This is a genomic window from Planctomycetaceae bacterium (assembly GCA_039680605.1).
Classification (GTDB): Bacteria; Planctomycetota; Phycisphaerae; order SM23-33; family SM23-33; genus JAJFUU01.
Genome location: JBDKTA010000059.1, coordinates 1 through 57,671 on the forward strand (window position 1 = coordinate 1; position 57,671 = coordinate 57,671).

At 64.6% G+C, this 57,671-nt stretch carries 42 protein-coding genes; 26 read left to right on the top strand and 16 right to left on the bottom strand.

Annotated features, from left to right (window positions below; genetic code table 11):
- Positions 1 to 265: 265 nt before the first annotated feature.
- Complete coding sequence (locus ABFD92_17875) at positions 266 to 1,039, bottom strand: PEP-CTERM sorting domain-containing protein (GenBank protein MEN6506409.1); 774 nt, start codon at positions 1,037 to 1,039, stop codon at positions 266 to 268.
- Between the two features lie 166 nt (positions 1,040 to 1,205).
- Between ABFD92_17875 and ABFD92_17880 the strand changes: the two genes are divergently transcribed.
- The 16 genes from ABFD92_17880 to ABFD92_17955 all read left to right on the top strand — a co-directional run bounded on the left by ABFD92_17880 (position 1,206) and on the right by ABFD92_17955 (position 24,274).
- Complete coding sequence (locus ABFD92_17880) at positions 1,206 to 2,357, top strand: substrate-binding domain-containing protein (protein MEN6506410.1); 1,152 nt, start codon at positions 1,206 to 1,208, stop codon at positions 2,355 to 2,357.
- 137 nt (positions 2,358 to 2,494) lie between these two features.
- The gene (locus tag ABFD92_17885; protein MEN6506411.1) at positions 2,495 to 2,836 is read left to right on the top strand and encodes a metalloregulator ArsR/SmtB family transcription factor; all 342 of its coding nucleotides are present in this window, start codon (positions 2,495 to 2,497) and stop codon (positions 2,834 to 2,836) included.
- A 232-nt stretch (positions 2,837 to 3,068) separates the two neighbouring features.
- On the top strand, positions 3,069 to 5,570 hold the full coding sequence (locus ABFD92_17890) for a DsrE/DsrF/DrsH-like family protein (GenBank protein MEN6506412.1): 2,502 nt from the start codon (positions 3,069 to 3,071) through the stop codon (positions 5,568 to 5,570).
- A 130-nt stretch (positions 5,571 to 5,700) separates the two neighbouring features.
- Positions 5,701 to 6,231, top strand: coding sequence for a DUF2231 domain-containing protein (locus ABFD92_17895; protein MEN6506413.1), 531 nt, complete (start codon positions 5,701 to 5,703; stop codon positions 6,229 to 6,231).
- Between the two features lie 179 nt (positions 6,232 to 6,410).
- Complete coding sequence (locus tag ABFD92_17900; GenBank protein MEN6506414.1) at positions 6,411 to 7,361, top strand: efflux RND transporter periplasmic adaptor subunit; 951 nt, start codon at positions 6,411 to 6,413, stop codon at positions 7,359 to 7,361.
- Positions 7,358 to 9,142, top strand: coding sequence for an ATP-binding cassette domain-containing protein (locus ABFD92_17905; GenBank protein ID MEN6506415.1), 1,785 nt, complete (start codon positions 7,358 to 7,360; stop codon positions 9,140 to 9,142). The genes ABFD92_17900 and ABFD92_17905 overlap by 4 nt, the downstream gene beginning before the upstream one ends.
- Positions 9,139 to 10,299 carry an ABC transporter permease gene (locus tag ABFD92_17910; GenBank protein MEN6506416.1) on the top strand — a complete coding sequence of 387 codons (1,161 nt, stop codon included), beginning with the start codon at positions 9,139 to 9,141 and terminating at the stop codon, positions 10,297 to 10,299. Before ABFD92_17905 ends, ABFD92_17910 begins: the two co-directional genes overlap by 4 nt.
- Before the next feature lie 6 nt (positions 10,300 to 10,305).
- A complete protein-coding gene (locus ABFD92_17915; protein MEN6506417.1) occupies positions 10,306 to 11,415 on the top strand; it encodes an ABC transporter permease in 1,110 nt (369 codons plus the stop codon).
- 213 nt (positions 11,416 to 11,628) lie between these two features.
- Complete coding sequence (locus ABFD92_17920) at positions 11,629 to 14,127, top strand: GH116 family glycosyl-hydrolase (protein MEN6506418.1); 2,499 nt, start codon at positions 11,629 to 11,631, stop codon at positions 14,125 to 14,127.
- A gap of 78 nt (positions 14,128 to 14,205) precedes the next feature.
- Positions 14,206 to 16,743, top strand: coding sequence for a GH116 family glycosyl-hydrolase (locus ABFD92_17925; protein ID MEN6506419.1), 2,538 nt, complete (start codon positions 14,206 to 14,208; stop codon positions 16,741 to 16,743).
- 96 nt (positions 16,744 to 16,839) lie between these two features.
- A complete protein-coding gene (locus ABFD92_17930; GenBank protein ID MEN6506420.1) occupies positions 16,840 to 17,868 on the top strand; it encodes a cellulase family glycosylhydrolase in 1,029 nt (342 codons plus the stop codon).
- A 66-nt stretch (positions 17,869 to 17,934) separates the two neighbouring features.
- Complete coding sequence (locus ABFD92_17935) at positions 17,935 to 19,062, top strand: hypothetical protein (GenBank protein ID MEN6506421.1); 1,128 nt, start codon at positions 17,935 to 17,937, stop codon at positions 19,060 to 19,062.
- 128 nt (positions 19,063 to 19,190) lie between these two features.
- Entirely contained in the window at positions 19,191 to 19,970 is a 780-nt protein-coding gene (locus tag ABFD92_17940; GenBank protein ID MEN6506422.1) for a sugar phosphate isomerase/epimerase family protein, read from the top strand.
- Between the two features lie 13 nt (positions 19,971 to 19,983).
- Positions 19,984 to 21,072 (top strand): DUF362 domain-containing protein, encoded by a 1,089-nt coding sequence (locus tag ABFD92_17945; GenBank protein MEN6506423.1) that lies wholly within the window; start codon positions 19,984 to 19,986, stop codon positions 21,070 to 21,072.
- Between the two features lie 76 nt (positions 21,073 to 21,148).
- Positions 21,149 to 22,858, top strand: a complete 1,710-nt coding sequence (locus ABFD92_17950; protein ID MEN6506424.1) for a hypothetical protein — start codon at positions 21,149 to 21,151, stop codon at positions 22,856 to 22,858.
- Between the two features lie 162 nt (positions 22,859 to 23,020).
- A complete protein-coding gene (locus ABFD92_17955) occupies positions 23,021 to 24,274 on the top strand; it encodes an alpha-L-fucosidase (protein MEN6506425.1) in 1,254 nt (417 codons plus the stop codon).
- Positions 24,275 to 24,382: 108 nt separating this feature from the next.
- Here the strand turns inward: ABFD92_17955 and ABFD92_17960 are convergent, their stop codons facing one another.
- Positions 24,383 to 25,372 carry an alkaline phosphatase family protein gene (locus ABFD92_17960; GenBank protein ID MEN6506426.1) on the bottom strand — a complete coding sequence of 330 codons (990 nt, stop codon included), beginning with the start codon at positions 25,370 to 25,372 and terminating at the stop codon, positions 24,383 to 24,385.
- 125 nt (positions 25,373 to 25,497) lie between these two features.
- Here ABFD92_17960 and mmsA point away from each other — a divergent pair, with 125 nt between their 5' ends.
- Positions 25,498 to 26,973, top strand: coding sequence for a CoA-acylating methylmalonate-semialdehyde dehydrogenase (mmsA, locus tag ABFD92_17965; GenBank protein MEN6506427.1), 1,476 nt, complete (start codon positions 25,498 to 25,500; stop codon positions 26,971 to 26,973).
- Positions 26,974 to 27,206: 233 nt separating this feature from the next.
- Here the strand turns inward: mmsA and ABFD92_17970 are convergent, their stop codons facing one another.
- Positions 27,207 to 28,055, bottom strand: coding sequence for a class I SAM-dependent methyltransferase (locus ABFD92_17970; GenBank protein MEN6506428.1), 849 nt, complete (start codon positions 28,053 to 28,055; stop codon positions 27,207 to 27,209).
- Between the two features lie 284 nt (positions 28,056 to 28,339).
- Here ABFD92_17970 and ABFD92_17975 point away from each other — a divergent pair, with 284 nt between their 5' ends.
- From ABFD92_17975 to ABFD92_17990, 4 genes are all read left to right on the top strand, one after another.
- Positions 28,340 to 29,197, top strand: coding sequence for a class I SAM-dependent methyltransferase (locus ABFD92_17975; protein MEN6506429.1), 858 nt, complete (start codon positions 28,340 to 28,342; stop codon positions 29,195 to 29,197).
- On the top strand, positions 29,197 to 30,525 hold the full coding sequence (locus tag ABFD92_17980; protein ID MEN6506430.1) for a lactate racemase domain-containing protein: 1,329 nt from the start codon (positions 29,197 to 29,199) through the stop codon (positions 30,523 to 30,525). Before ABFD92_17975 ends, ABFD92_17980 begins: the two co-directional genes overlap by 1 nt.
- Before the next feature lie 204 nt (positions 30,526 to 30,729).
- The gene (locus ABFD92_17985) at positions 30,730 to 31,968 is read left to right on the top strand and encodes a glycosyltransferase family 2 protein (protein MEN6506431.1); all 1,239 of its coding nucleotides are present in this window, start codon (positions 30,730 to 30,732) and stop codon (positions 31,966 to 31,968) included.
- 46 nt (positions 31,969 to 32,014) lie between these two features.
- Positions 32,015 to 32,185 carry a rubredoxin gene (locus ABFD92_17990; protein ID MEN6506432.1) on the top strand — a complete coding sequence of 57 codons (171 nt, stop codon included), beginning with the start codon at positions 32,015 to 32,017 and terminating at the stop codon, positions 32,183 to 32,185.
- A gap of 3 nt (positions 32,186 to 32,188) precedes the next feature.
- Here ABFD92_17990 and ABFD92_17995 read toward each other — a convergent pair whose 3' ends face one another.
- The 4 genes from ABFD92_17995 to ABFD92_18010 all read right to left on the bottom strand — a co-directional run bounded on the left by ABFD92_17995 (position 32,189) and on the right by ABFD92_18010 (position 37,527).
- Positions 32,189 to 33,310, bottom strand: coding sequence for an acyl-CoA desaturase (locus ABFD92_17995; protein ID MEN6506433.1), 1,122 nt, complete (start codon positions 33,308 to 33,310; stop codon positions 32,189 to 32,191).
- A 232-nt stretch (positions 33,311 to 33,542) separates the two neighbouring features.
- Complete coding sequence (locus ABFD92_18000; protein ID MEN6506434.1) at positions 33,543 to 34,796, bottom strand: hypothetical protein; 1,254 nt, start codon at positions 34,794 to 34,796, stop codon at positions 33,543 to 33,545.
- Between the two features lie 107 nt (positions 34,797 to 34,903).
- The gene (locus tag ABFD92_18005) at positions 34,904 to 36,184 is read right to left on the bottom strand and encodes an alpha-L-fucosidase (protein MEN6506435.1); all 1,281 of its coding nucleotides are present in this window, start codon (positions 36,182 to 36,184) and stop codon (positions 34,904 to 34,906) included.
- A gap of 332 nt (positions 36,185 to 36,516) precedes the next feature.
- Positions 36,517 to 37,527: an NAD(P)H-dependent glycerol-3-phosphate dehydrogenase gene (locus tag ABFD92_18010; protein MEN6506436.1), complete on the bottom strand. Its 1,011-nt coding sequence runs from the start codon at positions 37,525 to 37,527 to the stop codon at positions 36,517 to 36,519.
- A 181-nt stretch (positions 37,528 to 37,708) separates the two neighbouring features.
- Between ABFD92_18010 and ABFD92_18015 the strand changes: the two genes are divergently transcribed.
- Genes ABFD92_18015 through murD form a run of 3 tightly spaced genes read left to right on the top strand, consistent with a single transcriptional unit; the run spans position 37,709 to position 41,484 of the window.
- Positions 37,709 to 38,947 carry a pitrilysin family protein gene (locus ABFD92_18015; protein MEN6506437.1) on the top strand — a complete coding sequence of 413 codons (1,239 nt, stop codon included), beginning with the start codon at positions 37,709 to 37,711 and terminating at the stop codon, positions 38,945 to 38,947.
- A 9-nt stretch (positions 38,948 to 38,956) separates the two neighbouring features.
- Complete coding sequence (locus tag ABFD92_18020; protein ID MEN6506438.1) at positions 38,957 to 40,183, top strand: pitrilysin family protein; 1,227 nt, start codon at positions 38,957 to 38,959, stop codon at positions 40,181 to 40,183.
- Positions 40,180 to 41,484 (top strand): UDP-N-acetylmuramoyl-L-alanine--D-glutamate ligase, encoded by a 1,305-nt coding sequence (murD, locus tag ABFD92_18025; GenBank protein MEN6506439.1) that lies wholly within the window; start codon positions 40,180 to 40,182, stop codon positions 41,482 to 41,484. Before ABFD92_18020 ends, murD begins: the two co-directional genes overlap by 4 nt.
- A gap of 111 nt (positions 41,485 to 41,595) precedes the next feature.
- Here murD and purB read toward each other — a convergent pair whose 3' ends face one another.
- On the bottom strand, positions 41,596 to 43,029 hold the full coding sequence (gene purB, locus ABFD92_18030) for an adenylosuccinate lyase (GenBank protein ID MEN6506440.1): 1,434 nt from the start codon (positions 43,027 to 43,029) through the stop codon (positions 41,596 to 41,598).
- A gap of 74 nt (positions 43,030 to 43,103) precedes the next feature.
- On the bottom strand, positions 43,104 to 44,354 hold the full coding sequence (locus ABFD92_18035; protein MEN6506441.1) for an alpha-L-fucosidase: 1,251 nt from the start codon (positions 44,352 to 44,354) through the stop codon (positions 43,104 to 43,106).
- A gap of 199 nt (positions 44,355 to 44,553) precedes the next feature.
- Between ABFD92_18035 and ABFD92_18040 the strand changes: the two genes are divergently transcribed.
- The gene (locus tag ABFD92_18040) at positions 44,554 to 45,096 is read left to right on the top strand and encodes a cob(I)yrinic acid a,c-diamide adenosyltransferase (GenBank protein MEN6506442.1); all 543 of its coding nucleotides are present in this window, start codon (positions 44,554 to 44,556) and stop codon (positions 45,094 to 45,096) included.
- Between the two features lie 154 nt (positions 45,097 to 45,250).
- Here the strand turns inward: ABFD92_18040 and ABFD92_18045 are convergent, their stop codons facing one another.
- Positions 45,251 to 45,556 carry an HU family DNA-binding protein gene (locus ABFD92_18045; GenBank protein MEN6506443.1) on the bottom strand — a complete coding sequence of 102 codons (306 nt, stop codon included), beginning with the start codon at positions 45,554 to 45,556 and terminating at the stop codon, positions 45,251 to 45,253.
- A gap of 336 nt (positions 45,557 to 45,892) precedes the next feature.
- Complete coding sequence (locus tag ABFD92_18050) at positions 45,893 to 46,894, bottom strand: radical SAM protein (protein MEN6506444.1); 1,002 nt, start codon at positions 46,892 to 46,894, stop codon at positions 45,893 to 45,895.
- A gap of 356 nt (positions 46,895 to 47,250) precedes the next feature.
- Here ABFD92_18050 and ABFD92_18055 point away from each other — a divergent pair, with 356 nt between their 5' ends.
- The gene (locus ABFD92_18055) at positions 47,251 to 48,060 is read left to right on the top strand and encodes a ThiF family adenylyltransferase (GenBank protein ID MEN6506445.1); all 810 of its coding nucleotides are present in this window, start codon (positions 47,251 to 47,253) and stop codon (positions 48,058 to 48,060) included.
- A gap of 42 nt (positions 48,061 to 48,102) precedes the next feature.
- Here ABFD92_18055 and ABFD92_18060 read toward each other — a convergent pair whose 3' ends face one another.
- From ABFD92_18060 to ABFD92_18080, 5 genes are all read right to left on the bottom strand, one after another.
- The gene (locus ABFD92_18060) at positions 48,103 to 49,209 is read right to left on the bottom strand and encodes a PLP-dependent transferase (GenBank protein ID MEN6506446.1); all 1,107 of its coding nucleotides are present in this window, start codon (positions 49,207 to 49,209) and stop codon (positions 48,103 to 48,105) included.
- A gap of 71 nt (positions 49,210 to 49,280) precedes the next feature.
- The gene (gene lepA / locus ABFD92_18065) at positions 49,281 to 51,080 is read right to left on the bottom strand and encodes a translation elongation factor 4 (protein ID MEN6506447.1); all 1,800 of its coding nucleotides are present in this window, start codon (positions 51,078 to 51,080) and stop codon (positions 49,281 to 49,283) included.
- A 160-nt stretch (positions 51,081 to 51,240) separates the two neighbouring features.
- Positions 51,241 to 53,946 carry a family 78 glycoside hydrolase catalytic domain gene (locus ABFD92_18070; GenBank protein MEN6506448.1) on the bottom strand — a complete coding sequence of 902 codons (2,706 nt, stop codon included), beginning with the start codon at positions 53,944 to 53,946 and terminating at the stop codon, positions 51,241 to 51,243.
- The gene (locus ABFD92_18075; GenBank protein MEN6506449.1) at positions 53,946 to 54,719 is read right to left on the bottom strand and encodes a polysaccharide deacetylase family protein; all 774 of its coding nucleotides are present in this window, start codon (positions 54,717 to 54,719) and stop codon (positions 53,946 to 53,948) included. Before ABFD92_18075 ends, ABFD92_18070 begins: the two co-directional genes overlap by 1 nt.
- A 141-nt stretch (positions 54,720 to 54,860) precedes the next feature.
- Positions 54,861 to 57,572, bottom strand: coding sequence for a family 78 glycoside hydrolase catalytic domain (locus ABFD92_18080; protein ID MEN6506450.1), 2,712 nt, complete (start codon positions 57,570 to 57,572; stop codon positions 54,861 to 54,863).
- Between the last annotated feature and the right edge of the window lie 99 nt (positions 57,573 to 57,671).

The window sequence follows — 57,671 nt, forward strand, 5'->3', positions numbered from 1 at the left end:
GTCGCACATTGCCAACACACGCTTACGTAAATCCATTGAGTATGCTTTCATTTCAAGCCTCCATGCTTGACCCAAGCATACACAACTTCTTCAGAGGGCGCTAGATGTGTTCGTGACTTGCTCTAGCTGCCGCTTTTGGAGTCGTTCGGTACCGAGAAACTCTTAAAGCGGCAGCTCAGGCTGCCGCACTCCATAAACGACCGGCCGCGCCGGGGACGTTGGTCCCAGGCGCGGCCGTGTTTGGCTGCACTCTCTCGAACAGGTACTACGAGCGTTTCCTGCGGACGATCACGCCCACCGCGCCCAGAACCAGCAGGCTCATCGTCGCCGGCTCGGGGATGATGTCGCCGTATTGGAGATTGTCCATGCGGGTGGCGCCGCCGCCGAAGCTGGCGTAGAGCGCGCCCAAGGCATCCAGAGAGGCTTGCCGCGCGGCCGCGTCGGCGCCGGCGATGTTCATTGACTTGTTATCCAACTCCATGCCCGTGACAGCGGCGCCGGCCGTTACGTCGTAGGCAGACAACGTGGCCGTGTTGGCGGCAACGTCAATAGCAATGGTCACCTCGTACCAGTGGTCGCGGATAAAACTGTACGTGCTGTTATAGACGGCTCCCGTGGCAGAAAAGAGCTGGAACTTCGTGGTCGTGCTGTTGCCGCCGCTGTCGCCAAAGCCGATGCCCATCGCCCCCGACGTGAAATCGTAGGATCGGATCTGGCAGACTTCAGAGTTCGCCCCTGATCGCAAGAGCCAACTTACGGTAATCGTGTTATCGGAGCGGATGATGTCCGTATCGTCGCGGCGTGCGTAACCGCGGTTGGTGTTGAGCGAGCCCATCGTATACGCCGATCCGTCTGGCCCGGTGAAAGCGATGATCCCGGCGTCAGGGTTGGGCGAGCTATGGGCAACCCATCCATCCTGTCCTTCGATCGCGCCGGTATGATAGTCCGGCGTCTCAAACGTCAAAGTGGCCGCCTGGGCCGCTCCCGCCAATGCCAATATCCCTGCCACCGCCAGAATTGCCCGTGTCGCTGTTTTCATTTTCTATTCCTCTTTCTTGACCGAAGGTGCCTGTCTCGGATGCAAACAGAAGCCTTGGAAGCCGACCGGTCTTCACGGCCGCTAATGTCACCGCATGTTACCACGCCTCGCCGAATCGACAATGGCGTTTTGCGACTTAGATCTTGCGTTTTGCGAACCTTGCAGTATGATGGTCTGGCGAGGCAAAATCATGCTTGCCAGGCAGTTCAAGATCGTCTTGTTCGCGCACGGTAATTTGGATTACCTGCGCCGCGTGCTGTTGGGGGTGCGGGCCTTTGCCTCGCTCCAGCCGCAATGGACCCTGCATGTCTGCCCGCCCACGGCCGCGGGACTGGACGAGGCGCGGCGGCTGGCCCCGGACGGACTGATCGCCAGTTGGTTTGACGTGCCGCTGGAGGATGTGCTGGCCCTGAAACTCCCGACGGTGCTGGCGCTGACCTACGAACACCACAGCCGCCGCGTCACGTGGGTCGGCTGCGACCATGCCGCCGCGGGCGAACTGGCGGCCAGATACTTCCTCAAGCGAGGCTTTCGGGTGCTCACCGCAGTGGCCACCGAGTCTCACCCCTCGATTACCCGTTGGGACGGCTTTGAGCGAGCCGCCAGGCGCGCGGGCGTGCAGGCGGCGCGGTATGCCGGTCCCGCCGGACCGGGCCTGGCCCAGTGGCTGGTCGATCTACCTAAACCCGCCGCCGTCTACGTCGCCATCACCGATCTGGCCGGACCGGCGGCCGAGGCGTGCCAGGCCGCCGGCATCGACGTGCCGGGACAAGTCGCCATCCTCAGCGGCGGCAGCGATCAGTTCGTCTGTGAGATGACCGAGCCGCCCCTGTCGGCGGTTGACTTCCCCTACGAGAAACTCGGCCGCACCGCCGCGGCCATGCTCGACCGCATGATGCGTCACCCCAACCGCCCGGCGCCCAGGCCCGTCCTCATGCGCGACTTCCTCGTCGTTACGCGCCGCTCGACCGACGTCATTGCCACGGAGGACGCGGACGTCCGCACGGCCGTGACGTACATCCGCGAGCACTACGGCCGAGCCTTGAGCGTTCCGGAGATTGCGGAACGGACGTCATTGGGGCGACGGGCGCTGGAGAAGCGTTTCCGCCTCGCGCTGGGGCGGACCGTCCTGTCGGAGATTCAGTTCGTTCGCCTGGAGGCCGTCAAGCTGCTGCTTCGCAACACGCACCTGCCCATGCACGCCGTCGCCGGCCACTGCGGATTCCCCACGCCCGAGCGCATGTGCCTGGTCTTCCGCGCCGCCGAGGGCATGACTCCCACGCTCTACCGCCAGCGTTTCTCAACCGGCGGCGTTTGATATCGGCGGGAATCCGCATCCGACATCCGCAATGCGACATCCGAGGACTCGATCGTCCGGGAGAAATTAATTATCCCCAACGCTTGACATATCGACGTATCGCGATATATTAATATGTAAAGAGTACGAGGAATAACGTGGCGAGCCCGGCAAGAAATCCTAAACGCCCCCCGCAGGCCCAACTGCTGCCGATGACGTTTCTGCACGAGACGGCCGAGTGCCTGCGCCTGATGGCCCACCCGGTCCGCCTGGCCATCGCCGACCTGCTCTCCCACGGCGACCTGCCGGTGTACGAGATCGCCCAGCGGCTCGACCTGCCCCCCAGCCAGGCCTGCGACCACCTGCGCCGCATGCAGCGGGTGGGGCTGCTGGCCAGCCGCCGCCGCGGACGCACCGTCTATTACCGAATCGCCGCCCCCCAGGTGAACCACCTGCTGGGCTGCATCCGTAAAACCCGAAGCTGCGCAATAGCACAATGACGGCAGGGGCAGGCCTGGAGGGATGCCCGGGTGCCGTGGCGGGAGGGCGAAGCCCGACAGCCACGATCCCTGGAAGTCCAATGCGTTCGGGGATCGTGGCTCTCCGGGCCTTCGGCCCTGCGCGCCACGGCACCCGGCGCAATAACGGAATGGCGGATGGACGGGTGGTAGATGAATGGATGTTTGGTTGGATGGACGAATGGCACCCCTTGAGATACCTGAGGAAAAGGCTATGTCAGACAAGAAACGCATCGTGATCGTCGGCGGCGTGGCGGGCGGGGCCTCGGCGGCCGCCCGGGCCAGAAGGCTCAGCGAAGACGCCGAAATCATCCTCATCGAGCGCGGGCAGTACGTGTCCTTCGCCAATTGCGGGTTGCCGTACTATCTCGGCGGGCGCATCGCCGACCGCTCGCGGTTGCTGGTGGCCACGGCCGCGGGGCTGCGGAAACGATTCCGCATCGACGTGCGGACGCAGACGGAAGTGCTGCGCATCGACCGCCCGGGCAAGAAGGTCGCCGTGCGGACGCCCGAGGGCGCCGAACAAGTCATCGAGTACGACGCGCTGGTGCTCTCGCCGGGCGCCGCCCCCGTGCGCCCGCCCGTGCCGGGTTTCGACCACCCGCGCGTCTTCACGCTGCGAAACATGGCCGACATCGACTGCATCAAGGAATACGTCGACACCCACAAGCCGCGCAAGGCCGCCGTCATCGGAGCTGGATACATCGGCCTGGAGATGACCGAAGCCTTCCGCGAGTTGAAGGTCGACGTGGTGCTGGTGGAATTGATGGACCAGGTCTTCGGCCCTATCGACCCGGAGATGGCGGCGCCGCTGGCCGAGCATATCGCCTCGCACGGCGTGGACCTGCGCCTGGGCACCAGCGTTCAGCGCGTCGATGACGACGCGGGCAAACCGGTCCTGGCCCTGTCGACGGGGGAGAAGACCCCGGTCGACCTGGCGATCCTGGCCATCGGCGTGCGCCCCGAAACGACGCTGGCCGTCCAGGCCGGGCTCAAGATCGGGCCCACCGGCGGGATCGCCGTCGACGAGCACATGCGCACCAGCGACGCCGACATCTACGCCGTCGGCGACGTCGTCGAAGTGACGCACCTGGTCGGAGGCGGCGCGGCGCTGATCCCGCTGGCCGGTCCGGCCAACCGCCAGGGACGCATCGCCGCCGACAACATCTTCGGCCGCGACAGCCGATACCGCAAAACCCAGGGCACCAGCATCTGCAAAGTGTTCGACCTGGCCGTGGGCATGACGGGCCTGAGCGAGAAGGCCCTCAAAAAGGCCGCTACGCCCTATGAAAAAGTCTACGTGCACCCGTCGTCGCACGCGGGCTACTATCCCGGCGCGCACACGCTGTCGCTCAAGCTGCTGTTCGACCCGGCCGACGGGCGGATCCTCGGCGCCCAGGCGGTCGGGGCCGCCGGCGTCGATAAGCGCATCGACGTGCTGGCCACGGCGCTGCGGGCGGGGATGACGGTGTTCGACCTGCAGGACCTCGAACTGTGTTACGCCCCGCCGTTCGGCTCGGCCAAGGACCCGGTCAACTACGCGGGGTTTGTCGCGGCCAACGCCCTCAAGGGCGACGTGGCGCTGTGCCACTACGCTGACGTGGCGGCTCCGCGCGGCGATCAGATGCTTTTGGACGTGCGCACGCCGGAGGAGGTTCGCGGCGGCACCATCGCGGCGGCGGCGAACATCCCGCTGGACGATCTGCGCGAGCGGCTGAGCGAACTGCCTCGCGACAAGGAAATCCTGGCCTTCTGCAAGGTTGGCCTGCGCGGCTACCTCGCCTGCCGCATCCTCAAACAGCACGGCTTCGCCTGCCGAAACCTCAGCGGCGGGTACACGACGTACAAGGCCTTCACCCGCGCCCTGGCGCACGATGACGTCGCGCCCGAGCGAACGAGCGCCAGCGATACCGGCGCCGAACCAAGCGGTGGCACAGCCTTTCCAGGCTGTGACACAGGCTCGAAAGCCTGTGCCACCCAGGCCGCCAATGTCGTCAAAACCATCGACGCCTGCGGTCTGCAGTGCCCCGGACCGATCATGAGGCTGCGCACGGCCGTCGACGAGCTGTCGGAAGGCCAGTCCGTCAGCATCCGCGCCAGCGACACGGCCTTTGCCGGCGACGTGCCCGCCTGGTGCGCCAGCACGGGCAACCGCCTGGTGTCCCTGGTGCGCGACACCGGCTATGTCGTCGCGACGGTGGAGAAGCGCCTGGCGGCGCAGCCGGCGCCGTCGGCAGGGGGCTGCGGCAAAGGCAAGACGATCGTCGTTTTCAGCGACGACTTCGACAAGGCCATCGCCGCGTTCATCATCGCCAACGGCGCCGCTTCGATGGGCAGCGACGTGACGATGTTCTTCACGTTCTGGGGCCTCAACGTGCTTCGCAGGGACGGCGCCGTCAAAGTCCGCAAGACGCTCGTCGAGCGGATGTTCGGGTGGATGATGCCCCGCGGGGCCGGCAAGCTCAAGCTCTCGAAGATGCACATGGCCGGCATGGGCAAGGCCATGATCGCCGGCATCATGAAGAAGAAGAACGTACTGTCGCTGCCGGAGTTGATCGCCGCCGCCCGGGCTGCGGGGGTCAAGATGGTCGCCTGCACGATGTCGATGGACCTGATGGGCATCAAGCAGGAAGAGCTGATCGACGGCGTCGCGGCCGGCGGCGTGGCGATGTATCTCCAGACGGCAGAGCAGGGCGGGGTGAATCTGTTTATTTGAAGCAGTAACCGGTAATCAGTAACCAGTAATCGGTAATCAGAATCCGTAGCCGGTAGAGCGAAGCCGGTTATCGAAGCGGATGGCGTGGCTATAATTCCCCAGTTGGTTACCAACAAAAGGGGGGACGGCAATGTCGACACCTGCCAGCATCGCCAAGCATCCGATTCACCCCATGCTGATCGCCTTTCCGATCGGCCTGTGGATCTTCAGCTTCATTTGCCTGCTGGTCTTCTGGAGAGGCGGGGCGGAGGCCTGGGAGACCGCCGCGATCTACTCGATGGGCGGGGGAATCTTCGGCGCTCTGGCCGCGGCGATCCCCGGACTGATCGACCTGCTGGACATTCCGCCCAGCCGCGCCCGTACCAAAGGCATCTGGCACGGCGTGATCAACGTGGTTGCCTTGGTGATCTTCACGGCAGCGTTCTTCCTGCGAGGCGGAATGACCACCACGCAGTTCGTGCTGCTCTCGGCCGTCGGCGTGCTGCTGCTGTTCGTCAGCGGATGGCTGGGCGGCAGCATGGTGTACGTCCACGGCGTGGGCGTCGAGTTCAAGGGCAAGGACGAGCGCCGGCAGCGCATGGACCAGCAGAAGGATCAGCCCGGCGAACCGGCGTCCGAGCAGCAAAAGCAGACCCGGCAGCGCGAGCCGGTTGAAGTGTAAGGCCTTTCAGATCGCGCAAGCCTCGCGGCAGTCCCTGTCCGCTTCGACCAGACCCGTTAGCGGCGGGGCTTGCCCCGCGCGTTCAGGTCTGCGCCGATCACCCGTACGGCGCCTTCAGGCGGATGATTCTCTCCGGCGGCTGCAGTGCGTATAATGCTCTCGCCTCTGAAGGATTTATCGTGAAGCATGCGGTGCGTCGTATCGTGTTGATGGTCGTGATCCTGGCGGTCGTGGCGGCCGCCGTGATCGGCATTTTGCATTGGCGCACGAAGGAACAGTCCAAAACCCGCCTGGTGCTGTATGGCAACGTCGACATCCGCCAGGTCGAGTTGGCCTTCAACGCCAACGAGCGCATCGAAAAGATTCACGTTGTCGAGGGCCAGCATGTCGAGGCGGGCGACCTGCTGGCCGAACTGACGACAAACCGCCTGGCGCCGGCCGCTGCTAACGCCGCTGCCCAGGTCGAGAGGCAGAAGTCGGACATCGTGGCCGCCCAGGCCGAAGCGCGTTACGCTGAACTGCAGTATGAACACACGCTCAGGGCCTCGAAAACGGGCGCGGCGACCCGGCAGGAAATGGACAGCGCCACCGCCGCTCGCAATGCCACCCAGGCGCGCCTGCAGTCCGCCCACTCCTCGCTTCGTGCCCTGGAGGCCAACCTTGTTCTCGTCCAGCAACAGCTTGCCGACGCCCGGCTGTACGCCCCCAGCCGCGGCGTCATCCGCAATCGCATTCTCGAGCCCGGCGACATGGCCTCGCCTGCCAAGCCCGTGCTGACCCTGGCGGTCACCGATCCGCTTTGGGTGCGGGCGTATGTCGACGAGAGCGACTTGGGCAAGATTCATCCCGGGATGAGCGCTGCCGTCACCACCGATAGTTTTCCCGGCAAGACGTATGACGGCTGGGTGGGGTTCATTTCGCCCACGGCCGAGTTCACGCCCAAGCAGGTGCAGACCCCGGAGCTGCGCACGGCGCTGGTGTACGAGGTGCGCGTGTACGTGCGCAATGCGTCGGGCCAGTTGCGGCTGGGCATGCCCGCCACCGTGACAATCCCGCTGCACCAGGCCGCGACCGCGCGACCGGCCGCCGCGTCGGCGCCGCTGGCGACTTCACCAGGGGCGGCGCCATGACCGTCCCCGCACGTCCAGGACGGGCCGGCAGCGACGCAACGCCGCCGGTCGTGCTGGAACTGCGGGACGTCTCCAAGAGCTTCCTCGCCGCCAAGCGCCGCGTGCAGGCGCTCGACCGGGTCAGCCTCACCGCCCGCCAGGGGCAGATCACCGGGCTCATCGGTCCCGACGCCGCCGGCAAGAGCACGCTCATTCGCCTCGCCGCGGGACTGCTGTCAGCCGACTCGGGCTCCGTTGCCGTGCTGGGTCTCGATGCTGCCGCGCAGTCCGCGCAGGTGCAGGCCGCCGTCGGCTACATGCCCCAGCGCTTCGGACTCTACGAAGACCTCAGCGTGCGGGAAAACCTCGACCTCTACGCCAGCCTGCAGGGTCTGCCGCACAATCGCCGGGAGGCACGCTTCGATGAACTGATGCCCATGACGGGTCTGGCGCCGTTCATGTCGCGACTGGCCGGGCGGCTCTCGGGCGGGATGAAACAGAAACTGGGCTTGGCGTGTGCCCTCGTGCGGTCGCACCGCCTGCTGCTGCTGGACGAGCCCACCGTCGGCGTCGACCCGCTGTCGCGGCGCGAACTGTGGCGCATCATCCACGAACTGGTGGACAGCCACGGCGCGTCGGTGCTGATCAGCACGTCGTACATGGACGAGGCCGGGCGCTGCGACCAAGTCGTCACGCTGCACCAGGGGCGGGTGCTCGGCCAGGACCCGCCCGCAGCGTTCATCGACAAGGCCCAGGGCAGGACCTTCACGCTGGCGGCGCCGGGCATGCCGCGCCGTGCCACGCGGGAAAAGCTCATTGCGCACCCCGACGTGCTTGACGCGGTCGTCTACGGGCAGGAAATCCGCCTGATCACGCGACAGGCGCAGGCGCCCGAGGCGGCGGCACTGGCGCCCGATCTGGTCGCGGCCAAAATCGTCCCCGCCTCGCCGCGGTTTGAGGACGGCTTTGTGATCCTGCTGGCCGCCCAGGCGGACCATCCGGCCCATCGCCCGTCCAAAGAATCTGCGACACCCCGCGCGGCCGCCTCGACGGAGCATCCCGTCACGATCGAGGTGCGGGACCTGACCAAGCGGTTCGGCAACTTCGTCGCGGTCGATAACGTGTCTTTCGAGGTTGCCCGTGGTGAGATCTTCGGCCTGCTGGGCCCTAACGGCGCGGGCAAGAGCACGACCTTCCGCATGCTCTGCGGGCTGCTGCCCGCCAGCGGCGGGCACTTGAAGGTTGCCGGCGTGGACCTGCGCCACGCGGCGTCTGCCGCGCGGGCGCGCATCGGCTACATGTCGCAGAAGTTCTCGCTCTACGGCGACCTGACGGTGCGCGAGAACCTCAACTTCTTCAGTGCCGCGTACGGCCTCACCGGTCGCGATCGCACCGAGCAGATCCAGCGGCGGCTGGAACAGTTCGAGCTGGACGAGCAGGCCGATCAGACCAGCGCCCTGCTGCCGCTGGGGTACAAGCAGCGCCTGGCGATGGCCTGCGCCTTGGTACACCAGCCCCAGACGATCTTCCTGGACGAGCCGACCTCCGGCGTCGACCCGCTGGCGCGGCGGGTGTTCTGGAATCAGATCGCCGCCCTGGCTGAAAGCGGCGTGACCGTGATGGTCACCACGCACTTCATGGCCGAAGCGGAATACTGCGACCGCCTGGCGATCATGGACAGCGGCAGGATTCTCGCCCTGGGAGCCCCCGAAGAGATCCGCCGCCGGGCCGGCGCCGATGCGACATTCGAGGATGCTTTCATCCACCTGATCGAATCGCAGCGGCAGGAGGACGCTCGATGAACCGGCCAGACGCCACCGCAGGCGAGGCCCAGACGCGCTGGCCCCAACTCATGCGCCTGGGCGGGTTGATGCACAAGGAGTTCCTGCAGATTCTGCGGGACCCCAGCAGCATTGCCATCGCCTTTCTCATGCCCGTGGTGCTGCTGGTGATTTTCGGCTACGGCGTGTCGCTCGACGCCAAGGGCATCCCCGTCGCCCTGGTGATCGAGCAGCCCGGGGCCGACGCGTCGTCGCTGGCCGGGGCCTTGAGCAACTCCGAGTATTTCCGCACCACGACCTTTCGCACCCTCATGGACGCCCGCCAGGCGATGATCGACGGGCAGGCCGACGCCATCGTTCATCTGCGCAGCGACTTTGCCCGCCAACTGCGCCGCCCCGACGGAGCGCCCATCCAGATCATCCTCAACGGCGTTGACGCCAACCGCGCCCGCGTCGTCTCGGGATACCTCGCCGGCGCCTGGCAGACTTGGCTCGCCGCCCGGGTGGCGGCCTCGGGCGCCACCCTCCCGGCGGCGGTGGTCGTCGAGGAGCGGGTCTGGTTCAACAGCGAACTGCGCAGCCGCGACTTCCTGGTCCCGGGCCTGGTGGCCATCATCATGACGCTCATCGGCTCGCTGCTGACGGCGATGGTCGTCGCCCGCGAGTGGGAGCGGGGCACGATGGAGGCCCTGCTCGTCACGCCCGTGTACATCCGCGAGATCCTGCTGGGCAAGCTCGTGCCGTACTTCGGGCTGGGCATGGGCGGCATGGCCGTGACGGTGGGCGTCGGGGTGCTGCTGCTGGGCGTGCCGCTGCGCGGCTCGCTGGTCGTGCTGGCCGCAGTCGCCTCGGTCTTTCTACTGGTGGCCCTGGGCGTGGGGTTGCTGATTTCGGCGGCGACGAAGAATCAGTTCGTCGCCGGGCAGATCGCCATCCTGACGTCCTTTCTTCCGGCCTTCATGCTGTCGGGATTCATCTTCAACATCGCTTCGGCCCCGCTGCCGATCCAGTGGCTGACGCGCGTCGTCGCGGCGCGCTATTTCGTCTCGATCCTGCACACGGTGTTCATGGCCGGCGACATCTGGGCGATCATCGTGCCCAACGTGCTGGTGCTGGCGGCGATGGCGGCGGTCTTCCTGACCCTGGCGCGGCTCAAGTCGCGAAAGCACCTGGAGTAGCCGCTCATGTGGAACCGCATTCTGGCGCTGATCGTCAAGGAGTTCCTGGCCGTCCTGAAGGACCCCAAGAGCCGCGTGTCGATCATCGCCCCGCCGTTGATCCAGATGTTTGTCTTCAGCTACGCCGCCACATTCGACATCAAGAACGTGCCCTATGCCGTTTATAACGAGGACGGCGGCGCCGCCTCGCGCGAGCTGCTGGCGGGGTTTTCCGGCTCGCCCGCCTTTGAGCAAAAGTACATCATCGAGCGCCAGGGGCAGATCGCCGACCTTGTGGACCGCCAGGAGGTCCTGATGGTCGTCCACGTTGACCGCCAGTTCAGCCGCGACCTGCTCAGCGGCAACCCCGCCAGACTGCAGATCATCGTCGACGGGCGAAACTCCAACACCGCCCAGGTCGCCTTCACCTATGTGCAGGAGATCGTCTCGACTTTCAACGAACACTGGGCCGCCCGCCATGGCGCCACGCAGCCGCCCGCGCGGCTCGAGATCCGCGCCTGGTACAACCCCAACCTCGTCAGCCGATGGTTCATCGTCCCCGGGCTCGTCGGCGTGGTGCTGCAGGTGGCCACGCTGCTGGTGACGTCGCTGTCGGTCGCCCGAGAGCGCGAGCAGGGGACCTTCGACCAGCTCCTGGTCACACCGCTGCGCCCGGTCGAAATCCTCATCGGCAAGGCCGCGCCTGGGTTCGTCATTGGTCTTGCCGACGCGACCATTATCGCTTTGCTGGCGCACTTCTGGTTCGGCGTTCCGATGACCGGAAGCGTGCTGGCGCTGTATCTGGGAATGGTGCTCTTCCTGTTCTCGGCGGTGGGGGTGGGGCTGATGATCTCGTCGCTGGCAGCCACCATGCAGCAGGCGCTGCTGGGGACATTCCTGTTTCTGCTGCCCTCGATCCTGCTGTCGGGCTTCGCCACGCCTATCGAGAACATGCCCCCCGTCCTGCAGGAGATCACGCGGATCATTCCGTTGCGGTACTTCATGGTGATCCTGCGAGGCGTCTACCTCGAAGGCGGCGACGTGAGCATGTATCTCAACCAGTTCTGGCCGATGGCCGTCATCGGCGTCCTGTGCCTGGCCATCGCCGGATGGCTCTTCCGCCACCGCACGACGTAGGCGAGCAAGCATAGCTATGGCGGACCAATTCATCCTTCCATTCATCCGCCTTCGCTCTGCGAGCTACGGCGGACAAGTCCATCCATCCATCCATCCATTCACCCCTCCATCAATCCATTGATCCCTCCATCCCTTTTTCATTCTTTCTCCCTTCCATTCTTCCTTCCGCCGTGCTTTCGGCGCATAATGCCCGCACCTTTTTGAGGAACGACCATGGGTGCAGCGAAATGGCCGGTGTTGACGGCGTACGATCAGGATCATCTCGCCCACGCGGCGATGCCGCTGGGCGGTATCGGCACCGGGACGGTTTCGCTGGGCGGGCGGGGCGACCTGCGCGACTGGGAAATCGTCAACCGCCCGGCCAAGGGGTTCACCCCGCGCGACTGCTTCTTTGTCCTGCGAACCGAAAGTGGCGGCAAGACCGACCTGCGGGCACTCGAGGGTTTGATCGAGCCGGAGTTCTACGAAGGCCGCGACGGCTGCCGTGCCGCTAACCACGGCCTGCCGCGATTCCGCAAAGCCTCCTTCGCCTGCGCGTATCCGCTGGGGCAGGTGACGTTGTCCGACCCGGCCGTGCCGCTCAAGGTGCGCCTCGAAGCGTTCAACCCGCTCGTGCCCGCCGACGCTGACGCCAGCGGCATTCCCGCGGCCGTGCTGCGATTCGTGCTGACCAATCCTACCGGCAAGGCCGTCAAGGCGACCGTCGCCGCCAGCCTCCTCAACTTCATCGGCGCCGATGGGCGTAACGGCACGATCGGCTGGGCGGACATCCCGCACGTGACGGCCGCGTGCAAACAGAACCGCAATCGCTTCCGCACCGGCGGTGGGGTGCAGGGGCTGTACATGGACAGCCGCGGCGTCGAGGCCTCGTCCGAGCAGTGGGGCACGATGGCCCTGGCGACCACAGCTTCGGCCGGCGTGAGCTACACGCTGGGGCGGCAGGGGCTCAATGACTTCTGGACGGACCTGCGCGATGACGGCAGACTGACCAACCAGCCCAGCCGCGGCGATACGCCCATCGGCGCCTTGGCCGTTTCGCTGACCGTTCCTCCTGGCAGCGAGAAGGGCGTCACGTTCCTGCTGACATGGCGGTACCCGAACCGCATGGGCTGGGGCATCGGCAATAACGACGGGGGCAATGTCGGCAACTACTACGCCGTGCAATATAAGGATGCGTGGGACGCTGCCGTGAAGACGGCCGCGGCCTTGCCGGATCTGGAGCGGCGGACGGTCGACTTCGTAACGGCCTTGTGCAATACGCCTGTGCCGCCCGAGGTGAAGGAAGCGGCGCTATACAACATCAGCACGCTTCGCACGCAGACGAGCATGCGCACGCCGGACGGGCGGCTGTTCGGCTGGGAGGGCTGCTGCGACCGCGTGGGCTGCTGTCAGGGCTCGTGTACGCACGTGTGGAACTACGAGCACGTCACGGGGTTCCTGTTCGGCGATTTGGCCTGGACGATGCGCGAGGTCGAGTTCGTCCACATGACGCGCGACGACGGGTTCATGAACTTCCGCACGCCGCTGCCGCTGACGTTCCCGGTGCAGTGGGGCGTGGCTGCCGCCGACGGGCAGATGGGCGCCCTGATGCGCCTCTACCGCGACTGGCAGCTTTCCGGCGACGACTCGCGCCTGAAGGAACTCTGGCCCAAGGCCCGCAAGGCGCTGGAGTTCGCCTGGCAGGAAAAGGGCTGGGACCCGAACAAGGACGGCGTGATGGAAGGCGCGCAGCACCACACGCTGGACATCGAGTACTTCGGGCCAAACCCGCTGACCGGCGTGTGGTACCTCGGCGCCCTGCGGGCGTGCGAGGAAATAGCCCGCTATCTCGGCGAGGCCGACTTCGCCGCCTCGTGCGCCGACCTGTTCGCCCGCGGCAGTAGCTGGCTGGACAAGAACCTCTTTAACGGCGAGTACTACGAGCACAAGGTCGTCCCGCCCGGGCGGCTGGAGAACACGATCCCGGGTCTGATCTGGAACCGCAAGCGCACGGACCTGCGCAACCCCGGCGGCCAACTCGGCAAGGGCTGCCTGTGCGACCAGCTCGTCGGCCAGTACACCGCCCACGTGTGCGGCCTGGGATACCTGCTCAACAAGGCCAACGTTCGCAAGACGTACGCCAGCCTGATGAAGCACAACTTCCGTGAGGACTTCTTCGAGCATCTCAACGTCTCGCGCGGGTTCGCCCTCAACGGCGACAAGGGCCTGTTGATGTGTACCTATCCGCGCGGCGAACAACCGAAAGACTTCAGCGGATGCTACACCGAATGCATGACCGGCTTCGAGTATTCCGCCGCCATCGGCATGCTGCAGGAAGGGCTCACCGCACAGGGTCTCAAGTGCATCAAGGCGATCCGCGACCGCTACGACGGCCGCACGCGCAGCCCGTTTAACGAGGCCGAGTGCGGCCACCACTACGCCCGGGCGATGGCCGCCTGGGCGGCGCTGACGACGCTGACGGGCTTTGCCTACTCGGGCGTGACGGGCACGATGACCTTCGGCGCGATCGAGGGTACGAGCCTCTGGTCCAACGGTTATGCCTGGGGCACATGCACCCAGAAACGGTCCGGCAAGGGCGTGAAAGTCGAGTTGAAAGTGCTGGGGGGAACGCTGAAGCTCAAGACGCTGAAGATCACAGGCATGGGCGAGTTTGCGCGACGCGAGTCGCGCGACCTTCAAAGCGGCCAGACATATGGAGTGCGGCAGCCATAGCTGCCGCTTTAGTAGTTGTTGAGTTTAGAAAAACTTCCAAAGCGGCAGCTAAGGCTGCCGCACTCCAAAAGGAGCAACATGCATAAACCGAAGTTCAATCCGAATTGGCCCGTACTCAAGACCTACGACGAGGCGCACCAGTTCCGCATCGCCATGCCGCTGGGCGGCATCGGCACGGGCACCGTGTCGTTGGGCGGGCGCGGCGATCTGCGCGACTGGGAACTCACCAACCGACCCGGTAAGGGCTTTCGCCCGTTCACGCATTACTTCGTGACGTACCCGCTATTTCTGCTGCGGGCGCAAACCACCGATGGCAAGGCCGTCACGCGGCTGCTCGAAGGACCCATCGACCCGGCCGAATACGAGAGCGCCTCGGGCTGCACGGCCGCCAATCACGGCTACCCGCGCTTCGCCCACAGCACGTTCGCGGCTGCGTACCCCTTGGCGCAGGTCGCGCTGGCTGACGAGTCCATACCGCTGCAGGTGCGGCTGGAGTCGTTCAATCCGCTGGTGCCCTGCGACGCCGACGCCAGCGGGATCCCCGTGGCCGTCATGCGCTACGTGCTGACCAATCCGACTGGCAAGCCCATCAAGGCCTCGCTCTGCGGCGTGATGATCAACTACATCGGGCTGGACAAATCCGGCGGTGCGACCAAGGGCAACCGCAATCGCTTCCGCAAGAGCAAGGCCGTGCGCGGGATCTTCATGGACTCGCAAGGCATCGATCCCGCCGACGAGCGGTGGGGCACGATGGCCCTGACGACGACGGCCGGCGGCGACCTGAGCTACTGGCTCAGCGAGTCCGACCCGCTCAAGGGCAACTATGTCCTGAAGTTCTGGGAAGATTTCAAAAACGACGGGCGGCTGGACAACCCCGAACCGGGCAACGTCGAAGGGCCGATGGGCGCCCTGGCCGTGCCACTGACCGTGCCGGCCAAGTCCACCCGCGAGGTGACGTTCCTGATCACCTGGCACTATCCCAACCGCCAGACGTGGACGCCCTGCAAGGAAGGCGCGTGCTCCTGCGGAAACACCATCGGCAACTATTACACCGAGCAATACAAGGACGCGTGGGACGCCGCCGAGAAGACCGCCCGCGCCCTGCCGGCCCTCGAGCGCGACACGGTGCAGTTCGTGCGGACCTTCTGCGACAGCGATCTGCCGGCCACTGTGAAAGAGGCCGCCCTGTTCAACCTCAGCACGCTTCGCAGCCAGACGACTTTCCGCACGCCGGACGGGCGGCTATACGGCTTCGAGGGCTGCTCCGACGCATGCGGCTGCTGCCACGGATCGTGTACGCACGTGTGGAACTACGAGCTTGCCACGCCGCTGCTGTTCGGCGGCCTGGCCGCGACGATGCGCGACGTCGAGTTCGCCCACGCCACCAACGCCGACGGCCTCATGAGCTTCCGCGTGAACCTGCCCCTGCAGCGGGCGACCGAGACCGCCTGGGGGGCGGCCGACGGGCAGATGGGCTGCATCATGAAGATGTACCGCGACTGGCAGCTCAGCGGCGACGACGCGATGCTCAATCGCCTCTGGCCCAAGGTCAAGAAAGCCCTGGAGTTCTGCTGGCTGCCGGGCGGATGGGACGCCGACAAGGACGGCGTGATGGAAGGCAGCCAGCACAACACGATGGACTGCGAGTACTTCGGCCCTAATCCCCAGATGGGGCTGTGGTACCTGGGCGCGCTGCGGGCCGGCGAGGAGATGGCCCGCCGCGTGGGCGACGAAGCCTTCGCCGCCACGTGTGGCGACCTCTTCACGCGCGGCAGCCGCTGGATCGACGCCAACCTGTTCAACGGCGAGTATTACATTCACGAGATCCGCGTGCCGAAAAAGCCCGAGGATGTGCGGGCCGGCACCGGCGGCTTCCCCGGCGTCAAGAAGCCCGACGAACTAACGCGCCAGCTCGGCGAGGGCTGCCTGGTCGATCAGCTCGTCGGGCAGTTCATGGCTCACGTGTGCGGGCTGGGCTACCTCGTCAAGCCCGCCCACATCCGCAAGACGCTGGCCAGCATCCTCAAATACAACCGCCGCGACAGCTTCCGCGACCACTTCAACTGCATGCGCGGATACGTCGTCGGCGACGAGGCCGCCATGCTTATGGCTGCCTACCCGTACAGCCGCCCGACGCAGCCGTTCCCGTACTTCACCGAGGTGATGACCGGCTTCGAATATGTCGCGGCGATCAACATGATCCAGGAAGGCATGACGGCCAAGGGGCTGCAGTGCATCCAGGATATCCGCGACCGCTATGACGGCCGCAAGAGGAGCCCCTTCGACGAAGCCGAGTGCGGGCATCACTACGCGCGAGCCATGGCGTCATGGGCGGCCGTTCCGGCGCTGACGGGTTTCCTTTATTCGGCCATCACCGGTAAGATGACCTTCGCCGCCAAGGCAGGCCAGCACTTCTGGTCGACCGGATACGCCTGGGGCAGGTGCGCGATCTCGCGCAAACGCGGCGCGATGACTGTTGAGCTGAAGGTGCTGGGCGGAAAGCTGAAGCTCAAGGCGCTGGAGCTGATGGGTCTTGGTGAAGTGTCCTTCAAGACGCTGCGCGACCTTCGCGCGGGCAAGACGATCAAGGCGAACTATGGAGTGCGGCAGCCTTAGCTGCCGCTTTGGATGTTTTTGGGTTGCGTGAGAATTCCCCGACAAACAACAGCCAAAGCGGTAGCTTCGCTACCGCACTCCATATAGGAGAAGATTATGGGCAAACAATGGTCAAACGAGCAGGCGTGGAAGTGGTATGACAAGACCCCGTGGCTGGTCGGGTGCAACTTCCTGCCCAGCACCGCGATCAACGACGTCGAGATGTGGCAGGGGGAGAGTTTCGACGAGCCGACCATCGCCCGCGAGTTGGGCTGGGCGGCGGCTATCGGGTTCAACTCGATCCGCGTCTTCCTGCAGTACGTTGTGTGGGAAGCCGACCCGGCCGGGTTCATGCAGCGTTTCGAGCGCGTGCTGGAGATCGCCGACGCCAACGGCATGACGGTCATGCCCGTGCTCTTCGACGACTGCCTGTTCTCGGGCAAGCAGCCGCGCGTGGGAAAGCAGGACGACCCGGCCGTCGGCGTACATAACAGCGGCTGGGTGCCCAGCCCGGGCAAGGCCATCGGCGAAGACCCCGCCAAGCGCCCCTTGCTCGAACAGTACATCACCGACATGATCAGCCGCTTCGCCGACGACCCGCGCGTCGTCGTGTGGGACCTGTACAACGAGCCCGGCGCCGCCGGCGAGCAGTTCGATTCGCGATCGCTGCTGACGGCCACCTTCGACTGGGCCCAGGCCGTCCGCCCCAGCCAGCCGCTGACCGTGGGCGCGTTCAAAGGCCCTGGCGTGGACGATGTCGAGCAGATCCAGGCCAAGGACGAGTGCAGCCGCATCATGCTTACCCGCAGCGACGTGGTGAGCTTCCACTGCTACATGCCATTCAAGGAAGCGCTGGCGTGCGTGCTGAGCTTCAAGACGCTCGGGCGGCCGATGATCTGCACCGAGTGGATGGCCCGCGCGACGATGGAGAGCCTTTTCCAGACGCACTTGCCGATGTGGAAGGAGCATCGCGTCGGCTGCTACAACTGGGGCTTGGTCGCCGGCCGCACGCAGACGTTCCTGCCCTGGAACAACCCCACGCGCACGATGGAACCCGATGCCTGGCACCACGACGTGCTGCGCAAAGATGGCACGCCGTATGACCCGGCGGAGATCGAAGCCCTGCACAAAGCAACCGGACGATGAGGTGCTGTTAGCGGCGGGGCTTGCCCCACGCGGTTTCTTCCCGGCGCCGCGCGAGAGGATTACAATGTGACGCCACGACAGCGATACATCGACACGCTGACGTTCAAGAACACCGGGCGCATTCCGTTTGAACCGGGCTGGGGGCGGCAGTCGACGGTCGCGCGGTGGTATAGCGAGGGCCTGCCCGAGAACGTCAACGCCTACGAATACCTCTGGGAGCAGATCGGCATCGGGCCGGACCGGTCGGTCGCTCCGTTCGTCGATCTGGGCGCGGATTTTCGCATGATCCCGCAGTTCCAGGAGGAAGTGCTCGATCACAAGGACGGGCACTACATTGTCCAGGACTGGAAGGGCAACATCTGCGAGATTTCCGACCGCTTCGACGTGACGTACCTGCGCACGGCCCGCGATTTCTGCACGCGACGATGGATCAAGTGCCCCGTCGAGAACCGCGACGACTGGGACGCGATGAAGGTCCGCTACGATCTCGACGCGCCGGGACGTTTTCCGGCAGACTTCACCGACCGGTGTGCCCGCGCCGCCGTGCGCGACTGGCTGCTGACCGTTCACTTCTCCGGGCCTTTCTGGCAACTGCGCGAATGGTGCGGCTTCGAAGGCCTGTGCATGATGATGCTCGATCAGCCGGACCTGGTGGCCGAGATGGCAGAGTTCTGGAAGACCTTCGTATCGGCGATGCTCGGGCGGATCTTCAAGCACATCGTCCCCGACGCTATCTACATTAATGAAGACATGGCGTACAAAGCCAAGGCGATGATCTCGCCGGCGATGACGCGGGCGTTCTGCGCCCCGAGCTGGCGCGAGTGGTCTGCCGCCGCCCGGTCGGCGGGCGTGCCGCTGATCGACGTCGACAGCGACGGATTCGTCGGCGAGTTGATCCCGATCTGGATCGAGTCGGGCGTGAACGTCTGCGACCCGATCGAGGTGGCGGCCCTGAACGACATCAACGAATATCGCGACCGCTACGGCAAGGCGATGGCGTTCCGCATGGGCGTCGACAAGCGCGCTATCGCCAAGGGCGGCCGGACGATTCGCGACGAACTGGCCCGCCTCGAACCGGTCGTGCGAAGCGGCGGGTTCATCCCCGGTTGCGACCACGCCGTGCCGGCCGACGTCCCATGGCCGGCGTTTGTGGATTACTGTCGCCTTCTGGCCCAGATGACCGGTTGGTTATAGGCTGTGTGGCATGGGCGTCCCGCCCATGCATCTTCAGTGGCACGGGCGTCACGCCCGTGCCTGCACGGCCGAGACGGCCATGCCACATGGGAGCATGGGCAAGACGCCCAGTGCCACAGGAGAAGAACATGCGATTGGGAATCTGCTGCGACTTGGACCTGGTCGATGCGGCGGCGAAGGCGGGTTTCGATTACTTTGAAGGTCGCGTGGCTGTGGTCTGCGTGCCGGAACAGGACGAGGCTGCCTTCAGTAGAGTGCTGGCGCAGGTCAAGGCGGCGCCCATTCCTTGCGAGGCCCTCAACGGCCTCATGCGCGGCGACATTCGCATCACCGGCCCCGGCGCCGATCCGGCGGCCCTTGAGCGATACGCGGCCACGGTGATCGAGCGGGCCGCGCGGGCGCAAGTGAAGATGGTGGTCTTCGGCTCCGGCGGCGTTCGGGACGTGAGGGATGGTTTCGATCGCGATAAGGCCCTCGACCAGATCGTCGACTTCGGCGGCGTGCTGGCCGACCTGGCCGGGCGGCATGGTCTGACCGTGGCACTAGAGCCCCTTAACAGCCGCGAGTGCAACATGATCAACTCCGTAGCCGAGGCGGTCCACGTAATGCAGCGGATCAATCATCCGGCTTTTCGCGTACTGGTCGACGGCCATCACTGGGGGCGCGACGACTTGCCCGTCGGCGACATCACCGACCACGCGGCGCTTCTGGTGCATGCGCACGTGGCTACCACGCCTAACCGTCTGGCCCCGGGCCTGGAGCCGTGCGAAAAAATGAAAGAGTTTTTCGCCGCCTTGAACAAGATCGGGTATAACGCCCGCGTATCGATCGAGGGAAAGATGAACAATCCGGAGGCCGACCTGCCGGTCGCATTGGCCGCGATGAAGACGCTGGCCTCCGCTAGTTAGAGAGGATTTTGTGATGCCCGCCAAAGTGACGTTTGCTTCTGCCCGCCCCAAGGAACTCCGCGCCGAAGCCACCCTGCCCGCGCTGCTCGATCGCATGATGGCTGACTGGGACCCCGCCAAGCGGTTCAAGGGCAAGCGCGTGGCCATCAAGATGCACCTCGGCGGCGGAATGGGATTCTCCACCATCCACCCGCTGTTGGCCGGCCGCGTGGTCAAGGCCGTCAAGGACGCCGGCGGCTCGCCCTTCGTGACCGACTCGCCCGGCGCGGTGGCCGCGGCGGCAGCACGCGGGTACACCGCCGAGACGCTGGGCTGCCAGCTCTTGCCGGTGGCCGGCGTTGCCGACAAGTACATCTATTCGCGCCGCGTAAATTATCGCACGATGAAGACGGTAGAACTGGCCGGCAACATCGTCGACGCCGATGCGATGATCGTGCTCTCGCACGGCAAGGGGCACGGGCACAGCGGGTTCGGCGGGGCGATCAAGAACATCGCCATGGGCTGCGTTGACGGCCCCACGCGCGGGCGCATCCACCGCTTGATGGCCGCGGCGTTCGAGTGGGACGAGAAGAAATGCACCGGCTGTCTGCTCTGCCGCGACAACTGCCCTAACGCCGCCATCACGTTCAACGACGGCAAGATCAGCATCTTCGACCACCACTGCAAGTACTGCATGCACTGCCAGCTCGCCTGCCCCCAAGACGCCATCACCATCGACCAGAGCGGATACCGCTACTTCCAGCACGGCATGGCCGTCACCACCCGCGAGTGCCTCAAGGGCTTCGCTCCCGGCAATGTGCTGTTCGTCACGGCGCTGCTGTCGATCACGCCGTTCTGCGACTGCTGGGGCTTCACCACCCCTTCGCTCGTGCCGGACATCGGCATCCTCGCCAGCGACGACATCGTGGCGGCAGAGACGGCGGCCCTGGACCTGGTCAAGGCCGAGGACTTCATTGAGGGCTCGCTGCCGGCGCCGCTGAAGCGCAGCGGCAAGGGGCACCTGTTCCAGCAGATCCACGGCAAGGACCCGTACATCCAGATCGAGGAGTGCCAAAAGGTCGGCCTGGGCAGCCCCAAGTACAAGCTGAAAGAGATCCAGTAGCACGAGAGTAGCACGGGCGTCTCGCCCGTGAGTAGCATGGGCGTCTCGCCCATGCAGAGCTGTGAATGAGGTTTCAGTGGGCACTATTGCCACAATTGTCGTTGGCCAGAAACTTCCCCCAGCGATTGTGTTGCGCCTGACCGAAGACGTGCCGGTCGGCGCGCTGCTGCGGCTGCGGGGAAACTCCTTTACCGCCGCGATGTCGCTGAAGATAGCGGCCGTGCGCGCGGAAGGGGCTTCGCTGGAGATCATGCACCGCATGACGATGGACGAAATGGTGGCGGACTGGGATTTCTTTACCGAGACCTTTTCGGCAGCGATCGTGAAGACCGACAAGGCCCTAAGCGCCGGGACGTTGCTGGAACTGGACATCCCGGAGATGGGTAGCAGCCACACCGCGGGCGTGACGTGGGCGGTTTCGGCGGGGATCACTGACGGGATCAAGAGTCGCAGTTTCACGCCCGTCAGTGACGAGAAGGGCGTGCGGTTTGTCGCCGGCGAGGCGGCGAGCATCAAGGCGTTCCGCAAACCGGACGGGACTGTGCGCGTGCAGCATTTCGACTCTTACGGGAATCCTGCGATCGGCGAAAAGGACGCCAAACCGCAAGCGGACGGGCCGCGGGTGACGGTAGTGGACGCAGAAGGGCGAACTGCGCAATCTAACGCAACGCCGCGCGCCGCCGATGGGACGCCGATCTGGTTTGGCGAGTTTCACTGGCACTGCCACGTGAGTTGCGATGCGCAGCGCGACCTGGCGGAAGCGTTGACCGGCGCGCGGGACGAGTTGGGGCTGGACTTTGCAGGCCCGGCGGACCACATGGCGATGACGGGCAAATACTACACGCCGCTGACCACGCGATATCAGACCGACGTGCTGCGGCGCTTCGACGAGCCTGGGCGATTCGCCCCGATCATCGGGGCGGAGCTGGGCTGTCGCGGCGGGCACGCCAATATCTACTGCGACAGCATCGAGACGTTCCTGGAGTTGACCGACCGCTTCGAGAGCGAACTGTGGCCGCGATACAAGGGCCCGCACTACTTCTACGACCTGCACCACCTGGCGTCGCTGTGCATCCCGGGCAAGACCCTCATCGTGCCGCACCACACCAACCGCAACACCGGCGCCATGTCCGGGCCGGACGGGCGGCCGCTTTGGAATGCCATGCACTTCCCGATCCCGCCCGAGCGCAGCGCAGTGCGGCTGTTCGAGATCGTGCAGGGCAGCGGGTGCTACGAGTCGGAAGTGGTCGATGAGCAATGGAAGATCGCCTGCGGCGGGCTGGGCGGCAGCGCCCGCACCGCCCTGATGCGCGGATACCGGTTCGGGTTCACCGGCGGGACAGACAATCATGATGGTTGGCCCAGCGTCGGGCATGGCGCGTGCAACGGATTGACTGCGGTGCAATCCCAGAGTCTGGATACTGGCTCGATCTTTCGGGCGCTGTACGAGAGAAGATGCTACGCCACAAGTGGCGCCAGGATCGTCGCGGACGTGACGTGCAACGGGCAACCGATGGGCAGCGAGATCAAACTCGCCGCCGCCGACATCCCGGTGTTCGAGATCACGATACACGGGACTGCGCCCATCGCCGCGGTGCAGATCGTACACTGCGGGTTCGTGCTGGCGGACCTGCCCGTCGAGAAGAACTGTCTGGACTTCAAAGCCCAATGGGCCGACGACCGCCGGGGCAGACCGCTCGATGAGGCGTGGTACTTCGTGCGCGCCCGCCAGACGGACGGGCAGTGCGTGTGGTGCAGTCCCTTCTGGATTGATTTGCCTCGATGAGAGACAGAGGAAAAGCGGGAGACAACGTGCGACACAGAGACGCAGAGGTACAGAGGAAGAAAGAAAAACAAGAAGAAGCATCATGAAACATCATCCAGACTTCGCGTGTTGTTCTTTATCTTCTTCTTCTTCTTCTTCTTCTCTCTGTGCCTCTGCGTCTCTGTGCCGCACCCAACAACCTCTAAGCGAGAAAGTGCCATGAGATCAAAAGAACAACGCCTCGAATGGTTCCGCGACGCCCGCTTTGGGATGTTCATGCACTGGGGCCTGTACTCGCTTCTGGGGCGCGGCGAGTGGGTGCTCAACCGCGAGAAGATTCCCGCGGCAGAGTACGAGGCACTGGCTGACCAGTGGAAGCCCAAACGCGGATGGGCGCGGGAGTGTGCGCGCCTGGCGAAGCGAGCGGGGATGAAGTACATGGTCCTGACGGCCAAGCACGCCGAGGGGTTTCTGCTGTGGGACTCGAAGATGTCGCCCTACAACGCCGCGCAGCGCGGGCCCGGGCGAGACCTGGTCGCCGAGTACGTCGACGCCTGCCGGGCCGAAGGGCTGCGCATCGGCTTCTACTACTGCTTCATGGACTGGCATCATCCCGACGGCGAGATCTGCGAGCATGACGAAGCCGCCCGCAAGCGGTTCCTCGACTACTCGCGCGGGTGCGTCCGCGAACTGATGACCAACTACGGCAAGATCGACATCATGTGGTACGACTGCCCCTGGCCGCTCATGTCGCCCGAGCGGATCGAGGCCGACAGCTTCAACCGCATGGTGCGCCGCCTGCAGCCGCACATTCTGATCAACGACCGGTCGCTCGTACCGCAGGATTTCGCCACCACCGAAATGAACATGGACCCCAAGGACGGCCAGGCGTGGGAAGCGTGCATGAAGACCAACGCCGAATGGGGCTATGTGGACTACGGCCAGCCGGAAGACTGGCTCACCAGCCGCAAGGTGCTGGACATGATCCGCCACGCGACGCTGCACGGCGGCAACCTGCTGCTGAACATTGGCCCCACGCCCGAGGGCTCCATGCCCGAAGGCGCGTACAAGATGTTGCTGCCGATCGGAAAATGGCTCGCCAAGAACGGTGAGGCCGTTTACGGACGCCGCGTGCGCGACCAGAAACGCTATCTCGACTGGACGATGATCGGCCACTGGACGCGGCAGGGCAACACCGCGTATTACTGGATCGACCGCTGGATCGGCAGCGAAACGGTGATCGCCGGGTTCCTGGCGAAAGTCAAACGCGCGAGCATCCTGGCCAGCGGAAAACCGGTGAAGTTCAAACAAGTCGGCGACCGCGTGACGCTCTACGGCATGCCGGCCGCCAACCCCGACAAGAACGTGCATATTACCGTCATCAAGCTCGAGTGCGCCACCTACCCGCACCAGGAGCTAGGTATGGGACGCGCGTAATATGGAGTGCGGCAGCCTTAGCTGCCGCTTTCACAGTTGTTGGGCGATGCAGGCTCTGCTCCACCGCAAAAACTTCCAAAGCGGCAGCTAAGGCTGCCGCACTCCATACTATTTTCCTGCGGGCGTGTAGTCCTTGAGGCCGAAGGGTTCGGCGTCGAGCTTCCATTCGGGTTTGTAGGTCACGCCCAGGAAGTGCAGCGCGGTGGGGGCCACAACGGTCAGGCCCGGGCCGGGTGAGACGACCTGCTTTTGGGCCGCTTCGCCGCTGACGATCACGAAGATCTTGCGTTCCTCCGGCGTGTCGCCGCCGTGAGAGCCGTTGATCACTTCCTTGCCGGTCTTGGGATCCTTGTTCACGCGGTACGTCCCGCCGTGATCGGTTACCAGGATGATCAACCACTCCTCGTTGGCATACGTGCCGCGCTTCTTGAGGGCATCGACAAGCTGCCCGACCTGGGTGTCGACCTTCTCGACGGCCTCCATGTACTTGGCGCTCTTGGGCGAGAAACCGAATCCTTCGCCGGCGCCGTCGACCTGGTCGAGCTGGATGAACACCAGGTCGGGGTTCGTTTCCGTCAGGTGTTTGACGGCCAGGGCGGTTGTCGCGTCGTCCTCCTTGCCGTTGGCCTGGTAGTCGGCCCCGGGGGTCATGCGATAGTCGACGTTGATCTCTTTCCACGTGACGATGGAGGCGCTCTTGGCGTCGGGCCTGGCGGTCTTGAGGCGCTGGAACATGTTGGGGTACTGCGCGTGGTTGGGCCGCCACTTGCGGTACGAGATCGACAGGTGCTTGTCGCACCAGACGCCCATCAGCACGCTGTTCCACGAGGGCATGCTCTTGGTGTTCTGGCGCGAGGGCGTGCCCAGCACCCCACCGGAAAAGCCGTCCCAGGTGACCGTGCCCGCCGCGGCCAACGCCTTCATGTTCGGCGCCTTGGCGGCCTGCACCGCGTCGGGCATGCACCCGTCGATGCCGATCACCAGCACGTGCTTGCTCTTGGCGTCGGCGGCCGGCGCGGCCGAAAGCGTGTCAGAGGCCAGCAGCGAGATCATTCCCAGCAAAGCGACCAACGCAACACACAAGGCGGCGATTCTCATTGTTATTCCTTTCAGAGACCTCTGGAAGATGTAACACCGCAACTCAACCGATGGCGCGCCTCTGTGGCAGGTCTTTTTTGCGGACCCGATTCCTGCTACGATCAGTCTTCCTGAAAGGCAGGCGCATGAAGATCGTCAAGAACTACATCAACGGCAAATGGGTCGAGGCCGAGAATACCGGCTACATCGACGTCGAGAACCCCAGCACGGGGGCGGTCATCGCCCGCACGCCGCTGTCGACCCGTGCCGAGGTCTATCGCGCCATCGACGCGGCGGCTGAGGCGTTCAAGACGTGGCGCCACACGCCGGTGTCGCGACGCGTGCAGCCGCTGTACATGCTCGTCGAATTGCTGCGCAAGAACGAAGAAACCATCGCCCGCATCCTCGTCGAGGAGATGGGCAAGAGCCTGCCCGACGCGCGGGCCGAGATGAAGCGCGTGTTCGAGAATTGCGAAGTCGCCTGCGGCATGCCCGTGCTGCAGCAGGGCGACAAGCTCGTCGGCTCGTCGTTCGGCATCGACGGCGAGGTGCTGCGCCTGCCGCTGGGCGTGTTCGCGATGATCGCCCCGTTCAACTTCCCCGGCATGGTGCCGTTCTGGTTCATCCCCTACGCCATCGCCACCGGCAACACCTACGTCGTCAAGGCCTCCAAGCAGGTCCCCATGACGATGCAGTTCATCGCCGGCCTCATCGACCAGATCCACCTGCCGCCAGGCGTGTTCAACCTCGTCAACGGCGACAAGGCCGTGGCCGACGCGTTCATGGAACACCCCAAGGTCGTCGGCGTCTCGCTGGTGGGCTCGACGCACACGTGCAAGGCCGTGGCCGAAACCTGCGCCCGGAACAACAAGCGTTTCCAGGCGATGGGTGCGGCCAAGAACCACCTCGTGGCCATGCCCGACGCCAAGCTCGACGACATGATCCGCAACATGGTCAGCTCATGCTACGGCTGCGCGGGGCAGCGGTGCATGGCGTCCTCGGCGATCGTGGCCGTGGGCGAAGAGAACTACCGCACCGTCTGCCGCGAGTTCGTCAAGGCCTCGCGCGAGGTCGTGGTGGCCGACCCGCTGGACCCGAAGGTGGCCGACGAGCAGATGCTCATGGGTCCGGTGATCTCGGACAAGGCCAGGCAGTTCATCCTCAAGATGATCGACAAGGGCGTCGCCGAGGGCGCGACGCTGGCGCTGGACGGCCGCAAGATCACCATTCCCGGCTGCGAGAAGGGTCACTTCGTCGGCCCGACCGTCTTTACCGACGTGAAGGAGGGCATGGAGATCCACAAGACGGAGATCTTCGGCCCGGTGGTGGTGCTGATGCAGGCCGCCAGCCTCGACGAGGCCATCGCCATCATCAATCGCCACGAGTACGGCAATGGCGCTTCGATCTATACGCAGAACGGTTACTGGGCGCGCAAGTTCAAGCTCGAGGCCGAGTGCGGGATGATCGGCGTGAACGTGGGCATTCCCGCCCCGGTGGCGTACCTGCCCTTCGGCGGCATGAAAGCCTCGCAGTGGGCCGACATCAAGGCCCAGGGCAAGGCGATCGTCAACTTCTTCACGGATGATAAGATCGTGACCGAACGGTTCTATCCCGAAGAGTAAGGGGAAAACAAAAACCGACGACGAGGACGAGGACGAGGACGAAACAACTTGTTCAGCGTCCTACGTTAGCGGTCGAGTCCGCCACTGCGGATCTGCGACTTGCTCGACGCGGTTGTTTCCGCGATCCAGAAACCGCGCGGAGCAAGCTCCGCCGCTAACATTGCGAAGAAGATCATTATCGTACTCGTCGTCGTCCTCGTCGTCGGTTGTTTCCCTCCCCGACCACGAAGTCTTCACTTACGAAAGATGGCAACCACATCCGCATCATCGCAGAGAAAGTAACCAACGACCAGCAGGGCATACGTCTTGGGATTAAGCCACAGCTTGGCGCTGGCCAGGGGCATGTCGAAGAGCGTGTCGATGGTGCCGTCGAAATGGCGCATGTAGTGATGCAGGAACGGCAGCGAGAGCACCGGCATGTTCGTGTAGGGCGTGGGGTAATACCGCTCCAGTTGCCAGCCCAGTGATTCGCCCGCTTTGCGCAGGGCCTCGATCGAGAGGATGTGCCGGTGGTATGGCTGGTGCAGAGGATGGATGAACTTTGCCGCCCGCGCCAGGTCGATTCCCGAGGCGTTGGGCGTGCCGATGGCGATGGCGGCCCCGGGCGCGGCCAGCGAGTCCAACGTCGCCAGCACCGCCCGCGGGTCGGCGGCGTGTTCGATCACGTCCTGGGCGATCACGAAGTCGTAGCGATTCTCAAGGCACGCTGTGTCGCCGTGGGCTGCCGAGTAGGGGTCGTACCCGACGGCGCTGAACCCGCACTCGTTGAGATACTGCACCAACAGGCCGCTGCCGCAGCCGTAGTCGATGACGCTGTGACCGGCGGCCAGCCCCGCTCTGCGCAGCCGCCGCGTCAGGCGCCGGTAGCCCGCCCGCAGCAGGCCGTTGAGATGCTGCTTGAAGAACGGGTACTGGGCGTAGTACGGGGCAAGGTCCACCTCGTCGCGGCTGTGGATGCTGCGGCACGAAGGGCACCGCCAGACGGCGAACGTTTCGGACGCGAAGGCCCGTACGTTGGAATGCACCGTCGCGGTTTGGGGTTCGCTCGCGGCGGCGTCGCAGATGCAGCAGTTGTAGCTCATGGCGGTAGTGTAGCATAAGCGGACGGTTGTGTGGCATGGCCAGGACGGCCATGCACGCCACAGGCGTCTCGCCCGTGGCGGCCAGGTCAGAGAGCATGGGCGGGACGCCCATGCCACACAGCAAGAGCATGGGCGAGACGCCCATGCCACACAGCGGGAGCATGGGCGGGTCCTTCGGCAGGCTCAGGATGAAACGCCCATGCCATACGGCAGAAGCTCAAGCTGGAAAGCATGGGCAACGATGGGGTATAATGACGGCCGCAATCCCCTTGAAAGGACTTCCTTTGGAATCATGGGCTGCGGACATCCAGTTTGAGCGACAGGGACCGCTGACGCGAGCTCTCAAGGCCGCTCTGGTAAACCCGGTAGGCAACTACCTTCCCGCCAAGCTCCTTCGCGGGTTGCTGAAGTGGACCAAGAGCGACGTGGCGGCCTCGAACTGGGCCGATCCGGGCGGGTGGCGCAGCATGGTGATCAGCTACACGGGCAATCCGCCCAAGGGGATCGACAAGATCCTCGTCAGGGGCGGGACAATCCCGATGGCCCTGCGCAACCGGCGGCGCCTGGCGTCGCGCCTCGAGGCGCGCCTGATCGAGCAGGCCGGTCACAGCCCTGCGCACGTGCTGTGCCTGGGCGCCGGTCCGGGCATTATCACGATGGACGCCATGCGCGAGGCCAAGGCCGACAGCCGGACCACCCTCGTCGACATCAGCGGCGACGCCTTCGAGCATGGGCGCGAACTGGCCGCACAGCACGGGTTGAGCGACCGCGTCAATTTTATTCAGGGCGATGTGCGCGACATCAAGGACATGCTCGACCACCGCACTGACATCGTCGAGATGATGGGCATCTGCGAATATCTGCAGGACGACCAGATCGTTTCGATCGCCAAGGCCGTCGCCGAGCTCATGCCCGCCGGGTCGGCGCTGATGTTCAACAGCCTCTCGAACCAGCACGGCACCGACCGCTTCTTCCGCCGGGTGTTCGGTCTGCACATGATCCACCGCACGCCCGAGCAGTTGCAGGGCTTGTTCTCGCAGGCGAGCTTCGGCCAGTACGTGTCGTTCACCGAACCGCTGAGAGTCTACACCGTCGTGGTGGGCAAGAAACTCGCCCCCGCCGCCGCCCAAGGAAACACCTGATGCCTCAGCTCCAGGTCCCATGGGGCCAGGGAAACCTGGTCTTCTCGCTGCCCGACCACTGGAAGGTGCAGCAGATCGCCCAGCCGGAACTCAAACCGGCCGGCGACGACTGGCGCGATCGCATCGCCATGGCGCTGCACCAGCCCGTGTCCGGTCTGCCCCTGGGGCGGTTGCTGGCCGCGCGGCGCGACGGGCGGGTGGCCATCGTCGTCGAGGACCTCACGCGGCACAGTCCGCTCAGCGAGATCCTGCAAGTCGTCCTGCGCGAGATCGACTACGCGCAGTTCCCCAAGAGCCAGGTCGAGATCGTATTCGCGGCTGGCATGCACCCGCCGATGACCGCTGCCCAGGTGCGCGAGAAGCTCGGGCCCTGTGCCGATGCCGGGATCGCCTGGCGATGCAACCCCTGGCACGATCCCAAGCAGTACGTGCGAGTGGGGCGGGCGGGACGAGTGGATTTGTGGATCGACCGCGGCGTGGCCGATGCGGACCTCCGCATCCTGATCTCGTCGGTCAGCCCGCACCTGCAGGCGGGCTTCGGCGGCGGATACAAGATGTTGCTGCCGGGCTGTTCGATGCTCAAGACGGTGCGCGGACTGCATCGCTTTGGCGTCTTCCGCAAGCCTCGCCAACTCGTGGGGCTGGGGCCCGACCGCAATGCCATGCGGGCGGCCATCGACGGCGCCGGGCAGCTCATTGACCAGCGCCATGGAACGACCTTCGCCCTGGAATACCTGCTCGACGCCAACGACCTGCCGACATTCATCGCCGCCGGGGCGCCCATGCCCACGCACACGATGCTCATCAAGCAATGTGCTGTGGCCTGCGGCGTGGTGCCCAACGGCCCGGCCGACGTGCTGATCACCAACGCCCACCCACGCGACGTGGACCTGTGGCAGTGCTTCAAGTGCATTCCCAATACCCGCTGGGCCGTGCGCCCCAACGGCGTGATCATCTGCCTGGCCCGCTGCCCCGAGGGACTGCGCGAGATGAAGACGATGCGCTGGCCGCTCTCGCCGGCGGGGACGCGAAAGTTCGTGCAGTGGCTTGGCCCATCGACGCTGTGCTCTCTGGTCGACCGGCTGGTCACGCACATCGCCGGCGATTCGTCCTGGTTCCTCCGCCTGGCGACGCAGACCATCGAGCGAAACCCGATCTTCATGGTCTCGCCGACGCTGGTCGAGCAGGGCGTGAAGTTCCCCGGTATCGCCCTGTTCGCCACGGTCGAAGAAGCCGCCGCCGCGGCCGACGCGCTGCTGGGCGGCGGTCCGCAGCGTGTGGCCGTCTACCCCTGGGGCGGCGCGAGCTACCCGGTGGCGCAAAGCTGACAGCAAACCCGAAACGACAACCCACAACGTGAAAACAAAATTGAAACGACAAACTCGAAATCCGAAACAAACAACAAATAGCAAATTACAAATAACAAACTACAAGAACTGTCTCGTTGTTGATTGTGTTTTGTTGTCAGTTGCTTTTTGTTTTGTGTTTCGGATTTCGAGTTTCTGATTTCGGATTTGTTTCTTCGCAAAGATATGGAACTACTTGCCTTCATCCTGACCTGCATCGTCGGCGTCTGCGCCGGTGAGTGGCTCGTGCGCAATCTGCTGGCCCTGCCGGTCTGGCGGCGAACCTTCCATCTCCAGCACGACTGGGACGCCCCGCAAACGCCGACGCCGCCGCTGTCGGTGGTGGTGGCCGCCAAGGACGAAGAAGCCAACATCGAAACATGCGTCCGCACGATGCTGGAGCAGGATTATCCGGACTTCGAGCTGATCGTCGTCAACGACCGCAGCAGCGACCGCACAAGCGAAATCGTCCGTCAGATCGCCGCAACAGACAAGCGTCTGACGCTTATCGACGTCGACCACCTGCCGGCTGGCTGGTGCGGCAAGAACCACGCGATGCACCAGGGCCTCACCCGCGCACGAGGCGAGTTGATCCTGATGACCGACGCCGACTGCCGCCAAGCCTCGCCTAAGACGCTGTCGCTATCGATGGCCTTTGCACAGTCGCGCAAAGCCGACCTGCTGAGCCTGCTGCCGGCGCTGGAACTCGAATCATTCTGGGAAAAGCTGCTCCAGCCTGTGTGCGTGGGCGTGCTGATGGTCTGGTTCCGCCCCGACAGGGTGAACAATCCCAGGAAACCGCAGGCCTATGCCAACGGTATGTTCATGCTGATCCGACGCGAGGCATATGACGCCATCGGCGGCCACGAGGCCATCAAGGGCAGCCTCATCGAAGACATGGACATGGCCCGGCGCATCAAGCGGTCGGGCATGACCCTGTGCATGGCCCCCAGCGAGGGGCTCTTCCACGTGCGGATGTACACGACCCTGGGGCAGATTCTCCGCGGCTGGAACCGTATATTCTTCGGCGCCTTCCGCAACCCGTGGCGCGTGCTGCTGGCGTTTGCCGTCTTGGCGTATAAGGGCCTGACGTGCTACATCGCGGCGGCGGTGGGGCTGGGTCTGCACGCGGCCGGGGCCGGTGAGGCGTGGAAGACGCTGGGCCTGCTCGGTCTGGCCGGATCAGTGATCGAGACCATCATGGTCTGCCGGTACTACACGTATACCAAGTCGAAGTGGTACCTGGGCCTGATCTATCCCTTCAGTTGCGCGTGGGTCTGCGTCATGTTGCTGCGGTCGCTGCTGATGTACCGGCGCAACGCCAAGCTCTCCTGGCGCGACACGACCTACGCCGCCAACTCCAGCCAGGGCGAGATGGAGCCGGCGGGTGATCTCACTACGTTGCCGCAAGCGGGACAGCGATAGACTTCTGCAGGCGCGTGCCTGGGCGTTGCAAGACCAAGGTTCGGCAATGGACAAGACGATCGTCTCATATCAGTGCCAGGTTTGCGGGCACATCTACGATCCCGCCGAGGGCGAGGCATCTCAAGGCATACCGCCGGGGACGGCGTTCGAGGATCTGCCCGAGGATTGGCTCTGCCCCGTCTGCGGCTCCCCCAAGAGCATGTATGCTCCGATGTGAGCGTCAGTCCTGCCTGGCCAGCCGCCGCAGCCAGCGGTAGTGCGAGGCGATGCCTGCCAGGAATGAGCGATGCTCCTTGTACGCCAGGCCGAAGTCTCGGCAGGTCTGCTGCACCACCGCCGACATGGCCGGATAATTCACGTGGCAGATCAGCGGGAACAGATGGTGTTCCTTGTGGAAGTTCAACCCGCCCAGCAGCCACGTCAGCACGCGATTGCCTCGAGCGAAGTCTACCGTCACGCTGGCCTGGTGAACGGCCCAGGGGCGATCCATCCGCCCCGGCTCGGCCGGTAGAGGAAACTCCGCATCGTCCACCAGGTGAGGAAGCACGAACACCAACACCATCACCAGGCCGGTGACCCACACCGTCACCAGATAGTAAAACAGAACCACCCACACGCTATGAAAGAGCATCGGCACGACAAACGCCAGGCAGGCAAACGCCGCTTTGCCCACGATGAAGTTGACCAGTTCCCACCGCAGCGGCCGACCCACACGGTGAGGACCAAAGCGGCCGAAGATGAGGTATCGAAAATCGTCGATCAGTTGCAGCTTCACCGTCTCCAGTCCATAGAAAGCCCACATATAGATGTGCTGCCAGCGGTGGAACCATCGGCGCTTCTGGTGCGGCGAGAATCGCCCCAGAGGCTGCACGTCGATGTCATTGTCGTACCCGGTCACGTTGACGTACATGTGGTGAATGACAGAGTGCTTCCAGCGCCAGGTGTAACTGCTGCCGCCGATGAGCCCCATCATCCCAGCCGCGATGCGGTTGACCCAGCGATGCTCCGAATAAGCCATGTGCCCGCCGTCATGCTGGATGTTGAAGCCGATCAGGGCAATCGACAGGCCCAGCACCACCGCCAGTGCCAGCCCCGCCGCCGGCGTCCGGGCGACGAATACGAGCATCCACCACGACGCGCCAAATGCCGCCAGGATGATCGCTGACTTGAGGTACATCTGCCAGCAGTCGCGCCGTCGCCGGCCGCTGGCGCGAAAGAACTCATCCACCCGCCGGCGCAATTCCGTCTGGAACGCGGTGTCCGAGGCAAATTCCAGCCGTCGGATTCCGGCAGAAAGGGCCGCCGGAGCCGAGCCGGCCTGAGGTTTCTCATCCTGCGCCATAACCTGGTCAAGTTTCCGCTGCCTGAGCTCGCCAGGGCCTCAGCGGCAGGTAATTATAGAGAAGTGATCACGAAAGCCTGCAATTTGAACATCCAATGTTCAAGTTGCAAGGTGGCCACTTTGGAGTGCGGCAGCCTTAGCTGCCGCTTTGGTAGTTTTTCGGCTGAAGCGCGGCCTGATCACTCCGAACAACTTCGAAAGCGGCAGCTAAGGCTGCCGCACTCCATGGGGCTCATGCGAAGAACTCGTCGCACACCTCGCGGGCGAGTTTCACCCACTTGACGGGGCGGGTCCGGTCGCCGCTGAAGGTGTGGATGTCCTTCATCACGATCTCGAAGTTGCACTTGCGGGCGGCCTGGCAGGTGGCCCGCACATCGGCCTTGAGCGCTTCTTCGTCGAACTTGGGCGTGCTGATGCTCGCCGGGTTGGGCTTGCGGCAGAAGATGACCTTGCGGCCGCAGCCTTCGGCCATCACGTCCTGGTCGGCCCAGGGCGAGACGCTGATGGCCCGCAGGTTGGGGATGTTCTTGAGAATGTGCCAGCGGTTGTTGACCGGTTCGCAGCAGCCGTAGTACGTCAGGCCAAAGCGCTTCATCAGGTCGAGCTGGTAGGGATAGATGAACTCGTCGAACATCGCCGGCGAGACGCCGACGGTCTCCTGCGATTCGCTGAGGACCCACTGGTCCTTCAGCCGCACCGGCCCGCCTTCTGTGTAACCGGGCGAGGGCAATTCGTGCGTGTAACCCAGCGACCCTGAGCCGATGTAATGGTCGCGATTGTTCAGCGCGAGCAGGCCTTCCTTCTCGACAAACAGCGCGTGGTTGACGTGGTCGTCGCGCAGAAACGCCATCAGGCGGTGGAGGCCCTTGGGGTTGTCGTACATCGCCATCATCAGCCCCTCGAGGCCGATGAGGTTGATCGCCGTGCCGGTCATGCCCATCGTCCACCAGAACCAGCCACCGACCTGCACGTCGAAGATGCCGTCAAAGACTTCTTCCAGGCGGGCTTTCTCTTCCAGCGTGCCCTCGCGATGGACGCTGAAGGTGCGCGGCTTGAGCTTGTCGAAATCCTTATCCAGGTCCTGGATGGGCGGGTCCCACTTGACGCTGCCGCGGGCGCCGTCGGCCGTCGGGGCCGAGTGCGTGACCGGCTGGACGCCGTAGTCGGTGCTGCCCACGCCCCACATGGCGTAGACCGTCGGCTCGACGACGTGGTCGTCCTGCACTTCCTCGAACATATACAGCTTGGAACGCATCCCATATTCCTGGCCGCGAGCCCAGTTGTCTTTGCAGATGCAGCGCTCGCCGATGCCCACCAGCGGACCGATCTCGCCCTGCTCGATGAGGATCATTGGCCGCCCCGGCTCGAGCCGGCGGTGGCGGAACCACTCGTTGCGCCGCTCGACGTTGACCGGGTCGTGAGAGACCTCGAGCACACGCTTGGCCAGATCTCGCAGGATTTTCACGTCGCTGTCGGGAATAAACATTCTTGTCTCCAAGAGAAGATTCCGGGATCGCTAAAGCGACCCGGCCGGGTCACTTCAGTGACCCCGGAATCTCTCATCGCTCACCACTCACCACTCACCACTCACAACTATTTCTTATCCCAGGCGTGCAGGGCCGCGTTCTTCGAGCACCACATGTGCTTGGGCTTGGAGGCGAAGTCCAGCTTGATCAGGACCGTCTCGGTCGAGAGCTTGTCCGGGCATTCCTTGGGCAGGCCCGTCAGCACGATGCGTTCCTGCTTCATGTCCTGCGTAAAGGAGATCTTCTTGCCGTCCATGAACGAGGCGGCCAGCAGCTTGGTCTTGAAGCCCGCCAGCGGCAGCTCGGCGCCGGGCCAGTGCTTCACCCAGGCGTAGATCGTCTTGCCCTTCTGCGTGTGGGCGCAGCAGGCGCTGGTCCAGCCGATGTTCGGACGGTCGAAGTTGCCGTAGAACGCCTCTTTGTTCTTGGCGATCCACTTGCCCACCGTCTGCAGCGGCTCGAAGGCTTCCTTGGGCACCGAGCCGTCGGGCGCCGGGCCGATGTTCAGCAGCAGGTTGCCCTGCCCGCTGCAGCAGGTGTGCAGCATCTGCAGGATGTCGCGCGAGCGGTGCGTGTCATGGGCGGCGCTGCGCATGTAGCCCCACGAAACGTGGTTGAAGGTCATGCAGGCTTCCCAGCCGCGGCCGGCTTCGGCGGCGCGCACGGAGCCTTCGGGCGTCGAGAAGTCTTCGGGGATCTGCGAGCGGTCGTTGATCAGGATGTGCGGCTGAAGCTCGCGCACCATCGTGTTGATCTTGACGGATTCCCACTTCTCGGGGCTCTGCAGCGGGCACGACACGTCATACCACAGGATGTCGATCTTGCCGTAGTTGGTCATCAGCTCACGCACGAGGCCCTGCGTGTAGTCGATGAAGCGGCGGCGGGCCTTTTCGTCGTGGGCGCACGTGGCGCCGTCGGGATGATGCCAATCCATCAGCGAGTAGTAGAAGCCGATCTTGAGGCCGTACTCGCGGCAGGCGTCGACATACTCCTTCACCAGGTCGCGCTTGGGCCCGCGCTTGACGGCATTGAAGTCCGTCAGCTTGGTGTCCCACAGGCAGAAGCCTTCGTGGTGCTTGGTCGTCAGCACCATGTACTTCATGCCCGATTCCTTGGCGAGTTTCGCCCACTCGCGCGGGGCGCGGGGCTTGGGCTTGAACGTGTCAGCCAGCTTCTCGTATTCTTCCTTGGGAATATTTTCGATGGCCCAGACCCACTCGTTGCGTTCGAGCTGGGCGTACAGGCCCCAGTGTACGAACATGCCGTAACGGGCCTCGGTCCACCACTTCATGCGCTTGGGCCGGCTGGCGGCGACGGAATCCAGGTACTTCTTCTTGGACAATGCCATTTCGGAAAGCTCCTAATGATAAGTTCGTGGCACAGGCTTTTGAGCCTGTGTCTCCCGGCGCAAGGGCCGGGCGTGATTCGAGGATTGTAGAATTCGGCGGCCGCAAGTCAAAAGCAATCGCCTAGGAAAAAAGGGGAGGAAAACCGACGACGAGGACGAGGACGACGACGAGGACGATAGAAGCGTCCCGCCCCGATGTTGCGGCGGAGCTTGCTCCGCGCGTTTGGGCATCGGGGAAACAACCGCGCGGAGCAAGCTCCGCCGCTAACATCGAAGTGGGACGCTTCTATCGTGCTCGTCGTCGGTTTCTTCTTTTCCCGAGGCGCGAAGGATCACTGCTCGGCGCGCAGCGGACGCGACATCAACGCGGCGATGGCTTCATCGGGCGTGCCTTTGCCCTCGAGCACGTGATGCACTGCCGTGGTGATGGGCATCTCGACTTTGAGCCGCCCGGCCAGTTCGATGACGCTGGTCGTGGTGGCCACGCCTTCGACGACTGATTCGCTGGCGGCCAGAACATCTTTGACGCTCTTGCCGCGGCCGACGGCTTCGCCGAAGGAGCGGTTGCGCCCGATGGGGGAGAAGCAGGTGGTGACCAGGTCGCCCATGCCGGCCAGACCGGCGAAGGTCTCCTCGCGACCGCCCATGGCGGCGCCGAGGCGGGCCATCTCGACGAGCCCGCGCGTCAGCAGGGCGGCCTTGGTGTTGACGCCGGCGCCCAGGCCGTCCAGCATGCCCGCGGCGATAGCGATGACGTTCTTGACCGCCCCGGCCAGTTCCACGCCCACCAGATCGGCGTTGGTGTACACGCGGAAATACGGGCGGTTGACGATCTGCTGCACGCGCCGCGCCAGCGATTCATCGTCAGCCGCCACCGTCACTACCGCCAGGCGATGATCGGCGACTTCCGGGGCGATGCTTGGGCCTGACAGCGCCGCTAAGGGTCGCGATCCATCGCGGCCGCCGTCGAGCACGTCGCTGAGGATCTGCGTGGGCAGCAGCAGCGTATGATTCTCGATTCCCTTGGTGACCGAGCAGACCGGCAGGCCCTCGGGGCAGTGACATTTGAGGCGGTCCCACACGCCCCGCATGAACTGCGTGGGCACTGCGGAGATTGCCAGCGTGGCCCCGGCCAGGGCGCGGGTGTCGTCGCCGGTGACCTCCACGCAGTCAGGCAGCGGATGGCCGGGCAGGAACCGCGTGTTGTCGCGCTGACGGGCGAGGCACTCGGCCGCATCGGGAAACGCCGACCACAGCCGCACGCTGACGCCGTTCTCGGCCAGCATGAGCGCACAGACGGTGCCCATGGCCCCGTCGCCGATGATTGAAACCTGTTCACGCATGGGCCCAACGGTACCCGCAGAGGCGAAAAAAGTCCAGATGCCGTTCGCGGGGAGGATGGGTGGATGAATGGATGAATGAATGAACAACCATCCAACCATCCATTCATCCGTTTACTTTCCTCCGTTGCCTTGATAGGTATTGCCGATAGAATGCTCTGTCGCTGCGAATAAGGAGATTGGCGTGGAAGAGCAGTTTCACATAGAGCACCTGCCCAATGGCGTGACGCTTCTGGGCCAGTCGATGAAGGACGTTTCATCGGCGGCTGTCACCTTCGCCGTTCCTGCCGGGGCGGCGTACGATCCGGCGCCGTCGGCCGGGGCGGCAGCCGTCATCAGCGAGTGGGTCATGCGAGGCGCCGGCGACCGCGACACGCGGGCGCTCAACGATGCCCTGGACAACCTTGGCTGCCAGCACGACGCCTCGGTCGTCGGCGAGTTCGTGCAGCTCTCGTCCGCTCAGCTCGGCCGCAACTTCGCACAGGCGATGGAGATCTTCGCCGACATCCTCCTGCGTCCGCGGCTTGAGGCGGCGACGTTCACCCCGTCGCGCAGCCTGGTGCTGCAGGACCTTCAGTCGCTCGACGACGAACCGGCGCGCAAAGCCGTCATGATGCTGCGCGAGAAGTTCTATCCCGCCCCGCTGGGGCGCAGCATCTACGGGACGGTCGAGTCGCTGGAGTCGCTCGATGCCGCTGGGCTTGAAGCCTACGCCCGCGGCGCGCTGGGCCCGCGAGGCACGATTGTCGCCGTGGCGGGCAACATTGACTGGGCGGCGTTCGTCGACCAGGCTGGGCGGCTGTTGGGCGACTGGCAGGCCCCCGGACCGCCCGCGCCGACCGTGACCGCGCCCGCCGCCGGCGTGACGCACATCCAGCGCGACAGCGCCCAGATGCACATCACGCTGGGGCACAAGGCCTGCCCCGCCTCCGACAAACGATTCTACGCCGCCCACCTGGCCGAGACGGTGCTCTCGGGTGGGATGAGCAGCCGCCTGTTCACGCACGTCCGGGAGGAGCGCGGGCTGGCGTACCACGTTTCGACGCACTACCACAGCCTCAAGGGCCACGCCGGCATGTTCACCTACGCCGGCACCGTGCCCGAGAAGGGGCAGGAAACGCTCGACGTGACCGTGCGCGAGCTCAAGCGCATGGTTGAGGGCGTCACCGACGATGAGATGCACCGCGCCAAAACGCAGTACAAGAGCGCCACGGTGATGGCCGGCGAGTCCACCTCGGCCCGCGCCTTCGCCCTGGCGGGCGACTGGTACCACCTCGGCCGCCTGCGAAGCCTCGATGAGATCATTGCGGCCATTGACGCGGTGACCGCCGACGACGTGTTAAGCTACGTGCGGGAGTTCCCGGCGGAAGATTTCACCGTCATGACGATCGGACCCAAACCGCTGGACACCAGCGCCCTGTAGGAAGACGCCATGGAGTTCAAACAGACGCAACTGAGCAACGGCCTGCAGGTGGTCGGCGAGATCAATCCGTCGGCGGCCTCGCTGGCGGCGGGATTTTTCGTTCGCACGGGCAGCCGCGACGAGACGGCGGAAATCTCCGGCGTGAGCCATTTTCTCGAACACATGGTGTTCAAGGGCACGGACAAGCGAAGCCCCTTCGACGTCAACCGCGACTTCGACACCATGGGCGCCCGGTACAACGCCTTCACCAGCGAGGAATCGACGGTTTTCTACGGCGCCGTCGTGCCGGAGTTCCAGTCGCCGCTGATCGACCTGCTGGGCGACATCCTGCGCCCGTCGCTGCGCGGCGAAGACTTCGACATGGAGAAGAACGTCATCCTCGACGAGATCGCCCGCTACGAAGATCAGCCGCAGTTCAAGGTCTACGAAAAGCTCATGGGCCAGTTCTTCCGCGGACACCCGCTGGGCAATAACGTCCTGGGCAGCCCCGAGTCGATCCGCGCCCTGAAGCGCGACGACATGCAGGCGTATTTCGACCGGCGGTACTCGGCCGGCAACGTCGTGGTGGCGGCCACGGGCAATGTCGATTTCGACGCCCTGGTGGCGGATGTTGAAAAGGCCTGCGGGCGCTGGAAGCACTTCGACGTGACGCGCGACACGCCGCCGGTGCGGGGCAATACCGATCAGACCGTCATCGCCGACACCAAGATGGTGCATGAGAACATCGCCCTGATGTCCGTGGCGCCGTCGTCGCAAGACGACGACCGGTACGCCGCACAGCTCCTGGCGGCCATCATCGGCGACTCGACCGGCAGCCGCCTGTACTACGCGTTGATCGATCAGGCCATCGCCGACCAGGCCAGCATGTCATTCGACGGTATGGACCAGGCCGGCGCGTTCATCACGTTCGTGTCGGCGCGGCCGGACCGCGCCGCCGAGGCGCTGGCCATCACGCGCGGCGTGCTGGCCGACTTCTGCCAGAGCGGGCCCAGCGAGGCCGAACTCGAAGCGGCCAAGAACAAGATCGCCTCCGGTTCGACGCTTAAAGGCGAGGTCCCGATGGGGCGGCTGACGTCGGTCGGGCTGGGGTGGGTTTATCGCCACGAATACGTGCCGCTGCCCGAGCAGATCGAGCGCCTCTTCCAGGTCTCCACGCAGGAAGTCGTCGAGCTGGCCCGCCTGTACGACCTCTCCGCCGCCAGCGTGCTGGCGCTGGGGCCGCGGGAGTCGCTATGATCGAGTCTTTTGCCGGAATGAAGGTGACTGTCGCGGGGCTGGGGCGATTCGGCGGGGGCGTGGGGGCGGTGCGCTGGTTGGCGCGGCAAGGGGCGGCTGTCACCGTGTCGGACCAGGCCAAGGCCGAAGACCTGGCCGGCTCGATCGCGCAGCTTGCGGACCTCGACGTGACGCTGCACCTGGGCGCCCACGTGCCTGCCGATTTCCTCCAGACCGACCTGCTGGTGGTGAACCCGGCGATCCCGCTGGAGATGCCGCTGCTGGCCTCGGCCACGCGCGCGGGCGTGCCGCAGACGACGGAGATCAACCTCTTCCTGGAGCGCTGCCGCGCGCCGATCGTCGGCATCACCGGCAGCGTCGGCAAGAGCACCACCACTGCGATGATCGCCCAGATCCTCGCTCGCAAGTTCACCACGCACATGGGCGGCAACATCGGCAAGAGCCTGCTCGAAACCCTGCCGGACATTGAACCCGACCACGTCGTCGTGCTTGAACTGTCGAGCTTTCAACTCGAACGGGCCGTGCAGCTTGGCATCAGCCCGCACGTGGCCGTCATCACCAACCTGCGACCCAACCACCTCGACCGACATGGCACGATCGACGCCTACGCGGCCGCCAAGAAAATCATCTTCCGCTTCCAGACCCGCGATGACGTGCTGGTGGTTAACGCCGCCGATCCGGTCGTCTCGACCTGGCGCGGGCCGGGCAGGACCGTGCAGTTCGACCCGGACGCCGAGCCGTTTGAACTGGCCGTGCCCGGCAAGCACAACCAGGCCGACGCCCAGGCGGCGTTTGCGGCCGCGGCGCAGATGGGCGTGGACCGCTCGACTGCCGCCGGGGCGCTGGTGGCCTTCACCGGTCTGCCGCACCGCCTGCAGTTCGTGGCGCAGAAGTCCGGCGTGCGATACTACAACGATTCCAAGTGTACCACGCCCGAGGGCGCCATGGTGGCGCTGGATGCCTTCCCGCCGCGCAAGGCCGTCATCATCGTCGGCGGATACGACAAGCACGTCGACTTCAGAACCCTCGGCGAGACCCTGGCGGCCCGGGCCAAGTACGTCATCGTTATGGGCCAGACCGCCAGCGCTATCCTCACCGAGGTCGTCGCCGCCAAGGAGATCGACCAGATCCTCCCACAGGTGAGCATGGCCGAAAATCTCGAAGTGGCCGTCGCCATCGCCCGCGGCGCCGCCGAAGAAGGGGACGTGGTCCTCCTGAGCCCCGCCTGCGCCAGCTACGATCAGTTCAACAACTACGAGCAGCGAGGCGACCTGTTCACCAAACTGGTGCTGGAAGAATAGAACCCTCGGTGCGCCCACGTTAGCGGTCGAACTTGTTCGACGTGGTTGTTTCCCCGATCTCAGAACGCGCGGTGCAAGTCGAAGATCCGCCGTGGCAAGCTCCGCCGCTAACTACACCTTCAATTCGCTCTTTTTGCCCAACTGGTCTTTGTACTTGCTGCGGAGGGGATCCACTTCGGTTGCGATGAACTCGTCGACTTGCTCGGGCGCTCGGCCGATGAAATCTTTGGGGTTCATGACGGTGTCGATGTCGATGTTGGCAAAGGCCGCATCGGCCTTGAGGCGGGCGATCAGGTCGTTGGGTTTGCCGTCTGTCTTGACCACCGCGGCGGCGGCCTGGCTGTGGGTGCGGATGCGTTCGTGCAGGTCCTGGCGGTTGCCTCCGGCGGCGACGGCGGCCATCAGGATGTTTTCGGTCGCCATGAAGGGCAGTTCGGCCTGGATATGCGAAGCGATGACGGCGGGATACACCACCAGCCCGCGCGAGACGTTGAGCACGATCCCCAGCGCCGCGTCGGCTGACAGGAATGCCTCGCTCATGGCCAGACGTTTGTTGGCCGAATCGTCGAGCGTGCGTTCGAACCACTGCTCGGCGGCAGTATGCAGCGGGCTGGCCGAGACGTCCATCAGGAAGCGGGCCAGGGCGGTGGCTCGCTCGCAGCGCATGGGGTTTCGCTTGTAGGCCATCGCGCTGGAGCCGACCTGCGAGGTCTCGAAAGGCTCTTCGATTTCCTTGAGGCCGGCCAGCAGGCGCACGTCGTTGCACATCTTGTGGACGCTGGCGCCGATGCCGGCCAGCGCCTGGGCGATCTGGGCGTCGATCTTGCGGCTGTAGGTCTGCCCGGTGATGAGCATGGTTTTCGTGAAGCCCATCTTCTCGGCGACCATCTGGTCGAGCCGGCGGACTTTCTCGTGGGCGTTGCCGAACAGGGCCATGAAGCTGGCCTGCGTGCCGGTAGTGCCCTTAGCGCCGCGGAATTCGAGCCCGTCGCGGCGGTACTCCAGGTCGCGCAGGTCGCGAATAAAATCGGCACACCACATGGCGGCGCGCTTGCCGACGGTGGTCATCTGGGCCGGCTGAAAGTGCGTGAAGCCCAGGCACGGCAGGTCGCGGTGCTTAGCCGCGAATGCGCCCAGGGCGTCGATCACGTTTGCGAGCTGGCCGATCAGCAGTCCCAGCGCCGACCGCATGACGATCAGGTCGGTGTTGCAGTTGACGTACTGGCTGGTGGCGCCGAGGTGGATGATGCCCGCCGCGGCGGGGGCCGCCTCGCCGTAGGCGTGGATGTGCGCCATCACGTCGTGGCGGAGTTTCTCTTCGTGGCGGGCGGCCTTTTCGAAGTCGATGTCATCCAGGTGCGCCGCCATCTGGGCGAGTTGGTCGTCGGTGATATCGAGCCCGAGTTCCTTTTGGCATTGGGCCAGCGCCAGCCACAGCCGCCGCCAGGTCGAGAACTGCATCTGGCGACCGAAGAGGGTGCGCATTTCCAGACTGGCATACCGCGATTCGAGGGGGCTGGTATAGGTTTTGTATTTGTCGTCCATGGCTGGATGATAAAGGCAAATGCCCGCCGCGAAAAGGCTAAAGCAAGCCCTGGGTCAATGAAGTGACCAGGCCGTTACACGACCGCGATGTCCCGGTCCAGCGTCATCTCGACGATGGTGTCCGGCGCGGCGGGGGCGTTGAGCGTGATGCTCAAAGTCTCCGGCGTCTGCGCGATCTGCACCTGCCCACCCGTTCGCACGTTGCTGCTTAGCACGCGCGCCTCGATGGGCGGCAGTTCGAGTGTGCCTTGCGACCGCTGCAGAATGTGCAGGAAGATCTTGTTGCCGCGGTGCGTGCAGGCGCCCCATTCGCCGGGGCGCAGCGGCCCGCCGCGCGTGGCGTAGATTGTCTCGCCGTGCAGCGCCAGCCACTGACCGATCTCCTTGAGCAAGTCCCCTTGTCGCGGCTCGATGCGGCCGTCGGGCATCGGGCCGGTGTTGAGCAGCAGGTTGCCGTCGCCGCCGGCGCAGTGGGCCAGGGCGCTGATGCACTCGTGAAACGTCATCATCTTTGTGCCCGGCGTGAACGACCAGCCGCCGTCGCACAGGCACAGGCACGACTCCCACGCGCGGTCCGTGCGGTACGCCCCCAGGTGCCCCTCGGGCGTCTCGAAGTCGCCGGTGTATTCGCTCACGCGGCCGTGCAGGACCGACGCGTGCAGACGGTCGTTGATGATGATGCCCGGATGCAGCCTGCGCGCCATCCGCAGCACCAGGTCCGGGTCCCACAGGTGGTGCGGGCCGCCGATGTGGTCGAACCACAGCACGTCCACGCGGCCGTAGTTGCACAGCAACTCCAGGAGCTGCGCGTGATAGAACGCCAGGTAGCGGTGGTGGTTTTCGGTGAGGTAGTCTTCATGGAACCAGTCGCGGGCGGAGTAGTAGAGTCCCAGCTTCATGCCTGCTTCGTGGCACGCGTCGGCCAACTCGCGTACCAGGTCGCGCTGGCAGGGGCAATCGGGCGCGGTCACGCGGTGGGTGGTGTAGCGCGTGTCGAAGAGACAGAATCCGTCGTGATGCTTGGTCGTCAGTACCATATATTTCATGCCGGCGGCGCGAGCGGTGGCCACCCACTGCCGGGCATCGTAGAGCGTGGGGTTGAACTGCGTGTAGAACTTGTCGTAGACCTCGGCCGGGATGGGGTTCTTGGCCCATGCCTGCCAATCGCCGATGCGATGGCCGCCCTGTCGCGACCAACTGATATCCGATCCGCCGATGGCGGCCGGGCCCCAATGAATGAACATGCCGAACCTTGCTTCGCGCCACCATTGCATCTGGTCAGGCGTAGCACGGAGGAACTGGCTGGCACCGGTGCGGTCGGGCATGGCGGTATCCTTTCTTGCAGGTAGTCGGTAAGCGGTAAGTAGTACTCGCTAATCGATGGTGCGCCAAGGTTAGAGGTTAAAGGTGAGAGGTGAGAGCGTGCCAACAATATCCTCTACCCTCTACCCTCTACCCTCTACCCTCTACCCTCTAACCTCACCATTGGAACCTTTTGCCCGCTGACGCTATGATTGTCTGGCCATGACATCCGAACCCACAAAGCATTCGACTCGAATCCTGATCTTCACCGGCGACGGCAAGGGCAAGACTACCGCCGCGCTGGGCATGGTGCTGCGCTGCTGCGGGCATGGCCTGTCGGCGTGCGTGGTGCAGTTCGTCAAGGCCGACGCGGTGGTGGGGGAGGTGGCGGCGCTGCATCGCATCGAATGTGCTCAGATCATCCAGACGGGGCTGGGCTTCCTGCCACCCAAGGACAGTCCCAAGTTTGCCGAGCACGGGGCGGCTGCCCGTGCGGGGCTGGCCCGGGCGGCGAAAATTATCGCCTCAGGGCAATTCCACATGGTGGTGCTGGACGAGGTGTGCTTTGCCGTGCAGGCGGGCCTGATCGAGGAAGCCGACGTGATCGACGCCGTGAGATCGGCGCCGCCGGAGACGTGCATCGTCCTGACCGGCCGCGGCGCTACCGGCAGTTTGATCGCCTTGGCCGACACGGTCACGGAAATGCGCTGCATCAAGCACGGCATGAGCGAAGGCTGGCCGGCACAGAAGGGCGTGGAGAAGTGATTGAGGATTTTCGATCTCGGATTGCGGATCAGGATCAGCAATGTAATCCGAAATCCCAAATCCACAATCCGCAATCCTGAAAATAAAGACACCGATCTTGATCAGACCGGTGTCTTTAGTGGTAAAGCCTTGTTTTACCGCAAATCCGGCGGGTTTAGACCATGTCTTTGAGGGTCTTCAGCGGGCGGACCTTGATCACGTTGCGGGCCGGCTTGGCCTTGATCATGATCTTTTCTTTGGTGAAGGGGTTGATGCCTTCGCGAGCCTTGGTGGCCGGCTTGCGGATGACGGTGACCTTCATCAGTCCGGCGATGTTCAGCAGGCCCGCGCCCTTGAGTTCCTTCTTCAGCAGACCGGCCATCGCGTCGAAGACAGCGGCCACTTTCTTCTTCGGCAGTTCGGTCTCGTCGGCGATTGTCGCCAGGAACTGTCCCTTGGTCATCGGTTTCTTTGTAGCCATGTAACGATTCCTTTCATTACTAACGTTGGATAGGTTCCGGCCCCATGCCGGTCAACGACCGCATAATTACACCACCGTGCGGCGTTATTCAAAGGAAAAATGCGGAAATTTTCGAGGTTTCGGGAACGGTCGGAGAAGGGGAGAGCGGGGTTATGCGGATCGGGAAAGGATAAAGAGGATTGGGAACGACGTGATGAATAGAATCGTGCAGCGGCGGGTGGGGTGTGCGGCGCAGTATGCTGCGCGTGCTTGGGGCGGCTGCCTTGCCTGCATCGTGTTTCTCAATCCTCTTAATCCCGAAAATCCCGCGTAATCCCGCTCTCCCCGTCGGCTGGGTCACGCGACCGCGTAGAAGCTCGCCGGCGACAGCTCGGCCCAGGCGCCGGATCGCTGCAGCGCGCCCCGCGCGTCGAGGCACAGGTCGCACTTGCTGACGTACCCGTCGTGGCGCGGTTTGAACCCGCACGCGCGCGCCGCGAGCTGGGCCAACGCCCACGGCCCGCCGCCGCAGAGCGTCGTGAAGACCGGGTGCGACTGCGCTGAAATCACCGGGTGAAAATCGGCCGCCGTCGCCGGAACGATCCCCGCGCATGTGCCGGTGAACAGCCGCCCGCTCGGGTCGATGTGAAAGTGCGACGTGCTGGTCAGCTCGCGCCGGCACGTGCAGGCGCGATACGCCTCGCCCGCCTGCGGCGTGAAACATTCGCGCAGAGCGCTGCACACGCGCCCGCCGACGGTCAGGCCGTAAAGTCCCGGCAGCGCCGCCGGCCGATCCGCCAGGCCCGTCAACGCGCAGAACTCCTCCAGCGTGTGCGTGCGATCGTGGCCGCCGATGGCCTCCAGCGCGTCGTAGACGTGCTGCACCCAGACGATCACGCCGCCGCGCCCGAACACTTCCGCCGCGATTTCCGCGCACATCTTCGTGCGGGCGAAGGGCACGAACTCGTTGTGATACATCGACGCGCTGACCAGCACGGCCGGCAGCCCGGCATCGGCCAGGCGTTTCATGGCCGCACGCGTCCTGGTCTCATCCACGCACCAGATGGCGTTGGTCTCCAGGTACGCCAGCGGCACGCCCATCCCGCTGGCCAGGGCGACCACATCGACCAGCAGGTCCATCCGCAAGGTGGCCTCGCCGCCGGCCAGATGCACCGAGTGCAGCCGCTCTTCCCGCTTCAACGCCGTGAAGATCTTTCGCGCCGTCTCCATCGTCATCCACTCATCCGGCGACTGCGGGCTGCAGCGATACAGGCAGTGCCTGCACGTGTTGGTGCAGCGATAACTGAGCATGACCCCGCCGGAGATCAGCGGGGGGATCGCAATGGTATCAGTGTCCATGCCGTGGAAGATAACCGAACAGGGGAAGAAAACAACGGAACAACCGAGGACGAGGACGAGGACGATGACGAGGACGATAATAATCCTCAGCGTCCTCTCGTTAGCGGCGGGCTTGCCCCGCGGGTAACACTCCGTAGACAACAACCAAGGCGAAAGATCATTCGTCTGTCTCGTCTGTCAAGTGGTTCATCGTCCTCGTCGTCGTCCTCGTCCTCGTCGTCGGTTTTATCTTTTTCCCATTCGTGTCATTCGTGACATCCGCCTCCGCCGGGGGCTTCGGCGGACAGGTTCGTGGACGTAACTCCCGGCCCAGCGGTTGACTCGCCAGGGGGGTAGATGCGACAATGATTCTTCACATGGAACTCACGGGCGAACAACTCGAACGCTACTCGCGGCAGATCGCACTCGACAGCGTCGGCGTGGCCGGGCAGCGCAAGCTTTCAGACGCAAAGGTCTTGCTCGTCGGCGTCGGCGGGCTGGGATCGCCGGCCGCTTTGTACCTGGCGGCCGCGGGGGTGGGGACGCTGGGGCTGATGGACGGCGAGGCTGTCGACGTGACCAACCTCCAGCGGCAGATCATCCACCAGACGCCGGACGTGGGCACGAGCAAGGTCGCCTCGGCTGCCGCCAAGATCGCCGCGCTGAACCCGCACGTGACCGTGCGGGCGTACGAACACCCGGCGCGGCTCAAGGACGTGCTGGAGGTATTCGGCGGGTACGACTTCATCATTGACGGCACGGACAACTTCGCCGCCAAGTTCCTGATCAACGACGCGTGCTTTTTTACCGGCAAGCCCTACAGCCACGCCGGCGTGCTGCGGTTCGCCGGGTTGACGATGACGATCATCCCCGGTCGCACCGCGTGCCTGCGCTGCGTGTACGGCGGCCCGCCGCCGGCGCAGGCGTGTCCATCCTGCTCGCACGCGGGGATTCTCGGCGTGGTGCCGGGCATCGTCGGGACGATCCAGGCCGCCGAGGCCCTCAAGTACATCCTGGGCCTGGAAGGCCTGCTGACCGACCGCATCCTCTCCTGCGACGTGCTGGGCATGCGCTTCAGCGACCTGGCCGTCGGCCGCAATGAAAGCTGTGCCCTGTGCGGGAAGAATCCGAGCATCAAGTCGATTGAAGACGCGGTGCGGGGTGACGGCACCGCGTGCGTACGTTAGCGGCGGGGCTTGCCCCGCGAAGCCCCGCCGCTAACGGGAGGACTACGCGGTTGCCTTCAGTGCCTGATCCAAATCCGCAATGAGGTCGGCGGCGTCTTCCATACCGGTTGAAATGCGCACGTAGCCTTCGTTGATCCCGCGACGGTCTTCGGTCCAGTGGGGGAGCACCAGCGTTTCCACGTCGCCCAACGAGACCCAGGGCTTGCAGAGCTTCAGGGCGGCGCTGAAGGCCTGATAGCGCGGCGAGCCGCCTTTGAGGATGAAGCCCACCATGCCGCCGAAGGCGTCCTTGAGATACTTCCTTGCGGTCGCATGGCCGGGGTCGCTGGCCAGGCCGACGTATCTTGTCTCGGTCACCTGCGGGTGCGTGGAGAGGAAGCGGGCGATCTTCATCGCCGTTTCGCTGCAGCGGGCGATGCGCATCGGCAGCGTCGCGATGCCGCGCAGTATCAGGAACGCGTTGAACGGGCTGATCACGCCGCCGTAGATGTTGCGGGCGCGGTAGATTTCTTTGTAGGTCTCTTCACTGCGGCTGGTCGCTACGCCGCCCATGGCGTCGCCGTGGCCGCAGAGGAATTTGGTGGCCGTGTGAATCACCACGTCGGCCCCCAGGTCCAGCGGGCGCAGCAGCACGGGTGTGAGGTAGGAGTTATCGACGATGGCCAGCGCCCCAGCCGCGTGCGCGGCGTCGATGAGAACCTTGGGGTCGAGCATATCCAGGCTGGCGTTGGTCAGCGGTTCGAAGTAGACCATGCGGGTGGGTTTTTGCAGGGCGCGATCGACGGCCGCCATGTCGCGCAGGTCGATCTGCTCGACTGTAATGCCGCGACGCTCGGCCTCGACGTTCATCCAGCGATCCGTCCAGGAATACACGCAGCGGTGCGTGACGATGCGGTCGCCGACCTTCAGCAGGCCCAGCAGCGTCTGCGTGACGGCCGCCATGCCACAGGCGGTGGCGACGCACCGCCCGCCGCCTTCGAGGGCAGCGACGGCGGCCTCGAGGGCCTCGATCGAGGGGTTCTGGTGCCGAGTGTACCCGTGCTTACCCGTGGAGGCCATGTGGATGGGCGTGGAGGAATAATCCGGATTCCGCCCGGCGTGAACCGCCTGCGTTTCCATCGCCCACTGTCGCATAAGCTCGTCGTTCATTGTATTTCGTCAGGGAAACAACCGCGTCGAGCAAGCTCGACCGCTAACATCTACAGACCAACGCTGTGCTGCTATTCCTGACTGCTCTCGAGCACGGCCATGAACGCCTTTTGCGGGATCTCGACGTTGCCGACCATCTTCATGCGTTTCTTGCCGGCCTTTTGCTTTTCGAGCAGTTTGCGTTTTCGCGTCACGTCGCCGCCGTAGCACTTGGCGGTGACGTTCTTACCGACGGACTTGATCGTCTCGCGGGCGATCACGCGGGCGCCGATCGCGGCCTGCAGCGGGATCTCGAACAGGTGCCGCGCGATCTCCTTGCGCAGGCGCTGGATGAGCCGGCGGCCGCGGGCCTCGGCCTTGTCGCGGTGTACGATGCACGAGAGGGCGTCGACCTTCTGGCTGTTGACCAGGATGTCGAGCTTGACGAGGTTGTCGGCCTTGAAGCCGATCACTTCGTAGTCCATCGTGCCGTAGCCGCGCGAGGCGCTTTTGAGCTTATCGTAGAAATCGTAAATGATCTCCGACAGCGGGAACTCGTAGCTGAGGATCACGCGGTCGGCCCGGAGGTACTCGGTCTTGAGGTATGTCGCCCGGCGTTCCTCGGCGAGTTTCATCACGTTGCCGATCGAGTCGGCGGGCATGATGAGGTTGACCTTGACGATCGGCTCGCGGATCTCCTCGACGTAGTTGGGGTCGGGCAGCTCGCCGGCCGAGTCGACCTCGATCACCTCGCCGTCCTTCTTGAGCACCTGGTAGGGCACGGTGGGGGCGGTCTGCACCACCTCGATATTGTGCTCGCGCTCGAGGCGCTCCTGCACGATCTCCATGTGCAGCAGGCCCAGGAACCCGCAGCGAAAGCCAAAACCCAGCGCCTCGGAGTTGATCGGCGCGAACGTCAGAGAGCCGTCGTTGAGCTGCAACTTCTCCAGCGCGTCGCGCAGTTCGGGGAACTGCGTGCTGGGCCCGGGGTAGAAGTCCGAGAACACCATCTGCTGCGGCGGGCGGTAACCCGGCAGGGCGTGCTCGGCAGGGCGGGCTGTCAGCGTGATCGTGTCGCCGACGTGGACGGACGAGACGGTGCGGATATTGGCCACCACAAAGCCGGTCTCGCCCGCGCCCAGTGACTGCACGGCCACGGCCTGGGGACGGAGCTTGCCCATTTCCGTGATCTGGTAGCTCTCGCCGGTGCCCATCATGGTGATCTTGTCGCCGATCTTGAGTTGGCCATCGAAGATCCGCACGTAGACCACGACGCCGCGGTATTCGTTGAAGGTGCTGTCGAAGATCAGGGCCTTGGTCGGGCCGTCTGGGTCGCCATTGGGCGGCGGGAGCTGCTCGACGATCGCCTGGAGCATCTCCTCGATGCCCGCCCCGGTCTTGGCCGAGGTGAAGATGCAGTCCTCAGCCGGCTGGGCCAGCAGGTGCTCGATCTCCATGGCCGTGTCTTCCGGCCGCGCGGCGGGCAGGTCGATCTTGTTCACCACCGGGACGAGCTTAAGGTTGGTCCGCTGGGCCAGCATCGTGTTGGCCACGGTCTGGGCCTCGACTCCCTGTCCGGCGTCGACCACCAGCAGCGCGCCCTCGCAGGCCGTCAGCGAACGGCTGACTTCGTAATGGAAGTCCACATGCCCGGGCGTGTCGATCATGTTGAGCATGTACTTCTGGCCATTGTATTCGTAGTCGATCGTGACGGCCGAAGCCTTGATCGTGATGCCGCGCTCGCGTTCGAGGTCCATGTCATCAAGAATCTGCTCGTGGAACTCGCGCTGCGTGATGGCTCCGGCGCGCAGCAGCATCCGGTCGGCGAGCGAGCTCTTGCCGTGGTCAATGTGGGCAATGATGCTGAAGTTGCGAATGTACTGCTGATCCATTTCGTCAATTCTACCTTAACAACAGGGATCAGTAACCAGTAATCGGTAATCAGTCGGGTGGCATGGCGACAGGCTCTGTTTCATGCCGGTTGCCATGAACGAACAACTGACCCCAGGTTGCCTCTTACCGATTACATTTCACTGATTACTGTCTTACTGATTACTGTTTCACCGGCGTTATTCCGAAGGCGTACCATCCGCCGCCGAGACGCAGGGCGATGCGGCCGCCTTCGTCGGTGGCGCCCAGCACGCCCTCGACGCCGGGCACGAAGGCGCCGTCCTTATAAACCACCTTGCTGCTCTCGGTGATCTGGAAGTCCTCGTTCAGCTTGGGCACGCTGAATGTCCCGTGCGTGCCGGCGGGAATCTCGATGTTATGGTAGCGGCTGGTGCCCCACTTGAACCACTCGCTGCCGATGCGGCCATGCACGGTCTGCATCGTGGCGCGGACATTGTCGAGGCCCTCGGGCATCAGCGGCTCGATCCGCACGTCGGTAAACGCGCGTGGATGGTACGTCGGCCCATAATACGACGGGGCCTTGATCCCGGCCAGGTCGTTGTAGAAGAACTGGTCGATCGTCGCCCACATGATCATGCTCTCGACGTTGCCGCACTGGGCGCTGAGGCTCCAGCTTTCCCAGATCGTCGTGGCGCCGTTGGCCACCATGTACCCCCAGCCGGGGTACGTCTTGTCGTTGAGGACCTTGTAGAGCAGTTCGCCCTGTCCGGCGGCAGTCAGCGTGTCGATCAGGCACGTCGTGCCGGTGTTGCCGGCGTGGAGGTGCCCGCCGTGCCTGGCGATGTTGGCTACGATGGCGTCGATCACGCTCTGCCGCGCCCCTTGAGGCACGATATCCAGCACCAGCGCGAATGCGTTGGCGGTCTGAACGCCGCCGCAGTAGCTGCCCGCTGCGCGGTCGAACCACTTGGCGTTAATCGCCTCGGCGACCGCGGCCGCGAGCATGCCGTAGCGATCGCAATCGGCGGCGTTGCCGAGTTCCTCCGCCGCCTGGGCGACGACCAGTGCGGCGCGATAGTAGTAGCCGGTCCAGACCATCTCGCGCGGCGTTTCGGATGAGATGAACTCTTCCTTGCCGGGGGCGTCTCCGGGCAGCATGTGGTCGCCGAACTGGCCCTTGGTGACGATATGGTCCTGGGCGACCGAGGTGAGATAGTCCACGCAGCGCTTCATCGCGTCGTAATGGTCGGCCAGGATCCGCTCGTCGCTGTAGTATTGGTGCAGGTACCACACCAGCAGCGGGTAGTTGCCGCCCCAGGCCGGATCGGACGCATCGCCGCGGTAGTTGGGGCAGACGTTGGGCACGGCCCCGTCGGGCCGCTGGGCGTCGCGGATGTCCTCGAGCCATTTGGTCCAGAACTGCGGCATGCACTTGCGCGGGTACAGCGAGCCGGTGATCGTCGCCGGGTCGGTCCACGCCCAGTGCTCGCGATAGAGGCAGTCCAGCGGCAGGCCCAGCAGGTCGTTGGTCAGCGTCCGCACGACGTTGTTGTGAATCGTCGTCACCAGCGGATTGCTGCACGAGAATTCGCCGGTCATGTCGACCGCCGAATGCACCACGCGGCCGTCGACGTCGCGAATCGTCATCTCCTGCGGGCAGCCCTCGACCGAGACGTACTGCACGCCGTGATTGGTGAAGCGGGGCTCGTACTGCTCGCCGGCCGCGTCGCCTTTCATGATGTAGTAATCGGTAGCCGCATCCGGTCCGCCGGGCGACTGCGGAAGGCCGGTTGCGTCGTCCAGCCGCGCGCCGTAGCGAATGATGATTTTCGTTCCGGCGGGGCCCTTGACGCGGATGCGCACCCAGCCGCCGAACAACTCGCCCATGTCATAGACGTACACGCCCTCGCCGGCAATGGTGAACCGCGCCGGGCGCAGCGTACGCGTGACCTTGATGGGGGGCATTATCTGGCTGACAAGCTTTCCACCGGGGCCAGGCACGACCTGGGCCGCCGCCCAGGCGCTGTCATCGAATCCCGCCGCGTTCCAACCGCTCTGCTCGGCGCGGGCGTCGTAGATCTCGCCTTCCCAGAAATTGTTCCGTGTGATGGGCCCGGGCGAGACCTTCCACGAGCCGTCAGAGCTGACGTGTACCGTGCTGCCGTCGGCCAGCTCGATGTTGATCTGGAACATCAGCACCGGGCGGCTGTCGTCCCAGGCTCGCGTGAAGCCCGGCGTGCCGTATGTCTCGTCGCGGATGCAGGCCCGCGTTTCCCAGTCCGGCTCGCTGAACCAGCCGTTGCCCAGCATCACGCCGATGGCATTGGCGCCCGAAGAAAGAATGTCCGTCACATCGTGCGTGACGTAATACGCCCGCTTGTGATATTCGCTGGTAGCCGGATCGAGCACGTTGTCGCCGACGCGCCGGCCGTTGATGTACAGTTCGCTCCAGCCCAGGCCCGACATGTACGCCCGCGCGCGGACGATCTGGCCCTTGAGGGCAAACGCGCGCCGCAGCAGCGGGGAACTGACGCTCGCATCGGCGGCGATCCACGTGCCCTGCCAGTCCGATGCGCTGAGCAGGCCCATCTCGAACCGGGCAGGCTCGCTCCAGGTTTCTCCCGCGTCATCGCAGACGCAGACCTTCCACCAGCAGCGCTGGGCGCTGACCAGGGTTGCTCCGGCGTAAGGGATATTCACGAACTGGTCGGACTCGACGCGCCCGCTGTCCCACAGGTCGCCCTGATCGGCGTCAAGTTTGGCGCTCGTTGATGCGACCAGGATGCGATACGCCTGCTGCATCGCCCCACGGCGGGAAGATTGGAGTTGCCAGCCCAGTCGCGGCTGCGGGGTCTCGATGCCAAGCGGGTTGGTCGTATATTCACACGTCAGGTTGCAGGGCTTCATTAAAGGGCCTTTTCCAGCTTGGCGTTGGGGTCGTCCGGCACGTTGGAGGCGTCAACATAGTCGCCCAGCCCGCGCATGGCAATGACCGTGCAGCCGCTGTCGCGCAGAAAATCCATGTACGTCTTAAACACGCCCGGGTCGGTGTGTACCCACGAGTGCTCGATATCCGGCACGCCATGGAAGCACAGCACGGCGGCCTTGCCCCCGCGGGTCTGCTCAACCGCCCACTTCAGATCGTCCATGCCCCAGTTGGGCCCGGAGAACCCGGTAGTCGGAACCAGCAGCGGGTCGTGGACGGCAGGGTCGTACGCCGGTCCGCGGGCGCCTTCGCCGTGGTAGGGCATCTCGGGAAACCCGCCGCGCCGGGCGAACTGGTACCCGCGCGACCGCAGCACCTTCACCGCCGCCGCGCTGAAGTGAAACCCGGGATAGCAGAACGTGGTGGGGCGGTCGATCCCGTTCTCGCTGCAGCGCAGTTCGATCTGTTCCAGTTCGGCAATCAGCGCCTCGTCTGAAAGTCCGCACACGCCCGGGTGCCGCGCGGTGTGGTTGCCGATCTCGAAACCCATCTCGTGCAGGCGGCGGATCTGCGACCAGGTGGTGTAGTTCTCCGACTTCCACCCCGACACAGCCCCGCTGTGGTCGTTGACATAGAATGTCGCCCCGAACCCATACGTCTTGAGCAGCGGGGCAACGACCTCGATGTCAGACTTACACCCGTCATCAAACGTCAGCACCACCAACCGGTCCGGGATCGCCTTGAGCGTCTTCATGTCTTCCTCGTGAAAGCAGGGATGAACGCGTAGAGGATGTTAACCGCTATCGCATACCTCCCATCCGAAAAAAAGAGAACGCCGCACCGCAAGCGGTGAGAGTGTTGATGCGCCCGCTTGCGGTGCGGCGTTTGTTGATTTTCAATTCGTGCGGGACAATTCGAAGACGTACGTTCCGGATTCGACGTCGAAGGTCACGTCGCTCTCGCCGATTCGTCCGGCGGCGATTCCGTCGGCGCCTGGGGCGAACGTGCGACCGGTCCAGAGGGTGCGACCGCGTTCGGCGATCTGGAACTTGCGCAGGTCCAGCGTGGGCACCGTCACTGTCGCGGTGGTGTTGGCGGGGATGGTGACGGCGAGCTTAAGCGTGGGTTGCCCCTCGCCGGCGTCTTCGTCCTTATGCCACTCGACGCACGCCGGTCCGTAGGCGGTGCGGTACGAGCCCTTCGCCCACGCCAGGTGCTCGCAGACCTTGGGGGCGATCTCGATTCTCTTCCACCCCGGCGCCGCGGGGGACAGGCCCGCGACATCCTTGTGCAGAAACTTCTCGACGCTGCCGAGCATCTTCATGCTCAGGCTGTGGTACGTGCTGCATTCGAAGTCTTCGCAGATCGTCGTCATCCCGTTGACCACGCCGTAGCCCCAGCTCGGAAACGCCGTCTGCTGCGCCAGCAGGAGCATCACATCCGCGCTGCCGTGCTTGGGCAGCGACTGCTCCAGGGCGTCGGTGCCGATGATGCCCGTCGAGAGGCGGTTGCCGCGGCCCTTGATGTCGGCGACGAGGTTGGCCAGCACGTCCTTTTCGCGCCCGCCGGGCACCAGGTCCAGATGCAGCGCCAGGGCGTTGGCGGTCTGGCTGTTGGTGGCGTACTGGTTGTTTTCAAAATTGAAAAACTCGCGGTTAAAGGCGTCCTTGATTGTCTCGGCCAGGCGGCTGTACGCCTTGGCGTCTTCGCGGTTGCCCAGGATGCGAGCGGCCTCGGCGACGATCTGCGCGCAGCGGAAATAGTACGCCGTGGCGGTCAGCGCCGCGGGGGTGCGCAGGGGGCAGAAACTGCTGGTGCCGTCGTCGCGGGGTTCCATGTGGTCGCCCAGGACGTCGGCGAGGATGTTGGCCTTGGCCAGGGCGCGGAAGTGTTCGACCTGTTTGCGCAGGCCCTCGTAGTGCTTTTCGAGCACGCGCACGTCGTTGTTGTACTGGTAGACGAACCACGTGAAGAGGCTGTACGAGCATTCCCAGCACGGCCAGTCGCGCCAGGAGTTTTCGCCCCAGTTGGGCGGGGCGATATAGGGCACCTGTCCGTCGGGCTTCTGCGCGTCGGCGATATCGTCGAGCCACTTGCTCCAGAACCGCACGTCGCGGAAGTTGACCATGTAGTCTTCAGCGACGAACCCAGGGTCGCCCAGCCACGCGACGCGCTCGGCCCGGTCGCTGGCGTCCTGCGGAATGCCCTGGAAGCTGCCGTGGAACGTCCACCACACATTGTGGTGCACGCGGTTGACCATGTCGTCGGAGCACTCGAATTGCCCGGCGGGCTCGATGTCGTTGTTCACCGCGCAGCCGGTCAGGTCGTCGCACGTCGGCACGCCAGGCCAGCCCGTCACCTCGACGTAGCGGAACCCGTGGATGGTGAACCGCGGATGCCACGTCTCGACCTCGCCGCTGCCGCGCAGCGTGTACGAGTCGGTCTGCGGCGAGGGGTGCCAGGCCATCTGATTGCGCGTGTCGAGTTTGCCGGTGTCGTAATTCACGCGGCCGGCGTGTTCGAGCGTCACCACCGTACCCGCCGGGCCCTGCACGCGGAGTTCTGTCCATCCGGAGACGTACTGGCCCATGTCGAAGATGTACGCGTTGTCGCCGCTCTTGAGCACGCGCGTGGGCGTCAACCGGTTGGTGATGCGGCAGGGCTCCAGCGGCATCGCGACGAGCTTGCCTGAGGGGGCCTTGGCCGCCACGGCCGCAACCCATTTGGCATCGTCGAAACCCGCCGCGGACCAGCCGTCCTGTTCGAGGCGCGCGTCGTAATGCTCGCCCGCGCAGAGATCGTTGGCCGTGATGGGGCTGGGGTTGGCCTTCCACGACGTGTCGCTGGCGATGCTGACGCTCTGCCCATCGGCCAGTTCGATATTCGCCTGCAGCAGCAGCACCGGCCGCTCGGAGAAGGGCGTGCGCCCTGACGGCTTGCCGTCGTCGCTGCTGTACCAGCCGTGGCCCAGCAGAACGCCGATGACGTTCTCGCCGGCCGCCAGCAGATCGGTCACGTCGTGCGTGACGTACAGCACGCGGCTGCCGGCATTCTCGACGGGCAGGATGTTGTCGTACCACGTCGGCGCCGGGTCCATCATGCGGTCGCTCACGCGTCGGCCGTTGACGTACAACTCGTGACAGCCCAGACCGCAGATATACACCCGCCCGCGCGCGGGGGCGGCCGACAGCGTGAAGCTCTTGCGCAGCAGCGGGGCCGAGACGCTCTTGGCGGCCGCGATCCACTTGCCCTTCCAGTCGCGAGCGGTGAGCAGGCCCATCTCGAACGTCGCCGGCTGCGACCACGCGCCGGCCTGGGCGTTGGTGGGGTCCCACACTCGCACCTTCCACCAGCACTTTTCGCCGCTGGCGAGGGCGGCGCCGCCGTAGGGGAGGTTGATCGACTGGTCGGAGGCGACGCGTCCGCTATCCCATTTGTCGCCCTGGTCGGCGGCCAGCAGGTCCGCGCTGGAGGCGACGAGCACCTGGTACGCCGCCTGCACCGCCCCGCGGGCGTCGGACTGGATCATCCACGAAAGCCGCGGGGCCGGCATGTCCAGGCCCAGCGGATCGATCGAGTATTCGCACGTCAGTTGGGAGACGTTCATTGATGAACTCCTTTGCAGACAAGGTATCCGCACACGTCGATTCGTGAAACGGAAAAACCGACGACGAGGACGAGGACGACGACGAGGACGATGCCTGTC

What these genes read in the sequence shown, in the direction of transcription:
- ABFD92_17875 (MEN6506409.1), bottom strand. Translation starts at nt 1,039, where the DNA reads ATGAAAACAGCGACACGGGCAATTCTGGCGGTGGCAGGGATATTGGCA.
- ABFD92_17880 (MEN6506410.1), top strand. Translation starts at nt 1,206, where the DNA reads ATGATGGTCTGGCGAGGCAAAATCATGCTTGCCAGGCAGTTCAAGATC.
- ABFD92_17890 (MEN6506412.1), top strand. Translation starts at nt 3,069, where the DNA reads ATGTCAGACAAGAAACGCATCGTGATCGTCGGCGGCGTGGCGGGCGGG.
- ABFD92_17895 (MEN6506413.1), top strand. Translation starts at nt 5,701, where the DNA reads ATGTCGACACCTGCCAGCATCGCCAAGCATCCGATTCACCCCATGCTG.
- ABFD92_17905 (MEN6506415.1), top strand. Translation starts at nt 7,358, where the DNA reads ATGACCGTCCCCGCACGTCCAGGACGGGCCGGCAGCGACGCAACGCCG.
- ABFD92_17910 (MEN6506416.1), top strand. Translation starts at nt 9,139, where the DNA reads ATGAACCGGCCAGACGCCACCGCAGGCGAGGCCCAGACGCGCTGGCCC.
- ABFD92_17915 (MEN6506417.1), top strand. Translation starts at nt 10,306, where the DNA reads ATGTGGAACCGCATTCTGGCGCTGATCGTCAAGGAGTTCCTGGCCGTC.
- ABFD92_17920 (MEN6506418.1), top strand. Translation starts at nt 11,629, where the DNA reads ATGGGTGCAGCGAAATGGCCGGTGTTGACGGCGTACGATCAGGATCAT.
- ABFD92_17925 (MEN6506419.1), top strand. Translation starts at nt 14,206, where the DNA reads ATGCATAAACCGAAGTTCAATCCGAATTGGCCCGTACTCAAGACCTAC.
- ABFD92_17930 (MEN6506420.1), top strand. Translation starts at nt 16,840, where the DNA reads ATGGGCAAACAATGGTCAAACGAGCAGGCGTGGAAGTGGTATGACAAG.
- ABFD92_17940 (MEN6506422.1), top strand. Translation starts at nt 19,191, where the DNA reads ATGCGATTGGGAATCTGCTGCGACTTGGACCTGGTCGATGCGGCGGCG.
- ABFD92_17945 (MEN6506423.1), top strand. Translation starts at nt 19,984, where the DNA reads ATGCCCGCCAAAGTGACGTTTGCTTCTGCCCGCCCCAAGGAACTCCGC.
- ABFD92_17960 (MEN6506426.1), bottom strand. Translation starts at nt 25,372, where the DNA reads ATGAGAATCGCCGCCTTGTGTGTTGCGTTGGTCGCTTTGCTGGGAATG.
- mmsA (MEN6506427.1), top strand. Translation starts at nt 25,498, where the DNA reads ATGAAGATCGTCAAGAACTACATCAACGGCAAATGGGTCGAGGCCGAG.
- ABFD92_17970 (MEN6506428.1), bottom strand. Translation starts at nt 28,055, where the DNA reads ATGAGCTACAACTGCTGCATCTGCGACGCCGCCGCGAGCGAACCCCAA.
- ABFD92_17980 (MEN6506430.1), top strand. Translation starts at nt 29,197, where the DNA reads ATGCCTCAGCTCCAGGTCCCATGGGGCCAGGGAAACCTGGTCTTCTCG.
- ABFD92_17985 (MEN6506431.1), top strand. Translation starts at nt 30,730, where the DNA reads ATGGAACTACTTGCCTTCATCCTGACCTGCATCGTCGGCGTCTGCGCC.
- ABFD92_17990 (MEN6506432.1), top strand. Translation starts at nt 32,015, where the DNA reads ATGGACAAGACGATCGTCTCATATCAGTGCCAGGTTTGCGGGCACATC.
- ABFD92_17995 (MEN6506433.1), bottom strand. Translation starts at nt 33,310, where the DNA reads ATGGCGCAGGATGAGAAACCTCAGGCCGGCTCGGCTCCGGCGGCCCTT.
- ABFD92_18000 (MEN6506434.1), bottom strand. Translation starts at nt 34,796, where the DNA reads ATGTTTATTCCCGACAGCGACGTGAAAATCCTGCGAGATCTGGCCAAG.
- ABFD92_18005 (MEN6506435.1), bottom strand. Translation starts at nt 36,184, where the DNA reads ATGGCATTGTCCAAGAAGAAGTACCTGGATTCCGTCGCCGCCAGCCGG.
- ABFD92_18010 (MEN6506436.1), bottom strand. Translation starts at nt 37,527, where the DNA reads ATGCGTGAACAGGTTTCAATCATCGGCGACGGGGCCATGGGCACCGTC.
- ABFD92_18020 (MEN6506438.1), top strand. Translation starts at nt 38,957, where the DNA reads ATGGAGTTCAAACAGACGCAACTGAGCAACGGCCTGCAGGTGGTCGGC.
- murD (MEN6506439.1), top strand. Translation starts at nt 40,180, where the DNA reads ATGATCGAGTCTTTTGCCGGAATGAAGGTGACTGTCGCGGGGCTGGGG.
- purB (MEN6506440.1), bottom strand. Translation starts at nt 43,029, where the DNA reads ATGGACGACAAATACAAAACCTATACCAGCCCCCTCGAATCGCGGTAT.
- ABFD92_18035 (MEN6506441.1), bottom strand. Translation starts at nt 44,354, where the DNA reads ATGCCCGACCGCACCGGTGCCAGCCAGTTCCTCCGTGCTACGCCTGAC.
- ABFD92_18040 (MEN6506442.1), top strand. Translation starts at nt 44,554, where the DNA reads ATGACATCCGAACCCACAAAGCATTCGACTCGAATCCTGATCTTCACC.
- ABFD92_18045 (MEN6506443.1), bottom strand. Translation starts at nt 45,556, where the DNA reads ATGGCTACAAAGAAACCGATGACCAAGGGACAGTTCCTGGCGACAATC.
- ABFD92_18050 (MEN6506444.1), bottom strand. Translation starts at nt 46,894, where the DNA reads ATGGACACTGATACCATTGCGATCCCCCCGCTGATCTCCGGCGGGGTC.
- ABFD92_18055 (MEN6506445.1), top strand. Translation starts at nt 47,251, where the DNA reads ATGGAACTCACGGGCGAACAACTCGAACGCTACTCGCGGCAGATCGCA.
- ABFD92_18060 (MEN6506446.1), bottom strand. Translation starts at nt 49,209, where the DNA reads ATGAACGACGAGCTTATGCGACAGTGGGCGATGGAAACGCAGGCGGTT.
- lepA (MEN6506447.1), bottom strand. Translation starts at nt 51,080, where the DNA reads ATGGATCAGCAGTACATTCGCAACTTCAGCATCATTGCCCACATTGAC.
- ABFD92_18070 (MEN6506448.1), bottom strand. Translation starts at nt 53,946, where the DNA reads ATGAAGCCCTGCAACCTGACGTGTGAATATACGACCAACCCGCTTGGC.
- ABFD92_18075 (MEN6506449.1), bottom strand. Translation starts at nt 54,719, where the DNA reads ATGAAGACGCTCAAGGCGATCCCGGACCGGTTGGTGGTGCTGACGTTT.
- ABFD92_18080 (MEN6506450.1), bottom strand. Translation starts at nt 57,572, where the DNA reads ATGAACGTCTCCCAACTGACGTGCGAATACTCGATCGATCCGCTGGGC.